Consider the following 55245-nt stretch of genomic DNA (forward strand, 5'->3'; position numbering starts at 1 on the left):
CCCCGTCCCCACATCGGACCAACCCCCCGAGCGGCACCTCATTCCCCCTCCTGCGGGGGGGAGCGTGCGGGGGGATGCCCCCCCCCCCCCCCGGGGGGCCCCCCCTTCCCGTACGTGGACCGTGTACGGACCGTACGTGGAGACGTGTACGTCAGTGGCCGGCGTCGTGCGACGCGGAGGCGGAGTCCGTCGGGGCCTCCGGCGCCTCGTCGCCCTCGTTCGGGGCGTCCGGCGCGGCCGGGGAGCCGCTGGGGCTGCCGGTCGGGGCGCCCGACGGCGGCGCGGGCGGGACGGACGTCGGGGGCTTCTGCTCCGCCGGCTTCTGCGGCACCACCTCGGGGCCGTAGCCCGCGAAGTAGCTGGTCGCCGGGACGACGAAGGCCCGGAGCTTGACGTCGCCCGTCTCGCTGAGCTTGAAGACGACGTCCTGGACGTCGCCGTTCTTCGCCGCCTCACGGCCCTGCTCGATGACCGCCGACGCGTTGCCCTTGCCGCCGATCAGGACCGAGCCGCCCGCGGGGACGGTGATGGGGCCGGAGCCGCCCGCGCCGGTGAGCTTGACCGGGAGCTTCGAGCCGGGCAGCTCGATCGCCTCCAGCGTCTCCGCCTTGGCGCCGTTGTTGAAGAGCATCGCCGAGACGACGGCGGGGCCCTCCGCGTCGATCTTCGGCTGCGTGATCACCACCGCGTTCTGGACCTTGACGGTGCCGACCGAGGTGGCGGCGTTGTCCGGCTTGACGCCGAGGGTCTGGGCGTCGTTGCCCGCACCGCAGGCGGAGAGCGAGGCGATCGAGAACACGATGGCGGTGGCGGCGAGGGCGCCGCGTCGAAGGCTGCGGCTCACGGCGGCGGCAACTCCTAGGACGTACGGACGGAGGGACGGGCACGGTCTGGTGGTACCGGGGTCCGGCCGATCCCGGGGCCCGTTCGTGAGAATGGACCAAAGGATCAGTCGGCGCGCTCAGGTTACCGACCCCTCCACCCCGCCCCGCACCCGACCCGCCCCAGTCCCGTCCCGGGGTCGGCGCCCGGGGGCCGGGCTTCCGCCGTCCCGGCAGTTCGATCCGCGTTCACATAACCGCTCTTGATCAATTCCGGGGCGGTCCTGCATTCCTTGCGAAAAGCCCGCGTGATCACGCCCGGCGGTCAACGCACGCCCCGCGGTCGTCAATTTCGACAAACGCCCGGGACCACCGTCCGTACGAGTGAGCGGCGGCCGAACGGAGTACGGGAAGTTCACCTCAGGGAACCCGACAAACCGGGACGATTCACCTCTCCGGACCACTCGTCGAGGGGTGTGACGTGCTCGTTTCAGTCCGCCCGCGCAGCCGCTCCGACCTGCGAATACCCCCTTCCGGAAGCCCTCCGCAGCACGTTCGTGTTGCTGTTGTCAAGCCCCGAGATATGCCCTGACCTGCGAAAACGCCATTCAGAAGAAGCCGTATCCGTGTTACCCTGGATAGCCACGGAAGGGGTACCTGTCACATGACGTTCAAGGTTGGCGACACCGTGGTCTATCCCCATCACGGGGCCGCGCTGATCGAGGCCATCGAAACTCGCCAGATCAAAGGCGTGGACAAGACCTACTTGGTGCTCAAGGTCGCCCAGGGCGACTTGACGGTTCGTGTGCCAGCGGACAATGCGGAGTTCGTCGGCGTGCGCGATGTGGTCGGTCAGGACGGACTGGACCGGGTCTTCGAGGTGCTCCGCGCACCATACGCCGAAGAGCCGACGAACTGGTCCCGTCGCTACAAGGCAAATCTCGAGAAGCTCGCCTCCGGCGATGTCATCAAGGTCGCCGAAGTGGTGCGTGACCTGTGGCGCCGTGAGCGTGAGCGCGGTCTCTCCGCCGGAGAGAAGCGCATGCTCGCCAAGGCGCGCCAGATCCTGGTCAGCGAGCTCGCCCTCGCTGAGAACACCAACGAAGACAAGGCCGAGGCCCTGCTCGACGAGGTCCTCGCGTCCTGACGCGTAACGCGTAGCTGATGTGAAGCGATGCCGCGGTGCCCGCTGACATGCTGTGACAGACAGCTTCGTCGCCGGGCGCTGCGGCATGTCCGGCTCCAGCCGGCTTCCCGCCGCGTGTACTCCCGCCCGGACCTGTCCGGTGAGAGACCTGAGGCGCAGCTCACTCGACCGGGGTCACGGAAGGGTCCGGTCAAGGCGTTGCGCCGCCCCGCAGAGGCCATACCCAGATGGGCCGAGTCAACAAACCTGCCGGAGTGCAACCGATGTCAGACGCAAGCCCCCCCGCCCGCACCGCCGCGGTGATCCCCGCCGCGGGTCGTGGTGTACGACTCGGCCCGGGCGCCCCCAAAGCGCTCCGCGCGCTGAACGGGACGCCCATGCTCATCCACGCGGTCCGCGCCATGGCCGCCTCGCGCGCGGTCTCGCTCGTCGTGGTCGTCGCACCGCCCGACGGCGCACCCGAGGTCAAGAACCTCCTCGACGCGCACGCGCTCCCCGAGAGGACCGACTACCTCGTCGTACCCGGCGGCGAGACCCGCCAGCAGTCCGTCCGCCTCGGCCTGGCCGCGCTGCCCGACGACATCACCACCGTCCTCGTCCACGACGCGGCCCGCCCCCTCGTGCCCGTCGACACCGTCGACGCGGTCATCGAGGCCGTCCGCGACGGCGCCGTGGCCGTCGTGCCCGCCGTGCCGCTCGCCGACACCGTCAAGCAGGTCGACCCGCGCGAGAAGGGCGAGCCCGAGCCGGTCCTCGCCACCCCCGACCGCGCCACCCTCCGCGCCGTCCAGACCCCGCAGGGCTTCGCCCGCGACACCCTGGTGCGCGCCCACACCACCGTCACCGACACCGTCACCGACGACGCCGGCATGGTGGAGCGGCTCGGCGAGCCGGTCGTCGTCGTGCCGGGCCACGAGGAGGCGTTCAAGGTGACCCGCCCGCTCGACCTCGTGCTCGCCGAGGCGGTACTCGCCCGGAGGAGGGCCAACGATGGCTTCTAGCCTGCCGAGCGTCGGCATCGGCACCGACGTCCACGCCTTCGAACACGGGCGGGAACTGTGGTGTGCCGGCCTCCTCTGGGAGGGCGAGGAGTACGGGCTCGCCGGGCACTCCGACGGCGACGTCGCCGCCCACGCCGCCTGCGACGCGCTGTTCTCCGCCGCCGGCATCGGCGACCTCGGCGCCCACTTCGGCACCTCCCGCCCCGAGTGGTCCGGCGCCTCCGGTGTGACGCTCCTCGCCGAAGCCGCCCGCATCGTCCGCGCCGAGGGCTTCGAGATCGGCAACATCGCCGTCCAGGTCATCGGCGTACGCCCGAAGATCGGCAAGCGGCGCGACGAGGCCCAGAAGGCGCTGAGCGCGGCCGCCGGCGCACCCGTGTCGGTGTCCGGCACGACCACGGACGGTCTCGGACTGACCGGCCGCGCGGAGGGCCTCGCCGCCATCGCGACCGCACTACTGGTCCGTAACGCCTGAGCCGTACGGGCACGGGGCACTGGCACCGGCCCACTACCCTGGAGTGGTGACTATTCGTCTGTACGACACCAGCGCCCGGCAGATCCGCGACTTCACCCCGCTCACGCCGGGCTGCGTCTCGATCTACCTGTGTGGTGCCACCGTGCAGGCCGCCCCGCACATCGGGCACATCCGGTCGGGACTGAACTTCGACATCATGCGCCGCTGGTTCGCCCACCGCGGCTATGACGTGACGTTCATCCGCAACGTCACGGACATCGACGACAAAATCATCGCCAAGTCCGCCGACCAGGGCCGCCCCTGGTGGTCGATCGGGTACGAGAACGAGCGCGCGTTCAACGACGGCTACGAGGCCCTCGGCTGCCTCCCGCCCACCTACGAACCGCGCGCCACCGGCCACGTCCCCGAGATGATCGAGATGATGCGCGGCCTCATCGAGCGCGGGCACGCCTACGTCGCCGACGGCAGCGTCTACTTCGACGTCCGTTCCTTCCCCGAGTACCTGTCGCTGTCCAACCAGGACATCGACGACCTGCGGCAGCCCGACGAGGGTGTCGCCGGCAAGCGCGACCCGCGCGACTTCGCCATGTGGAAGGCCACCAAGCCCGGCGAGCCCGACTGGGAGACGCCGTGGGGCCGCGGCCGCCCCGGCTGGCACCTGGAGTGCTCCGCCATGGCGCACAAGTACCTCGGCTCCGCCTTCGACATCCACGGCGGCGGCCTCGACCTGGTCTTCCCGCACCACGAGAACGAGATCGCCCAGGCCAAGGCGTTCGGCGACGAGTTCGCCCGCTACTGGGTGCACAACGCCTGGGTCACCATGAGCGGCGAGAAGATGTCCAAGTCGCTCGGCAACTCGGTGCTGGTCTCCGAGATGGTCAAGCAGTGGCGCCCCATCGTCCTGCGCTACTACCTGGGCACCCCGCACTACCGGTCGATGATCGAGTACAGCGAGGAGGCCCTGCGCGAGGCCGAGTCCGCCTTCGCCCGCATCGAGGGCTTCGTCCAGCGCGTCGTCGAGAAGGCCGGGCCCGTCGAGCCGGCCGCCGACGTCCCGCCTGCCTTCGCCGAGGCGATGGACGACGACCTGGGCGTCCCGCAGGCGCTCGCGATCGTCCACACCACCGTCCGGCAGGGCAACAGCGCGCTGGCCGCCGACGACAAGGAGGCCGCCGTCGCGCGCCTCGCCGAGGTCCGTGCCATGCTCGGCGTCCTCGGCCTGGACCCGCTCGACCCGCACTGGGCGGGCGAGACCGACCGCGGCGAGGACCTCCACGGCGTCGTCGACAGCCTCGTACGCATGGTCCTCGACCAGCGCGAGGCCGCCCGGGCGCGCAAGGACTGGGGCACGGCGGACGCGATCCGTGACCAGCTCGGCCAGTCCGGACTCGTCATCGAGGACAGCCCCGACGGGCCGCGCTGGACGCTCGGCGCGCGCTGAGCCCCGCGCTGGCACACTTCATATACACGTACGTACGCATCATCGACGAAGCAGGTAAGTCATGGCCGGGAACAGCCAGCGCAGGAACCGCCGCACGTCCAACAAGAAGGGCGCGACGGTCGGCAGCGGTGGCCAGCGGCGCCGGGGCCTCGAGGGCAAGGGCCCCACGCCGCCCGCGTCCGCCCGCAAGGGCCATGTGAAGAACCGCGTCGCCAACGCCAAGGCCAAGCAGGCGCACCGTCGCCAGGTCGCCCGGCGCGGCGGCAAGGGCCTGTCCGAGATGGTCGTCGGCCGCAACCCCGTCTTCGAGGCGCTGCGCGACGGCGTCCCCGCGACGACGCTGTACGTCCAGCAGTTCATCGACAACGACGAGCGGGTGCGCGACGCGCTCAAGCTCGCGGCCGACCGCGGCGGCATCAACCTCATGGAGGCCCCCCGCCCCGAGCTCGACCGGATGACCAACGGCCTCAACCACCAGGGCCTCGTCCTCCAGGTCCCGCCCTACGAGTACGCCCACCCCGAGGACCTGGCCGCGGTCGCCTTCGACAACGGCGAGGACCCGCTGATCGTCGCCCTCGACGGCGTCACCGACCCGCGCAACCTCGGCGCGGTCGTCCGTTCCGTCTCCGCGTTCGGCGGCCACGGCGTGGTCGTGCCGGAGCGCCGCGCGGCCGGAATGACCGCCGGTGCCTGGAAGACCGCCGCGGGCACCGCCGCCCGCACCCCCGTCGCCCGCGCCACCAACCTCACCCGCGCCCTGGAGGCCTACCAGAAGGCCGGCATCACCGTCGTGGGCCTGGCCGCCGACGGTGACATGGAGGTCGGCGAGCTGGAGGCCCTCGGCGGCCCGGTCGTCATCGTCGTCGGCAGCGAGGGCAAGGGCCTGTCCCGCCTCGTCGGCGAGACGTGCGACCACCTCGTCCGCATCCCCATGCCGGGCGGCGCCGAGTCCCTCAACGCGGGCGTCGCCGCCGGTGTGGTGCTGTACGAGGCGGCCCGCCGCCGCGCGTGACGCCCGGCCGCGCGTGACGCCCCGGAGGCCCGACGTGCCGAGGGGGCCGGCACTGCGCCCCTGAAACGCGTGATCCCGAGACCCGTCATGATCTTGACGGGTCTCGGACATTTCCCGGCCGTCAAGGCAGTGTCCTAAACCCACGTCACTCGGTTAGATGAGTGTGGACACCAGAACGCCCCGGCCCGGTTTCGACGATCAGCCTGCGCTGAGCATGGTCAAGGTGGATTGCGATCCCGCGCAGGTCATCGTGAACCACGCCAGTTTCCGTGTGCAGCTCGCCCCGGCGAACAAGTCCCGGCCGGCAGACCCCGCCCGCGTGCCCGCCATGAGCGGCGCCTCCGCCAGCGGCGGCGCGACGACCCGGCGCCGCGCGCCCGTCGTATGGAGCGGCAAGTCCTCGCCCGGTGACCCCGGCGCGACCGGGCTCCTCCAGGCCGTGCGGGAATCGACCGCCCTCGGCACGCTCGACGGCGGCGCCACCCAGGTCATCCCGCGCGTCGACCTCACCGACGACACCATGCCGACCCCGGTCGTCGGCGCCCAGCGCGGCCCCGACGCGCCGCCGCTCCTGCCGCCCATGCGCCGCGCGGTCGGCGCCTACGACGACCAGCCCGACACGTACGCCGACACCTACGCCGACACGTACGCCGGTCCCTACGGGAGCGACACCGACCGCGCCGAGCGCGCCGACGACCGCGCCGACGACCGTCCCGTGGACGGGGCGTACACCGGACCGGCCCACCGGCACGCGTACTACCCCGGCCGCCGGATGAACCTCGGCGTCGTCCTGCTCCCGCTGCGCGTGTTCCTCGGCTTCATCTCCATCTACGCCGGCATGGGCAAGCTCTGCGACCCCGTCTACTTCGACGGCGGCGAACGCGGCTCCATGGTGAAGTGGCTCACGTCCCTCCACCCGTGGGCCCTGGCGGAGCCGCTGCGCGACTTCGCCCTCGCCCACCCCGTCGGCGCCGGCCTCACCGTCGCCTTCGCCCAGGTCATCGTCGGCGTCCTGACCGTACTGGGCCTCTGGCAGCGGGTCGCCGCCGTGTTCGGGGTGATGCTCTCCGCCGCGCTGATCCTCACCGTCAGCTGGAAGACCGTCCCCGTCTACGACGCGCCCGACTTCATCTACCTCGCCGCCTGGTCACCACTGATCATCGCCGGCGCGCCCGTCTACTCCATCGACGGACGCCTCGCCGGTGAGGCCTGGCGCACTCTCGGCCCCCGCTCGGCGCTGTGGGACCTGCGCCGCCGGGTACTGCGGCGCGGCGTGCTCGTCGCCACCGTCGTGGTCGGCCTGACCCTGCTCATCGGCTCGGTGCTCGGCGGGGCCGTACGCTCCACGGAGATGGTCACCGTCCCCGGGCCGAACGACGACCCCACCAACCACCTGCCCGGCCGGCCGCTCCCCGAGGAGCCCGGCGAGCAGTCCCCGTCCGCCCGCGAGTCCTCCCGGCGCCCCGAGCCCTCCGCGTCCGCGACCGCCGGACCGACCGCCGAGGAGGAGGAGTCCTCCCCGGCCGAGACGGCCGGCGTCGGCGAGGAGGAGCGCATCGAGGAGGAGCGGCCCACCGCCTCGCAGGGCACCGGCCAGCAGCCTCCGGAGCAGTCCGAGCCCGTGCCCCCGCCGTCCTCCAGCGCCGGCCCGACCTCCACGGGCGGTAACGGCAGCGGTGGCGGCACCGGCGGTGACGGGGGTGACGACGGCGGTACGGGCGGCGGCTCCGGCGGCAGCGACGGCGGCTCGTCCACCGGCGGCAACCGCAACCCGATCGGCGGCCTGCTCGGCTGACGTACACACACAGGAGGGGCGGTCACCGCGCACGGTGACCGCCCCTCTCCCGTGCCCGGGTCAGGAGGCGGCGAGCTCCTTCGCCGCCTCCTGGAGGTCCTTGGCGGTGTCGATGGCCCGCCAGTACGCCCCCTGCGGCAGCGGAAAGCCCGCCAGACGCCGCTCACGGGCCAGCCGGGGAAACGTCGTTCGCTCGTGGTCCCCGCGGTCGGGCAGCGCGTCCGTGAAGGCGGGGGAGAAGACGTACACGCCCGCGTTGATGAGGTACGGGGACGGCGGCGACTCGATGAAGTCGGTGATGTGCCCGAAGGTGTCCGTCTCGACGGCCCCCCAGGGGATACGGGGACGGGCCAGGGCGAGTGTCGCGGTGGCATCGCGCTCGGCATGGAACGCGGCCATCTCACGCAGCGAGAAACGGGTCCAGATGTCACCGTTCGTGGCGTACCACGGCTCGTCGGGCTTCGGCAGGCGCGCGGCCGCGTACTTGAGGCCGCCGCCACGGCCCAGCGGCTCCGGCTCCACGACAGTGGTGACCCGCAAGGGCAGTTCGGCGGTCGCCAGCCACTGCTGGAGCACCTCGGCGAGGTGGCCGCAGGAGACGACGGCGTCGGTCACGCCCTCGGCGGCCAGCCAGGAAAGCTGATGGCCGATGATCGGGGTCCCGGTTCCCGGGATCTCGACCATCGGCTTGGGGCGGTCGTCGGTGTACGGGCGCAGTCGTGAACCCTGGCCGCCCGCCAGGACCACGGCCTGCGTCGGAGAGGTGTGCATACCGCGCACGATAGGCGCACCTCGGTGCCGGCGATACGCCTCAGCTCTCGTGGGCGACGCCGGTGGCGTAGGACGTGTCGCACACGGGGCGGGAATACGTCTGGGCGCGTACGGGACCGTAGTGCTGGACGGCGGCACGGCCGAGGGCGCGGGCGATCGACATGCAGTGCTTGGCGAGCGACGGGCGCTCCTCCACGGTGCGCTGGAGGTGCGTGAGGGCGACACCCGGGTCCTTCTCCTGAAGCTCTGCGAGGAGCTTGTCGCGGAGAATATCCTGAGGTGCGCGGGACTTGGCCCGTACCGAGACGTTCTCCGACGACGCGGTGAGCATCTGGGTCTGGGAGGTGCTGCCCGCCCACGGGACACTGGTGACCGCGAGAGTTCCGGAGAGCACCAGGACGACGGGCAGGACGAGGGCGAGAGAGCGGCCGATTCGGCGTGCGGTGTGGGTCACGGACGTGAGCGTAGCGGCCAGTGATGATTTGGAGACATTTAGTCACCCCCACGGGGGATGGTTCGATGCTCCTTTTCGAATTGCCCGTTGACGAACAGGGTCCGAATTGACCCGTCTGCCGGGGTATTTGTCGACATCCCGGAGGGGTACGCCAACGGCCCCACACCGAAGTACGGGGCCGTGCGGGCGTTTTGCGGTGTCAGCGGCTGAGGCGCTCACCGGTGGAGGTCGAGAACACGTGGATCTCGTCCGGGCGCGGCACGACGTGCAGCACGGAGCCCTTCTCCGGGATGGAACGGCCGCCGACGCGGACCACCAGGTCCTTGTCCTCGCCGCCGACGCGGGCGGAGCCGTACACGTACCCGTCGGCGCCGAGCTCCTCGACGACGTTGACCGACACGGCCAGGCCCTGGTCGCTCTCCGCGCCCGCCACGTCGAAGTGCTCGGGGCGGACACCGACCGTCACCGTCGTGTCGCCCTTGTCGGCCGCCGCGGACAGCGCCTCACGCGACACCGGCACGACGCTGTTGCCGAACTTCACGCCGCCGTCGGTGATCGGGACCTCGACCAGGTTCATGGCGGGGGAGCCGATGAAACCGGCGACGAAGAGGTTCGCCGGACGGTCGTACATGTTGCGCGGGGTGTCGACCTGCTGGAGCAGACCGTCCTTGAGCACCGCGACCCGGTCACCCATGGTGAGGGCCTCGACCTGGTCGTGCGTGACGTACACGGTCGTGATGCCGAGCCGGCGCTGGAGGCTCGCGATCTGCGTACGGGTGGACACACGGAGCTTGGCGTCGAGGTTCGACAGCGGCTCGTCCATGAGGAACACCTGCGGCTCACGCACGATGGCGCGGCCCATCGCCACACGCTGACGCTGACCGCCGGAGAGCGCCTTCGGCTTGCGGTCCAGGTACTCGGTGAGGTCGAGGATCTTCGCCGCCTCCTCGACCTTCTTGCGGATCTCCGCCTTGTTCACGCCGGCGATCTTGAGCGCGAAGCCCATGTTGTCGGCGACGGTCATGTGCGGGTACAGCGCGTAGTTCTGGAACACCATGGCGATGTCCCGGTCCTTCGGCGGCAGGTGCGTGACGTCGCGGTCACCGATGCGGATGGCACCGCCGTTGACGTCCTCCAGGCCGGCGAGCATGCGCAGCGAGGTGGACTTGCCGCAGCCGGAGGGGCCGACGAGGACGAGGAACTCGCCGTCGGCGATCTCGATCTCCAGCTGGTCGACGGCGGGCTTGGTACCACCCGGGTAGATCCGGGTCGCCTTGTCGAACGTGACAGAAGCCATGGTGATGCAGTCCCTTCACCGGCAGGAACGTGCCGGACGATCCGAGTAAAGGAATGGAAGTGGTCTGGTCCACGCGAGTGAACCCCGGGTGACGCTACCTGGCCGGGCGGCATCTGTCAGCAGTCGCCGGGCGGCGAAATTTTCGGCCGGAGGCGGCTGGGGTCCGGTTACACTCGTGCGCAGTGCCTCCTTAGCTCAGCTGGCCAGAGCACCGCTCTTGTAAAGCGGGGGTCGTCGGTTCGAACCCGACAGGGGGCTCCAGTACACGATGAGCAGGGCCCCGGACGACATGCGTCCGGGGCCTTTGTCGTGTGTCGCGGTGGGGTCAGTGGCGGCCGGAGACGCGGTCGGCGAGGGTGGCGATGCGGTCGGTGGCGGGGGTGTGGGTGGTGGCTTCGCGGCGGTCGGCGGCGCGGTAGGCGGTGTAAAGGGTGTGGACGCCGAGCCAGCGGAGGGGCTCGGGCTCCCAGGGGCGGACCTTGTGGTTGACCCAGGGGAGGGTGGTGAGGTCGGTGGGGCCGGACTGGCCGGAGTCCTGTTGGATCAGGTCGCGGAGGGTGCGGGCGGCGAGGTTGGCGGTGGCGACGCCGGAGCCGACGTAGCCGCCGGCCCAGCCGAGGCCGGTGGAGCGGTCGAGGGTGACGGTGGCGCACCAGTCGCGGGGGACGCCGAGGACGCCGGACCAGGCGTGGGCGATGCCGGTGCCGGCGAGCTGGGGGAAGAGGCGGATGAGGATCTCGCGGAGGGCGTCGACGGTGGCGGGCTGGGTGCGGCCGTCGTTGTCGGTGCGGGAGCCGAAGCGGTAGGGGACGCCTCGGCCGCCGAGGGCGATGCGGTCGTCGGCGGTGCGCTGGGCGTACATGTAGGCGTGTGCCATGTCGCCGAGGGTTTCGCGGCCGGTCCAGCCGATGGCGTCCCAGAGGTCCTGGGGGAGCGGCTCGGTGGCGATCATGGAGGAGTTCATGGGGAGCCAGGTGCGTTTGTGGCCCTTGATGCTCGCGGTGAACCCTTCGGTGCAGCGGAGGATGTAGGGGGCGCGGACCGTGCCGTACGGGGTGGTGGCGTGCTTGGGCTTGATCCCGGTGACCGGGGTCGACTCGTGGATGGTGACGCCGAGGGCTTCGACGGTGGCGGCGAGGCCCTTGAGGAGTTTGACCGGGTGGATGCGGGCGCCGTGGGGTGTCCAGGTGGAGCCGACGGCTCCGGTGACGCGGACGCGGTCGGCGGTCTCACGGGCGCCGAGCAGTTGGCGGCCGGTTTCGCCGAAGGCGACCTCGACGGAGTGGTACGCCTTGAGGCGGGCCAACTGGGCCGGGGTGTAGGCGATCTCGAGAACACCGCCCTGGTGGATGTCGGCGTCGATGTTCTCGGCGGACGCGGTGGTGACGACTTCGGCGACGGTGTCGTTCATGGCCTGCTGGAGGCGTACGGCGGCTTCGTGGCCGTGTGCCTTGGCGTAGCGGTCGCGGCCGGCGATGCCGTTGTAGAGCCAGCCACCGTTACGGCCGGAAGCGCCGTAGCCGCAGAACTTCCCTTCCAGGACGATGATGTTGAGGAAGGGAACGGCCTTCTTGAGGTAGTACGCGGTCCACAGGCCGGTGTAGCCGCCGCCGACGATGCAGACGTCGGCCGTGGTGTCGCCGGGGAGGGGTTCCCGCGGTGCGGGTGTGCCTTCCTGTGCGTACCAGAACGATATGCCGCCGTTGACGGTGCTCATGTGGTTCCTCGGGTCCATCGCCAGTGAGTGGGTGTGGACGTTATCGGATGGGGTGTGGAGTGATCGAGGTTCCTGCGGCGCTGGCGCGGGTGCAGAGCGAGATCAATGGCGAGGAGGGGCGGGCGTTCGTCGCGGCGCTGCCCGGGCGGGCGGAGCGGTTCCTGGAGGAGTGGGGGCTGCGGCGGACGGGGCCGGTGATGCACGGGTGGTCGGCGTTGGTGCTGCCGGTGGTGGCGGGTGACGGTACGCGTGCGGCGTTGAAGTTGCAGTTGCTGGACGAGGAGAGTGCGGGCGAGGCGTCGGCGCTGCGGACGTGGGACGGCAGTGGCGCGGTGCGGCTGCTGGCGGGGGACGCGGGGACGGGGACGCTGCTGCTGGAGCGGTTGGACGAGGGCAGGCACCTGTCGGCGGTGGGGGACATGCGGGAGGTGACGCGGGTCCTGGCGGAGCTGATGGCGCGGCTGGTGGCGGTGGAGGCGCCGGCCGGGATGCGGGGGCTGGGTGACATCGCGGCACGGATGCTGGAGGACGTGTCCGGCGCGGTGGGGGAGTTGGAGCGGGAGGAGGACCGGCGGCTGTTGCGGGACTGTGCGGCGGCGGTCCGGGAGGTGGCGGGTGAGCCGGGGGACCGGCTGCTGCACTGGGACCTGCACTTCGACAATGTGCTGGCCTCGGACCGGGAGCCGTGGCTGGCGATCGATCCGAAGCCGCTGGCGGGGGATCCGGGTTTCGAGCTGTTGCCGTCGCTGTTCGACCGGTTCGATCCGGACGAGGTGTTGTGGCGGTTCGACCTGTTGACGGAGGTGCTGGGGCTGGACCGGGAGCGGGCGAGGGCGTGGACGCTGGGCCGGGTGTTGCAGGACTCGCTGTGGCACGTGGAGGACGGTGGGACGGAGCTGGAGGGCGACCGGGCGGCGGTGGCGCGGCTGCTGCTGGGGCGGTAAGGGGTTCAGGGTGTGGACGGTACTGGCGCGGCGGGGGGTGTACGGGGCAGGCTGCGGTCATGATTCGTAGCGCTGTCGTGGACGACGTACCCGCCATCTATTCGATGGTTCGTGAGCTCGCCGAGTACGAGAAGGCACTGGACGAGGTGCGGGCCGGCGAGGAGCAGTTGAAGGAGGCGCTGTTCGGTGAGCGGCCGGCGGCGTTCGCGCACATCGCGGAGACGGAGGAGGGCGAGATCGCCGGCTTCGCCCTGTGGTTCCTGAACTTCTCGACGTGGCGCGGGGTGCACGGCATCTACCTCGAGGACCTGTATGTGCGCCCGGAGCTGCGGGGTGGTGGGTACGGGAAGGCGCTGCTGCGGGAGTTGGCGCGGATCTGTGTGGCGCGGGGGTACGAGCGGCTGGAGTGGTCCGTCCTGGACTGGAACACCCCGTCGATCAACTTCTACAAGTCGCTGGGCGCACGGCCGCAGGACGAGTGGACGGTGTACCGGTTGACCGACGGGGCGCTGGCGGAGTTGGGGCGCGCCGAGGGCGACGCGGCCTAGGGGCGGTCGCAGGTGACGGTGGGGCCGGTGAGCATTCCTCCGGTGTTCTCCTGGCCCCTGGGGGTCCAGTAGCCGACTCCGGACGACCGCGCCGGTTCCGTTACGCCGGTTCGCCCGGGCGGGGTCATGGGACCAGGACCACCTTGCCCATCGTGGCGCGGGTTTCCAGGGCGCGGTGGGCGGCGGCCGCGTCGGCGAGCGGGAAGCGCTGGACGGCGGGGCGGAGGCGGCCGGTCGCGGCCTCGGAGAGGGAGCGGAGCTCCAGGGTGCGTACGTCTCCGCCGGCCTTCTGGAGCATCACCGGTCCGAGGACGGACCGGGAGGTGATGCCACGCCGGTCGAGTTCCTCGTCGGTGAAGGTGAGCGGCTCGCCGTCGTGCGGTCCCTCGCCGGCCCATCCGTACACGAGGTGGTGCCCGCCCCTGCCCAGGAGGTCGACGGCGGCGCGGCCGGTGGTGCCGCCGACGCAGTCGAAGACGACGGTGGCCCGCCGGTCCCCGAGGTGTGCGCGGACCTGGTCCGGCCAGTCGGGGAGTGTGTAGTCGACGGCGAGGTCGGCGCCGTCGGCCCGGACGCGGGCGGTCTTCCGGGGGCCGCCGGCCAGGCCGATGACGGTGGCTCCGGCGTTCTTGGCGTACTGGACGAGGAGCGTGCCGATGCCGCCGGCCGCGGCGGTGACCAGGGCGACGCTGTCCGGGCCGAGTTCGGCGAACTGGAGGATGCCCATGGTGGTGCGGCCGGTGCCGATCATGGCGACGGCTTCGGCGTCGTCGAGGGCGGGCGGGATCTCGTGAAGCCGGGTGGCGTCGACGACGGCGAGCTCGGCGTAGCCCCCGGGGGCCATGCCGAGGTGGGCGACGACGCGCTTGCCGAGCCAGGCGGGGTCGGTGCCCTCGCCGAGGGCGTCCACCGTGCCCGCGACCTCGCGGCCGGGGACGGTGGGCAGTTCGGCGGGGGCGGGGTACGGGCCGGGCGCGCCCCGGCGCAGCGCGGTGTCGAGGAGGTGCACGCCGGACGCGGTGACGGCGATCCGGACCTGGCCGGGCCCGGGGGTGGGGTCGGGGATCTCCTCGTGGGTGAGGTTCTCGGCGGGGCCGAAGGCGTGGAGGCGGATGGCGCGCATGGTGGGCTCTCTTCTGCTGCGGGGTACGGAGACCTGCTGCGGGGTACGGAGGAGAGCCTTCAATCTCGAGTGCGCTTGAGGTCAAGCCCGCTCGGTCAAACCCGCTTGAGGCCGAGCCCGCTCGGTCAAGCCCGCTTGAGGTCGAGCCGTGGGTGGGCGGCCTTGAGGGCGAGGGACGCCGCGCCGATGGCGCTGGTGAACGACACCTCGGTCAGCACCCCGGGCGCCGCGACCTGGTCGCCCGCCAGGAGGATGCCGTCGCCCCGGTCGATGGCCGGGCGGTCGCGCCAGGTGGTGCCGGGGTGGTCGACCGCTCCCGTACGCCCGTTGGCGAGCGCCTCGCGACGCCACAGGGTGCGGTCCCGCCAGCCGGGGAACCCCTTGTCGAGCAACCGCTCGGCGTGGGCCACACCGTCCGCCTTGGACTCGTGCGGGGCGATCGGGAACTGGCCCTGGAGCAGGCTCTCACCCGCCGGGGCGAGGGACGGGTCCTGCGCGGTGAACCGCTCCAGCCAGCCCGGTGCGTCCAGGTCGGAGATCACGAACGGGTCCTTCCGGTGCGGGCGCAGGGCGAGGTCGAGCAGTACGGTGCGGCCGCTGGGCCAGGTCAGGCCCGGGTCCTTCAGGAGGCGGCGGGCGGCGTCGAGGGAGGTCGCGACGATGACGGGGCCCTCCCGGTCGGGCAGGGTGTCGACGCGCGCGGAGGTCTCGATGCGCACGCCGAGGTCCCAGGCGTGGGCGGCCATCCGGTCGATGACCTCACCCCAGCCGCCGCGCGGATAGTGCGCCTCGGGCGGCAGGGAGGTGGCCCGGCGGAGCCGCTCCTGAACGAAACGGGCGGACAGGGAGCCGGGGTCGTGGTGGAACAGCGCGACACCCGCGTAGTTCGCGGCGGCGCGGCCGGCGGGGTTCTGCGTCCAGGTGGCGAAGTCGACGTCCACCGGGGCGCGTTCGGGCGTGCGGCGCGCCAGGCGGAGCATGCCCAGTGGCGGGGTGCGGCGCAGTTCGCCGTTCAGGTGGAAGCGGAAGCGGGCGCCCTCGCGGGCCGGTACGGCGGCCATGGGGCCCAGCAGGCCGCGCTGCCCGAGCCAGGACCAGTGCGGGCCGCGGTGGTAGAGGGCGTGGGGGCCTTCGTTGGTGCGGTAGGGGCCTTCGGCGGTACGGGCCCGGCCGCCGAGGGTGCGGTGGGCCTCGTGGAGGGTGACCTTGGCGCCGGCTTCGGCGGCGGTGATGGCGGCGGTGAGGCCGGCGAAGCCGCCGCCGATGACGGTGATGCGGGTGGGCATGGTGTCTCTCCCCGGGAGGGTGCGTGGCTGCTCTCGGAGGGATGACGGGTGGCGGTGCGCGATCCGTGACATGGGCGGCCGAACGCGGCGGTACGGCGGCGCGGTAGGGGCCCGCCGGCCCCGAGGAGACGAGCCCGGAGGGCCTCGCCCCACCCACCGGCCGACACCGCTCCGCCCCCTCCTGTCGCCGCGTACCGCCCCGGTGAGGGAGCCGTGAGGGCACCGCCAACCCCTGCGGGTGCGACCCGTACGGCCCCGCCGGCGCCGATGCCGGGCGAGGGCCGCCCGGGCCGGTGTCAGGGCACGCGGGGGAAGCGGGACTGGACGGTCCAGATCGCCGGGTTGTCCGCCAGGCCCTCGTGCATGTCCGTGAGGTCGGCGATCAGGTCGTGGAGGAAGTCGCGTGCCTCCCGGCGCAGGACCGCGTGGCCGAAGGTGAGCGGGGGTTCCTCGGCCGGCATCCAGTCGGCCTCGATGTCCACCCAGCCGAACCGGCGCTCGAAGAGCATCCGGTCCGTGGACTCGGTGAAGTCCAGCTCGGCGTACTGCGGCCGGGCCGACCGGCTGCCGCGCGGGTCGCGGTCGAGCTGCTCGACGATGTCGCACAGCGCCCACGCGAAGTCGAGCACGGGCACCCACCCCCACGCCGTGGACACCTCGCGGTCGGCCTTGGTGTCCGCGACGTACACGTCACCGCAGAACAGGTCGTGCCGCAGCGCGTGGACGTCCGCGTGGCGGTAGTCCGTCTGCGGTGGGTCCGGGAAGCGGCGGGAGAGGGAGTAGCCGATGTCGAGCACGTAGTCGATGGTGTCACGCCACCTGCGGAAACCGTGCCGCCGGGCGTTGCTATGATCCGCGCACTTGTGCGGGTACAGGCGGATGACTGGGGGGTCGGGAGCCGTCCCGCTTTCCTGACGCTTTCTGGGGGGCCTCTCCTTGGCCGGACACCGCGTGCGCCGCAGCGCGCTCGCCACCACGCTCATCACCGCCTGCGTCGCAGCGGGCGCCCTGGTCCTGCCGCTCGGGGGCGGCACCGTCGCCGCCGCGGCGACGCCCACCCCCGAGGTGGTGCTGGACAACCCGAGCAGGACCACACCGCGCCCCACGCAGTTGCTCGCCGCCGGGACCACCGGGTTCCTGCACCGGCAGGGCGGACGTGACGCGGAGGGCCTGCTGTGGACCTCGTACGCCGGCAATTCCACCGTGTCCGTCAAGGACGAGCGCGGAGTGCCCTACAAGGTGGCCTACGGCACCGACTGCTACTACATCTACACGTCCTGCCGTGACGGTCTGGTCGGTCGCGGCGGTGACATCGCGGCCATGCCCGACACCTTCACCTCCCAGCAGACGACCCGTATGCGGGACATGGCCACGGGTTCCCTCCGCACCACACTCGGCGGTTTCGAGGGCTCCTACCAGGGCACCTTCGGGTCGGTCATCGTGTCCGGGTACGGTCCGGACGGGCTGTTCCTCACGGACGCCGTCGACGGCGAGCAGCGCAGTCGACAGGTGTCGGGCCTCCCGGCGGACGTCGACGGCTTCTCCGTGGTCACCGGTGACGCGACCGGCGTCGTGGTGCGCTACGCCTTCCCCGACGGCAGCAGCCGCCTCGGGTACGTCGACTTCGCCACCGCGACCGCTGTCGACGTCCTCGACGACGCGGGCGGCGGCACCGGCGACGCGCTCCTCGACGCCGGACGCGTCGGCTGGTACGACGCCACCACGGCGACCCTCCGCCTCAAGCCGCGTTCGGCACCGGCCGGTGCGGAGACGACGCACAAGCTGGCGGCGACCAGCGCGCACGGCACCGACGCCGCGCTCGTCGGCGACTGGCTCGTGCTGGCCGAGTCCCAGGTCGGGGCGGACTCGTCCCACCCCGTGGTGGCCGTGCCGCTCGACGGCGGCCCCGCCCGTACCCTGCTGCCCCGGTCCGGCCAGGGCGTCCAGCCCGCGCCCGACGGTTCGGCGCTGGTGACCGGTGGCACGAGCGCCACCGACTGGTGGGTGCAGCGGATCGCCCCGGGCACCGGCGGGGTGCCTGCGCTCACCAAGGTGCACAAGATCGCCCCGTACGAGAGCCGGAAGGGCGCCCTGGCCTTCGGCCGTGGCCACCTGCGCGTCGGGTACGAATCGGGCGGAAGCCTCAAGACCAACTCCTGGAACCTGGGCACCACCGGCACCCCCGTGCCCGCCGCCGCCCCCGTCACCGGGCAGGGCGTCGCCCCGGTGTGCCCCGTCACCACGCTCCCGTGCCGCGAGATCTGGCCCAACCACTTCACCGGCGGCGACGTCGTCCTGGCCCGCAAGTCCGGCGAAGGGGGCATGGAAACCGATTCGGCGGAGACGCTGAACGACGACGGATGGGTGACCGCCGGAGTGGAGTTCCCGGCCGGTTCCACCGGCGGCAGGATCGTCGACGCCGCCGACGGTTACGTCGTCCACAACTCCTCCGGCACCACCCCCAAGCAGTACGTCGGCCGGCTCGGGTACGGCATCGAGCTGACCGGCCCGGCCGGCGCCGCCGCACTCGCCGGCCCCGTGGTGTGGCGCCCCACGGCCACCAAGGGGCAGCTCACCTCGTACGACCTGCGTACCGCGAGGACCACGGCCACGGTGACGGTCCCCGGCGCCTCCTGCGTCCCGCAGGAACTCCAGGCCGCCGGCAAGTGGCTGTACTGGAGCTGCGGCACCGCCGGGCCCGCCGGGGTGTACGACACGGTGGGGAAGACGTCCGTACCGGTGGCCCCGGGCGACGTCCTGCTCGGCGACGGGTTCACCGTCCGGCACGACCACGCCGCCGGCACCCTGGTCACCACGGACGTCACGTCCGGTACGGCGGTGACCCGCACCCTGGCCACGCTTCCGGGGACGGCGCTCACCATGGACCGCCGCTACCGCTGGGCCGTCGACGAGTACACCGGGATGGTCGCGTACGTCAGCGGCCCGCTGGAGCAGGTGAGGGTCGTCGGGACCGGTATCCGGCCCACCACACCGCTGACCGTCATCGGCTCCGAGGTGACCCAGGACATCTGGGTGGGGACCACCTCCGGCACCTGGTACGGCGACTGGACGCTCTCGCGGCCCGCCACCTCCTGGACCCTCACCGTCAGGACCCTCACCGGCAAGGTGGTGCGCACCGTCACCGGCAAGGACACCCGGGCGAAGGTCTCGGTGGCCTGGAACGGCCGCACCGACGCGGGCGGTTACGCCCCGAACGGCACGTTCCGCTGGACCCTCACGGCCGTTCCCGCGAGCGGGGGAACCGCCACCGCGGTCGCCACCGGCACCGGCCGGGTCTGGGGCGGCGCGGCGGTCTTCCGCGACCACCTCGGCGACGGCAGCGAGCCCGACGGGCAGGGCGACCTGCTGGCCCTCACCGGCACCGGTGCCCTCACCTTCCGCAGCGGGGTGTGGAACTTCACCGAGGGCCCCTCGGGCACCGGCTGGGGCACCTCCGTCGTGGCGGTGCCGTTCGGCGACCTCAACGGCGACCGGTGCAGCGACGTCCTGGTGCGCTTGAGCACGGGCGAACTGCGGGCGTACCGGCCCGCCTGCGGGGCGGCGCCGACGCCGAGGACCGCGTACACCTCGCTCGGTACCACCTGGAAGCAGTTCAACGTGCTGACCTCGCCCGGTGACCTGACCGGCGACGGACGCCCGGACCTGGTGGCGCGTCAGGCGACCACGGGCGACATCTACCTGTACGCGGACGACGGCGCGGGCAAGCTCAAGGCGCGCGGCCGGATCGGTACGAACTGGAAGCTGTACCGGGCGGTGTTCGGGGCCGGTGACCTGAACGGTGACGGCATCGGCGAGCTGCTCGCGGTGGACGCCGCCAACTCGCTGTGGCGGTACGACGGCACGGCGGCGGGCACGGTCAGGCCGAGGGCCCTGGTGTTCGGCAACAACTGGGCGACCGGCCGCAACGCGTTCGTCGGGGTGGGTGACCTGAACCGGGACGGCAAGGCGGACCTGATCTCCCGCAACGCCTCCGGTTACCTGCTGCGCAACCACGGCACCGGGACGGGATCGTTCGGCTCCACGGTCCGGGTCGGCACCGGCTGGCAGGGGTACAAGGGCCTCTTCTGACCGCGGTCACGGCAGAAGGCGCTGTTCCTTGGCGACGGCGACGGCGCCCGCGCGGGTGTCCACGCCCAGCTTGGCGTAGATGCGGCCCAGGTGGGTCTTGACCGTCGCCTCGCTGATGAACAGGGCACGGGCGATCTCGCGGTTGCCCAGGCCGCGCGCGAGCTGGCCCAGGATGTCCCGCTCCCGGTCCGTGAGGGCCGGGGCGGAGGCGGCGGAGGCGGCGCGGCGGGCGACCGGCGCGGACAGGGCGCTGCGGCCCTGCGCGGCGGCGTGGATGGCGGCGAACAGCTCCTCGGGGCGTTCGGCCTTCAGGAGGTAGCCGGTGGCGCCCGCGCCGATCGCGCGTGTGACGTCGGCGTCCGTGTCGTAGGTGGTGAGGACCAGGACACGGACGCCGGGCACGGTCGCGGTGATACGGCGGGTGGCCTCCACCCCGTCGATGCCGGGGCCGAGCTGGAGGTCCATGAGGACGACGTCCGGCTTCAGCTTGGCGGCCGTGGCGACGGCCTCCTCCCCGCTGCCCGCCTCGCCGACGACGTCGATGCCCGGCGCGGAGCCGAGGAGCGCGAGGAGCCCGGCGCGTACGACGGCGTGGTCGTCGCACAGCAGGATACGAACGGTCATGACTGCCCCAGGGGGATCGACACGGACAGCACCGTGCCCTCGCCGGGCGCGGACTCGACGGTCAGGGTGCCGCCCAACTGCTCGGCGCGCGCCCGGATCGCCGGCAGGCCGTGGCCCCGGACACCGGAGGACGGTACGGCCCGGGGGTCGAAGCCTCGGCCGTCGTCGGCGACGTCGAGGACCACCTGGTCGTCCAGGTAGGTGAGGGTCAGCGCGGCGGACGTCGCGTCCGCGTGCTCCCGTACGTTGGCGAGGGCGCCCTGCGCGATCCGCAGCAGCGCCGCGCCCACCCGGTCCGGCAGGGCGACGGGCGGGCCGTCGACCCGGAAGCCGACGGGGAGGTCCGCCGACTCACGGGCGGCCAGCGCGCGCAGCGCCTGTTCCAGGCCGCCGCCCCCGGCGAGGTCGGCGGGGGCCAGGTCGTGCACGAACCGGCGGGCCTCGGTCAGGCTGTGCTCGGCGATGGACGCGGCCGTACGGACATGGCGACGGGCGGTCGCCGGGTCGCTGTCCCAGGTGCGGTCGGCGGCCTGGAGCAGCATCCGCTGGCTGGACAGGCCCTGGGCGAGGCTGTCGTGGATCTCCATCGACAGCCGCTGCCGTTCGGCGAGGGTGCCCTCGCGGCGTTCGGTGGCGGCCAGCCGCTCCGCCTGCCGCCGGCTGTGCACGAACACGGCGGTGGCGATGGCGGCGACGGCGGGCGGGGCGACCAGCAGGTTCGGGTCCGGGGCGCCGTCCGCGAGCTGGAGCTGGGCGGCCACCACGAACACCGTGAGCAGGGCGACCAGCACGAGCGCGGCGCGCGGCGGGAGCGTACGCAATCCGGTGTAGAACAGCGGGACCGCGCACCAGGCGAAGCTGGGCGCCAGCACCACCAGCACCATCCACACGGCGACGACCGTGCACAGCCAGGGCAGGCGGCGCGGCACGGGCAGTACGTACAGCACGGCCAGCGCCGCCGACAGCGCCACCACCCAGGGGCCCAGGTCCAGCCAGGGGTGCCGCAGCAGGAACCTCACCAGGGAGGCGCCCAGCAGGGCGAAGAACGCGGCGTGCATCACCCGGGCCAGCCAGCGGGCGTCGGGGTCCTGCTCCACGTCCACCACTCCTCGCACCGGAATCACCGGTCCCATCCTCACCCCCTCCGCCCCGCGCGGCATCAACCGATCGGCTGACCCCGGGCCCCCCGCCTCGCCCCCACGATCGAAGACATGACGAAGCACTCGAAGAACACCATGTCGCTGCGCGCCCGCCTCCTCACCGGTGCCGTGGCCGCCGCCGCGCTCGGTGCGGGCACCTTCGGCGCCATCTCCGCGAACGCCGCCGAGCCGGACCGGGCGCCCGCCACGGCCGCCGCCGACAGCACCGCCCACCCCCGTGACCTGACGCAGTCCACGCACCTGACCATCGACGCCGCCACCCGGGCCGCGCAGGCCACGCTGGACGCCGCCGAGGCCGAGAACCAGCGCGTCACGGTCGCCGTCGTCGACCGCAACGGCAACACGATCGTCACCCTCCGCGGAGACGGCGCCGGCCCGCAGTCCTACGAGTCGGCCATCCGGAAGGCGTTCACCGCCGTGTCCTGGAACGCGCCGACGTCCGAGCTGGCCAAGCGCCTGGAGACCGCCCCGAACCTGAAGGACATCCCCGGCACCCTGTTCCTCGCCGGCGGTGCCCCGGTCACCACCAAGGGCACGCCGATCGCGGGCATCGGCGTGGCCGGGGCACCCAGCGGCGCCCTGGACGAGAAGTTCGCCCAGGCCGGTGTGACCGCGCTCACCCGCTGAATCGTTCATTCCGCCCATACGATCACGGAGTGGACACCCGTCGCCCCCGAGCCCTCGCCGCCGTCGCCCTGCTCCTGGCCGCCGCCCTCACCGGCTGCACGGGCGGTGACGGCGACGACAGCGGGCGCGGCAGGCCGGGCGCGGCAGGCGTCGGCGACCCGTACTTCCCCGCGCTCGGCAACGGCGGGTACGACGTACGCCACTACGCCCTGACCCTCTCCTACGAGCCGGGCAGCGGCCGCCTCACCGGCACCGCCGACATCACGGCCCGGGCCACCCAGGCCCTCAGCGCCTTCAACCTCGACCTCACCGGGCTCACCGTCCACGGCGCCACCGTCGACGGTGCGCCCGCCGCCGTCCGCCGCGAAGGGGCGGAGGTGACGCTGCGGCCCGCCGAGGACGTCCCCGACGGCGCCACCTTCCGTACCGTCGTCCGCTACTCCGGCGCACCCGCCACGATCACCGACGACGAAGGGGCGCAGGAAGGGTGGCTGAGGACCTCCGACGGGGCGGTCGCGCTCGGTGAGCCGACGGGCTCCTCGGCCTGGTTCCCCGGCAACCACCACCCCTCCGACAAGGCCGGCTACACCCTCACCATCACCGTCCCCGAGGGCCTGAAGGCCGTCTCCAACGGCGAACCGGGCCGACAGCGGACCAGCGGCGGCCGCACCACCTTCACCTGGCGCTCCACCGAGCCGATGGCGAGCTACCTCGCGACGCTCGCCATCGGCCGGTACGAGACGAGGACCTCCCGTACCCCCTCGGGCATCCCCGTCCACACCGCCGCCCGTGGAAACCCGCCCCTCCTCGCCAGGATCCCCGAACTCCTGGCTTGGGAAGTGAGCAGATTCGGTCCCTACCCCTTCTCCTCCACCGGCGCGATCGTCGACCCGCGCATCGACGTGGAGTACGCACTGGAGACGCAGAGCAGACCGTTCTTCGACAAGAGCACCTTCGACCCCTCGACGCTCGTGCACGAGCTCGCCCACCAGTGGTACGGGAACTCGGTGTCGCCCGAGTCGTGGCGCGACATGTGGCTGAACGAGAGCTTCGCGACGTACGCCGAGTGGCTGTACGCCGAGGACTTCGGCGACACGCCCGCCCAGGAGAGCTTCGAGGAGGCGTTCGCCTACGACGAGAACTGGGCGTTCCCGCCCGCGAAGCCGCCCACGGCCGCCGACATCTCGGGGCCACCGGTGTACGGCCGGGGCGCGATGGTCCTGCACAAGGTGCGTCAGGCCGTCGGCGACGACACCTTCTTCGGCATCCTCCGGGGCTGGGCGGCGAAGTACCGGCACGCCAATGCCTCGACGGAGGACTTCACCCGGTACGTGGAGGAGCAGGCGGGCGAAGACCTCACCGAGGTGTGGGACACCTGGCTGTACGGCGAGGACCGCCCTACAGACCCTTCCGCATGACGACGCAGTCACGGCCGAGCCGCAGGTCCGGGCGGCGGTCGACCTCCTCGTAGCCGAGGGCCCTCCAGAAGGCGATGGCCTTCTCGTTGTTCTCCAGCACGGCGAGCTTGACGCCCCGCCTGCCCACTTCCCGGAACCGCTTCTCGACGATCTCGGCCAGCTCGCGGCCGAAGCCCACCCGGTGGTCACGGGCGTGCACCATCAGCAGCCCGATCCAGGGATCGGGGTCGTCGGGGTCCTCGGGGTGGTGGGCGCGGGTCACCGAGATGCCGATGACGTGCCCCGCCGAACGGGCCAGCAGCACCTCCGTGTCCGGGTGGGACAGCTCCTCGGCGAGGGAGGCGGCGACCTGCTCCGGCCGGATGTCGTCGGCGTCCGGGAAATCCCCGCTGAGCTGCTGGAACTCCCGGTTCGACGCGTACAGCTCGGTGAGTTCGGTGAGGAGCGGGCCGGGCAGGGCGCCGTCCTCGCCGCCCTCCAGCGGTTCGACGATCATGCGGAAAACAGTAGGGCCCCGGCGCGGACTTCGCCGCCGGGGCACCACGTGGGCGTCCGTCAGATGTTGACGCCGAAGTCGCGGGCGATGCCCTCCAGGCCGGAGGCGTAGCCCTGGCCGACCGCCCGGAACTTCCACTCGGCGCCATTGCGGTACAGCTCGCCGAAGACCATGGCGGTCTCGGTGGCGGCGTCCTCGCTGAGGTCGTAGCGGGCGATCTCGGCGCCGCCGGCCTGGTTGACGATCCGGATGTAGGCGTTGCGGACCTGGCCGAAGTTCTGCGAGCGGGTGACCGCGTCGTAGATGGAGACCGGGAAGACGATCTTGTCGACGTTGGCCGGCAGGCCCGCCAGGTTCACATTGATCTGCTCGTCGTCGCCGCCGCCCTCGCCGGTGCGGTTGTCACCGGTGTGGACGATGGTCTGGTCCGGGGTGGACTTGTTGTTGAAGAAGACGAAGTGAGCGTCCGACGCCACCTTGCCGGAGGGGTCGACGCCGATCGCGGACGCGTCGAGGTCGAAGTCGGTACCCGTGGTAGTACGGACGTCCCAGCCGAGGCCCACAGTGACGGCGGTCAGACCCGGCGCCTCCTTGGTCAGCGAGACGTTGCCGCCCTTGGACAGGCTTACAGCCATGGAAAGTCCCTTTCGTGGTCCGTACGTCGTACGAGATAACGCTCGGCACGGCGAAGTGGTTCCATGACCGGAAAACGGGGTGACGTGACCGTGTCCGGACAGGGATCATGGGGGCATGTCCGGTCCCCATGTCATCCGCGGTTCGGTCTCCCTTCCGGAGGCCGAGCTGATGTGGCGTTTCTCCAGGTCGTCCGGGCCGGGCGGACAGCACGTCAACACCAGCGACTCCCAGGTCGAGCTGCGCTTCGACCTCGCGCGTACGGAAGCGCTGCCCGCGGTCTGGAAGGAGCGCGCGCTGGAGCGGCTGGCGTCCAGGCTGGTCGGCGGCGTTCTCACGGTCCGCGCCTCCGAGCACCGCTCGCAGTGGCGCAACCGCGAGACGGCGGCGGTGCGCCTCGCGTCCCTGCTCGCCGAGGCGACGGCCCCACCGCCGAAGCCGCGCCGCCCGACGAAGATCCCCCGCGGCATCAACGAACGCCGCCTGCGGCAGAAGAAGCAGCGCTCCGAGACCAAACGGGGCCGCTCGCCCCGCGACTGGACCTGACACGCCCCGCCCCCGGCATCCGCCGCCAGGCGAGGCGGTGCCCCCTCCCGCGTCCCGCGTCCCGCACCCGGCGTCCGGCGCCGGGCGGGGCCGTGCAGGGTCGCCCCCGCAGAGGTCGGCGGCCTGGAAAGGGCTCCCGGCCCAAGGCCGCCGGCCTCGAGGAGGTGAGCCCGGAGGGGCCCCGCCCCCACCCACCGGCAGGCGCCGCCCCGGCCGGGCACCGGGAAGGGGCGCCGCTCAGGCCCGTTGCGCCCATCCGTGCCGCCCTGCGGCACGACTGCCCACAACGCGGGGAGACCGCCCACAACGGGCAGCGGGCCCGCCCGCAACGGGACCGCCCGCAGCCGTGGCGGCCGCGACGGGGGTTCGGGGGCCGGGCCCCCGGGTGTCAGGACAGGTGGCGGTAGTTGCCGCGGAAGTACGTCAGCGGCGAGCCGTCCCCCGCCGGGAAGTCGACGGTGAGCACGCGGGCGATGACCAGCGTGTGGTCGCCCGCCTCCACGCGCTGTTCCGTGCGGCACTCCAGCGTCGCCAGGGCGCCGCCGACCAGCAGCGCGCCGCTCGACGCGCCCCGGGTGGTCGGGAGGTCCGCGAACAGGAGCCGGTCGCTGACGCGGCCCTTCATCGCGAACCGGCCCGCGACCTGCCGCTGCCCCTCCGCGAGGACGGAGACGCCCCACAGCGGCTGCTCCGCCAGCAGGTCGTCCATGCGGGAGCCGTTGCGGAGGCTCACCAGGACCAGCGGTGGGTCCAGGGACACCGACAGGAAGGCCGTCGCCGTCATGCCGACGTCCTCACCGCGCGGGCCCTCGTCCGGGTCGTGGGCCGTGACCAGCACCACGCCGGCGGCCAGCCGGGACATCGCGGCCCGGAACTCGTCGTTGCTCACCCCCTCAGGATGAGGGACGGCAGGGGCGGGAGGCTGGGTCGTCGGCAACACACCGGGAACGCTAGTCCGGCTCCCGTGCCGCCCGCATCGGGCGGAGGGACCAGCCGCTGGTCCTAGGTCCCCAGGGCTCCTGGGCCCCATACTGTGCGTTCACGAGGAGTTCAGCGGCCGGTTACCGGTAGTTCGGGCATCCTCCGTAACCAACATCATCCTTTGTGACTTGAGTCACAGAGCGCAGGTTTTGTTGACCCTCTGTACCTGGGGCACAGCTCGCTGTGATTCAGTGGCGGTGACAGTGCAACACGAGCGCCGATGAGAACCCTGGAGTTGCTGTCGAGGTCTCGGGGAGAGCGAGCAATGGAGACCGAGTCGGAGCCGTACGTCCGTCTTGCGACCCTGCGGCAGCTGCATCAGGTCGTCGCCAACCTCAACACGGCCCGCAGTCTGGCCGACACGCTGCAGACCGTCGCCGACGGCGTTACCGCCGGTCTCGGTTACGAGCTGGCCTGTGTGAACCTCGTACGCCCCGACGGTGACCTCGTCGTCGCCGCCTTCGCCGGCAGCCCCGCCGCCGAGGCGCTCATCACCGGCCGGGTCGGATCCCGGGCGTCCTGGGAGCGCCGGCTGAGCATGGGTGAGGCGTGGGGCGAGCTCCGCTTCATCCCGCACACCGAGGGCTGGGTCCTGATCGAGGACGACGTGCCCCAGTGGCACACCGACGGCCCCGAGCCCCGCTTCGAGGACGAGTGGCACCCGCGCGACCGCCTCTACGCCCCCATGTACGCCTCCGGCAGCGGCCGTGAGCTCCTGGGCGTGATCTCCGTCGACCGCCCGCGCAACGGCCGCCGCCCCGGCCCCTGGGGCCAGGAGGCGCTCCAGATGTACGCCTCGCAGGCCGCCATCGCGATCAGCAACGCGCGCCTCCGCGCCAATATGCAGCGCGCCCTGGTCCGCCTCGAGCGTGAGCAGCAGGCGCTGCGCGCCAGTGAAGAGTCGTTCCGTCAGGCCTTCGAGTACGCGCCGTCCGGCATGGCGATCGCCGAGATGGGCGGCGACCAGCACGGCCGGCTGCTGCGGGCCAACGACGCGCTGTGCCGGCTGCTCGGCCGCCCGGCGTCCGTGATGCGCCGCTATTCCTTCGCCGACCTGGTCCACCCCGAGGACATCGGCACCCTGCTGCGGACCTCCGCCGAGGGCGGCCGTGCCGAGTTGCGCCTGGCGCGCCGGGACGGCACCTACGTGTGGGTGTCGCTGCGCAACTCGGTGGTCGCCGACACCGCCGACGGGCCCCGCTTCCTGCTCACCCACGTCGAGGACATCGAGGAGCGCAAGCGCCACGAGCTCCAGCTCGCGCACCGCGCCTCGCACGACGCGCTGACCGGCCTGCCCAACAGCGCCGAGCTGCGCGCCCGGCTCAGCTCCCGGCTGTGCTCCCGGCCGCACGCGGTGCGGTCGACGGCCGGGACGCACGAGGTCGACGCCTACGACGGCGGGGACTACGAATACGGGGAGCACGCCTTCCGGGGCGACGGCTTCGACTTCGGTGCCCGGGCGGAGGGCGGCGCGTACGACCACCATGTGCACGCCGTCGCTCCCGACACCGAGGTGGACGACGGTACGAAGGGCCTCGCCGTCCTCTTCTGCGACCTGGACGGCTTCAAGTCGATCAACGACCGGTTCGGGCACCACACCGGTGACGCGGTGCTGATCGAGGTGGCCCGCCGGCTGACCGCCGGGGTCCGGGACGGGGACACCGTCGCCCGGCTCGGCGGTGACGAGTTCGTCGTCCTCGCCGACGGGCTGGGCGCGGCCGACGCCGCCGACCTGGCCGTGCGCCTCCGCAACGCGATCATTCCGCCGATCAGGGTGGACGGGCGCGCGGTGCGGGTAGGGGCAAGTTTCGGCATCGGCTGGGCGGAGTGCGGAATGTCCGTCGAAGAGGTGCTGAACTCCGCTGACCAGCGGATGTACATCGAGAAGCGCTCCCGCTCAAAGGTTCACCGCCGAGCCGGGTAGGCCGTTCGGGGTAGGCTCGCCCGGGTTGGCGACCGCTGGCGAGCAGGGATGAGGAGTGACCAGGGATGGCTGCCGGTAACAACGGCGCGAGCACGCCCGAGGACGACGATCCGTTCGGCTACCTCTACGCGGACGGGCAGACGGCGGGCGCGCAGGCGCCGCGTTCGGGCGGCGGCTACGGCTACCCGGGTCCGGCCGCTCAGCCGGGGGTGCCCAGAACCTCGTACAACCAGGTCAGGGCGGTGGGCGAGCGCCAGTACGGCGGCGCCCAGGCGTCCGCGCAGCAGCAGTACCAGCAGCAGTACGCGCAGCCGAGCCCCCAGTACGCGGCCCCCGAGACCTACCCCGGCGGTGACCGGACGCGCCCGGTGCCCCAGGTGCAGTCCCCGCAGCGTGGCGGCCCGGGCGGCCGTGGCCCCAACACCAAGGGGCTGCTGCTCGGCGCGATCGCGGTCGTGCTGGTCGTGGTGATCGGCATCACGGTCGCCGTTCTGACCAACACCAAGGACGGCGACAAGAACGACAAGGCCAACCCCTCGGCGCCCGCCACCCAGGTCCAGCAGTCACCGAGCCCGGGCCCCTCCAAGACCGGCGAGGACGAGAAGCCGGTGGAGCTGCCGAGGCAGGACGCGGCGACGCTCCAGCTCGGCGGCCCGGCCCGGCTGGGCACGGACGTCAAGGGCGCGAAGGGCGCGGACGGCGCGTACGTCATGTTCAACGGCGTCGGCGGCTCCGCGAGCTGGACGGTCGACGTCCCGGAGGACGGCCCCTACACGCTGTTCCTGTCGTACAGCGTGCCGGGCAAGGACGCGAAGGCATCCCTGACGATCAACGACGAGCAGCCGCGCGGGATCAACATGTCGAACTTCGCGCGGGCCGGCGAGGGCGACTGGGAGAAGGGCTGGACCCGGACCTACTCATGGGTCTCGCTCAAGAAGGGCACGAACACGATGAAGATGTCGTGCGAGGCGGGCGATCAGTGCGAGGCGTACCTCGACCAGGTCTGGTTGCAGCAGGGCCACGTCAAGGACTGACCACCGTCAGGAAGTGCGCCACCGTCCCCGTCATCGCCTCGCGAGCGGGGACGAGGTATTTCCGGGGGTCGACCGTGTCGGGACGGTCGGTCAGATGGGCGCGGACCGCTCCGGTGAACGCGGTGTTCAGGGCGGTACCGATGTTGATCTTCGTCATGCCGGCGGTGATCGCCGCGCGGAGCTCGTCGTCCGGTACGCCCGACGAGCCGTGCAGGACCAGCGGGACGGGGACGGCGTCGCGCAGGGCGGTGATCAGGGCGTGGTCGAGGGCGGCGGTGCGTTCCGTCATCGCGTGGGTGGAGCCGACCGCGACGGCCAGGGCGTCGACGCCGGTGTCCGCGATGTACGCGGCGGCCTCCGCCGGGTCGGTGCGCACGCCGGGTGTGTGGGCGTCCAGGGGCGGCTCGCCGTCCTTGCCGCCGACCTTGCCCAGCTCGGCCTCGACCCAGATGCCCCGCTCGTGGCCCCACCGCACGGCCTCGGCGGTCGCTTTGACGTTGTCGCCGTAGCTCAGCTTCGACGCGTCGAACATCACGGAGCTGAAGCCCTCGGTGTGCGCACTGCGCAGCAGGTCCGGCGAGACCACGTGGTCCAGGTGCAGGCCCAGCGGCGCGGTGGACGCCCGGGCGACGGCGGCCGAGGCGGCGGCGACGGCCGACAGGTCACCGCCGTGGAACTTCACGGCGTTCTCGGAGATCTGGAGGATCGCGGGCCGCCCCACCCGTTCGGCCCCCGCCGCGATCGCCTCCGCGTGCTCCAGTGTGATGACGTTGAACGCGGCGACGGCACCGTCCGCGGACCTGGCCCGGGCGATCAGTTCGCCGGTGGGGACGAGGGGCATGTGCGTACCTCCATCAAGCGGCCGTGGCGTGCTCCGTCACTGTGATACGGGACAGCAGTTCCCGGTACGTCGTCATGTCGAACTCGCCCGCCGCGGGTGCCAGGACCGTCGCCGCCGACAGGGCGGTGGCCCGCGCCAGCCGCTCCGGCCAGGCCGCGCCCTCGACCAGGCCGGCCAGCAGGCCCGCGACCGCCGAGTCGCCCGCGCCGGTCGGGTTGCCCTTCACCGCCGTCGGCGGGGCCGCCCGCCAGGTGCCGTCCGGGGTGACCGCGAGCATCCCGTCCGGGCCGAGGGAGGCGACGACGGCGTGGGCGCCCCGGCGGCGGGCGTCACGCGTGGCGCGCAGGGGTTCGCGGGCGCCGGTGAGCCGGGCCAGCTCGTCGGCGTTGGGTTTGATCAGGTCGGGGCGGGCGGCGATGCCCCGGCGCAGCGGTTCGCCGCTGGTGTCCAGCAGGACGGGGACGGACGCGGCGCGGGCGCGGCGCACCAGGTCCGCGTAGGCACCGACGTGGATGCCGGGGGGCAGGCTGCCGCACAGGGCGACGGCGTCGGCGTCGCGCAGCAGTTCCTCGTAGGAGGCGAGGAAGGCCGACCACTCGGCGGGTGTGGGGGTCGGGCCGGGTTCGTTGAGCTGGGTGGTGTCGCCGGTCGAGGTGTCCACGACGGCGACGGTGCGGCGCGTGGTGCCGGCGATGGGGACGAGCGCGTCGCGCACGGGCAGCGGTGCGAGCAGGCCGCGCAGGACGTCGCCGGTGGGGCCGCCCGTGAAGCCGGTGACCACGGTGTCGTGTCCGAGCGCGGCGAGGACGCGGGCGACGTTGACGCCCTTGCCGCCGGGGCGTTCGGCGACGTCGGTGACCCGGTGCGAGGAGTGGGGGACCAGCGCGTCCACGGTGTAGGTGATGTCGAGCGCGGTGTTGAGCGTGACCGTCAGGATCACCCGTAACACCCCCGAGAAGTACGCGCTTGCTTCCGCCTCTTGTGCGAAGCTTTCGGGCCCTGATCATGCCAAACCGAAGGCGGTTGGCCCAGTCCCCCGGCCCAACCGCCTTGCAGTAATTCATGCAAAAATCAGCCCAGTTGGGGTTCAACCACCCATTCGCCCTTACGCATGACACCCATCAGGGTGAATTCGGCGTCCAGGACCACCAGATCGGCGTCCTTGCCGGGCTCCAGGGAGCCGACCTTGTCGTACACGCCCAGCAGCTTCGCCGGGTTGGCGGAGACGGCGCGCACGATGGACTCGACGGGCAGCCGGTCGATGGTCGCCGCCCGCTTGAACGCGGTGTCGAGGGTGAGGGTGGAGCCGGCGATCGAGCCGCCCTCCACCAGCCGGGCGACGCCCTCGCGGACCTCCACCTCCAGCGGGCCGAGGTGGTAGACGCCGTCACCGAAGCCCGCCGCGTCCATCGCGTCGGTGATGAAGGCGACCCGGTCCGGGCCCGCGTGATGGAACGCCAGTTCCAGGGCGGCCGGGTGCAGATGCGTACCGTCGTTGATCAGCTCGACGGTGACCCGCTCGTCCTCCAGCAGGGCGGCGATGGGGCCCGGCGAGCGGTGGCCGAGCGCGGGCATCGCGTTGTAGAGGTGGGTGGCGACGGTGGCGCCCGCGTCGATGGCCTCGACGGTCTGCTCGTACGTGGCGTCCGTGTGCCCGATCGCGGCGATCACGCCGTGCTCGGCCAGCAGGCGTACGGAATCGATGCCTCCGGGCAGTTCGGTGGCGAGGGTGACCATCCGGGCCTGGCCGCGCGCCGCGTCGATCAGCTTGCGCACTTCGGCCGGGTCGGGGTCGCGCAGCAGGGCCTCGCTGTGGGCACCCTTGCGGCAGGGCGAGATGAACGGCCCCTCGAAGTGGATGCCCGCGATGTCGCCCTGTTCGGCCAGCTCGGACAGTTCCCCGGCGCGGTGGGCGAGGAAGTCCGTCTCACCGGTGACGGTGGAGGCGACGACCGTGGTGGCGCCGTGCAGCCGGTGCGTGTGGACGCCCTTCAGGACCTCCTCGACGGTGCCGGAGGTGAACGACGCGCCACCGCCGCCGTGGTTGTGCATGTCGACGAACCCGGGCACGATCCAGCACCCGGTCAGGTCGAGGGCCCGCGGGTCCTCGGGAGCGTGGCCCGCGGCACCCCGCACGGTGCCGGCCGGTGCGGCGGACCCCGGCGGGTGGACCCCGGCGATCCTGCCGTTCTCGACGATCACCCGCCCGTTGTCCACGATCCCGGTCGGCAGCACCACGCGGGCGCCGGCGAGAACCTTGTGATCGGCCATCAGGCGGATACCTCCGAACTGGCGAGTAGGTCCCAGGCGAGCAGGCCCGCGCCCAGGCATCCGGCGGTGTCCCCGAGGGCCGCCGGCACGATGGCGGGCAGCTTCTGGAACGTCACGCGTTCCTCGACGGCCGCCCGAAGGGGTGTGAACAACGTTTCCCCCGCCTCGGCGAGACCGCCACCGATGATGAGCGTGCGGGGGTCCAGCAGGGTGAGCGCGGTGACCAGCCCGTCGGCGAGCGCGTCGACCGCGTCCCGCCACACCCGTACGGCCCGCTCGTCGCCCGATTCGACGGCCTTGGCGCAGTCCGCCGCGTCCGCCTCGGGGTCGCCGCTCGCCGCCGCCCACGCCCGCGAGACGGCCGAGGCCGAGGCGAGCGTCTCCAGGCAGCCGTGCTGCCCGCAGCCGCACGCGGGCCCGCCGGGGCGCACCCCGATGTGACCGATCTCGCCGGCGTACCCGTGCGCGCCCGCCTCGATGGCGCCGCCGATGCCGATGGCGCCCGCGATGCCCGTGCCCAGCGGCACGAACAGGAACCGGTCGGCGCCCCGGCCCGCGCCCACGCGGCCCTCGGCGAGTCCGCCGGTGCGGACGTCGTGCCCCAGGGCGACCGGCAGGCCGCCGAGCCGCTCCGCGAGCAGGGCGCGCAGCGGGACGTCGTGCCAGCCGAGGTTGGCCGCGTACACGGCGAGGCCCCGGTCCGGGTCGACGATGCCGGGCACGGCGACACCGGCGGCGACGGCCGCCGTGCCGTACCGCTCGCGGCCGTGCGCGCGCAGCTCCGCGGCGAAGCCGAGGATGGTCTCCACGACCGCGTCGGGGCCGCGCTCCCGGCCGGTCGCCCGGCGTGCCTCGTACAGCAGGGCCCCGTCCGCTCCGACCAGGGCTGCCTTCATCCCGGTGCCGCCCACATCGAGGGCGATGACGTGTCTCACGAGAGACAGTGTCGCTCGTGAACCCGTGAAAGGTCTAGTCCACTTCCCTGGATTGTTGCCGCTGCATACAAATGGGCTACAGGGGCGTACGGGCTACTGGGCGAGGATCACGCTCCTGGTGAGGTTGCGCGGCCGGTCCGGGTCGTACCCCTTCGACTCCGCCACCGCCACCGCCAGCCGCTGCGCCCGGATCAGGTCCGCCATCGGGTCCACGCCCTCCCGCGCCCAGAGCCTGCCGCCCACCCGCTCCACCTCGTCCGCCAGCCCCTCCGGCACCGCGCCGAACACCCACGCCACACGCCCCGGACCGGTGATCGAGATCGGGCCGTGCCGGTACTCCATCGAGGGGTAGGCCTCCGTCCACGCCCCCGCCGCCTCCCGCATCTTCAGCGCCGCCTCCAGCGCCAGGCCGTACGTCCAGCCCCGGCCCAGGAACGTCCACTGCTCCGCCCCCACCACCGCCTCCGGCAGCGGCTCCGCCACCGCCCCCTCCGCGTCCGCCGCCGCCTCCGCGACCGGCTTCACCCCGGGCACGTCACCCAGGGCGGCCCGCAGGAACGCCAGCGCCGACGTCGCGAACCGGGTCTGCACCACCGACTCCTCGTCCGCCCAGTCCAGCACCGCGACCGCATCCGCCACGTCCATCACCGGCGTCTTCGGGTCGGCCGTCAACGCCAGCGTCGGCACCCGGCCGTGGACCCGGCCCAGCAGGTCCAGGACCTCCGTCGTCGTACCCGAGCGGGTGATCGCCACGACCCGGTCGTACGAGCGGGAGGACGGGAACTCCGACGAGGGATACGCGTCCGTCTCGCCCTGGCCCGCCGCCTCCCGCAGCGCCGCGTACGCGATGGCCATGAACCAGGACGTCCCGCAGCCGGTCACGGCGACCCGCTCGCCCGGCTGCGGCAGGCCCTCCCCGAACGACGCCGCCGCCTCGGCGGCACGGCGCCAGCAGGCGGGCTGGGTGGCGATCTCTGCTGCGGTACGTGACATGCGCGGACGCTCCTACGGCAGGTGAGGAAACTGGCCAGTCTTCGGCCAAGCGATACCCAGGTGGTGTAGACCTCATCCGCGCTGTGGGAAAATCAACGGCCAATGCAGGAACCAAGAGGTGGGGAAGAGTTGTGCAGCGCCGCTACACAGGACTGACCGCGGCGGTGGCCGCACTGAGCATGGCGGCGACGCTGGCCGGCTGCGGAATCGGCGACGGGGACGAGGACGTCACCCTCAAACTGGTGGCCGCCGACTACGGCAGCGGCGAGTCCAACACCTCCCAGAAGTACTGGGACGACCTGGCCCGCGCGTTCGAGAAGACACACCCCGGCATCACGATCGACGTCGACGTCATGTCCTGGAAGGACGTCGACCGCGAAGTCGCCGAGATGGTCGAGAACGGCGAAGCGCCCGACCTCGCGCAGATCGGCGCGTACGCGGACCACGCCGCCGCCGGCCGGCTCTACAAGGTCGAGGAACTCGTCCACATCCCCACGCAGGCCAACTTCCTGCCCCTCCTCAGCCGTGCGGGCGAAGTCGACCGGGCCCAGTACGGCATGCCGTTCGCGGCCAGCACCCGGCTGCTCTTCTACAACAAGGGCCTCCTCGACAAGGCCGGCGCCAAGCCGCCGAAGACATGGGACGACATCCGGAACGCCGCCGAGAAGCTCAAGGGCAAGGGGGTGGCCTACCCCTTCGCGCTGCCGCTCGGTGCCGAGGAGTCCCAGGCCGAGACCATGATGTGGATGCTGGCCGGCGGCGGCGGGTACCGCGACAGCGGCAACGTCACCTACGACATCGACTCCAACGAGAACGTCGCCACCTTCACCTGGCTCAAGAACAACCTCGTCGCGAAGGGCCTGACCGGCCCCGTCGCCCCCGGTGACCTCGACCGGCAGGAAGCCTTCGACGCCTTCGTACGCGGTGACGTCGGCATGCTCAACGGCCACCCCACGCTGATGGAAGCCGCCGAGAAGGCCGGCGTGGACGTCGGCAAGGTGCCGATGCCCACCCCCGACGGTGAGTCCCGCCCCTCGATGGGCGTGGCCGACTGGATGATGGCGTTCAAGCAGAACGGCCACCGCAAGGAGATCGGCGCGTTCCTGGAGTACGTGTACGAGGACAAGAACGTGCTGGCCTTCTCCGACCAGTACGACATCCTCCCCGTCACGTCCACCGCCAGCGCCGCGATGCGCGAGGACCCGAAGCACAAGGACCTGTGGCCGTTCCTGGAGGAACTGCCCACGTCCGAGCTGTACCCGGTGGGCCGCACGTCCTGGGCGAAGGTCAGCGAGAGCGTCAAGAAGAACATAGGCAAGGCCGTCGCACCCGACAGCAGCCCGGACGCGGTGCTCTCGGGCATCGCACGGGAGGCCAGGGACGCGGAGGCGGCCGAGTAACTATGTTGCTCATATGACCGCCGAGCCACTCACCGAACGGGACCGCGCCGTCCTCGCCATGGAACGGCGCTCCTGGCCCGGCCCCGGTGCCAAGGAACGCGCGATACGCGAGCAGCTGGGCCTGTCGCCCACCCGCTACTACCAGCTCCTCAACGCGCTCCTCGACGACCCCAGGGCCCTCGCCCACGACCCCGTCACCGTCAACCGGCTGCGGCGGCTGCGCGCGTCGCGGGAGGCGCGGCGCTGAGGTGTGCGCGGGCGGGGCCCTGGATAGGTTTCGGTGCATGGGCACCCAACCGGATTCCTTGCCGCGTCCCGCCACGCCCGCCGGCCGCGAAGGCCTCACGGCGTTCCTGGCCCACCCCGAGCGGGCGGTCGTCGCGCTCGACTTCGACGGCACCCTCGCCGACATCGTGGAGGACCCCGAACAGGCCCGCGCCCATCCCGGCGCCGTCCCCGCCATCGCCGCGCTCGCCCCGCGCATCGCGTCCGTCGCGGTCATCACCGGCCGCCCGGCGGGTGTCGCCGTGCGGTACGGCGGTTTCGCCGGCGTACCGGGGCTGGAGCGCCTGGTGGTCCTCGGCCACTACGGCGCCGAACGGTGGGACGCCGTCACCGGCACCGTCCAGGCCGCCCCCGAGCACCCGGGCGTGGCGGCCGTCCGCGCCGAACTGCCCGGGTTCCTGGACCGCGCGGGCGCGTGGCGCGGCACGTGGATCGAGGAGAAGGGCCGCGCGGTGGCCGTTCACACCCGGCGCGCGGAGGACCCGCAGGCGGCCTTCGACGCGCTGAGGGCCCCGCTGGCTGACCTCGCGGCCGCGCACGGACTGGTCCTCGAACCCGGCCGCATGGTCCTCGAACTGCGCCCCCCGGGTGTCGACAAGGGCGTGGCGCTGACCGAGTACGTGCGGGAGGTCGGCGCGGAGGTGGTGGTGTACGCGGGCGACGACCTGGGCGACCTGCCGGCGTTCGCCGCGGTGGAGAAGCTGCGGTCGGACGGGATGCCGGGGCTGCTGGTGTGCAGCGGCAGCGACGAGGTCCCCGAGGTCGCCCAGCGGGCCGACCTCCAGGTGCCGGGCCCGCGTGGCGTGGTCGCCCTGCTGTCCGCGCTGGCCGCCGCCGTCTGAACACCGACCGTTGGTGCCACCCGTTCCGCCCCGGCGAGACGGGTGGGCACCAACGGTCCGCGGACGAACGCCGGAGCCCCCGGTCAGGGGCGGAGCGCGGTGAGCTGGTCCAGGAACCAGCGGGCCGGGGGGAGGGCGGTGGCCGCCGAGGCGAGGCGCTTGGTGCGGTCCGCGCGCTCGGCGGGGGGCAGGGTCAGCGCCTCGTGGAGGGCCTCCGCCGTGCCGACCACGTCGTACGGGTTCACCGTGATCGCGTCGTCGCGCAGCTCCTCGTACGCCCCCGCCTCCCGTGACAGGACCAGCGCGCAGCCCGCGTCGGAGACGACGGGGACCTCCTTGGCGACGAGGTTCATGCCGTCCCGGATCGGGTTGACCAGCGCCACGTCCGCCAGGCGGTACGCGGCGAGCGAGCGGGCGAAGTCGTCCTCGACATGGAGGATCACCGGGGTCCAGCCGTCCCGGCCGTACTCCGCGTTGATCTCGTCGGCGAGCCGGGACACCTGCGCTGTGTACTCCCGGTAGACCGGCAGGTCCTGGCGGGAGGGGTAGGCGAACGCGAGGTGCACGACGCGCTCGTGCCACTCGGGGCGCTCGGCCAGCAGGTGCCGGAAGGCCAGGAGGCCACGGACGATGTTCTTGGACAGCTCGGTGCGGTCGACGCGGACGATCGTCCGGCGGTCGGGGCCGATCTGGTCGCGCAGCATCGCCATCCGGTCGTCCACGTCCGGGCGGCGCGAGCGGTCGCGGAGGAAGTCGGCGTCCGCGCCGAGGCCGTGCACGCCCAGTTCGGTACGGCGGTGCCGCCCGTGGGCCCCGTGCTCGACGCTCGGCGGAAGGTCCTTGGGCCAGTGCGTCGTCACGTCCATGTCCCGGAGGGAGGACGCGCAGCAGGCCTGGAAGGCCCGCAGCCAGCGCCAGGTCAGGAACCCGAGCCGGTCCGCGCCGAGCATGCCGAGGAGGAGCTCCTCGGCGATGTCGTCGGGGAGCATGGCGAAGTACTCGGGAGGCGCCCACGGGGTGTGCGAGAAGTGGCCGATGCGCAGGTCCGGGCGGATCTCGCGGAGCATCCCGGGGACCAGCGCCAGGTGGTAGTCCTGCACGATGACGACCGCGTCGTCGGCCGCCTCCTCGGCGAGGGCCTCGGCGAAGGCGCGGTTGTACAGGCGGTAGGCCACCCACTGGCGCCGGAACTCGGCGTCGAACACGGGCTCCAGCGGAGTCTGGTACAGCATGTGGTGCACGAACCACAGCACGGAGTTCGCGATGCCGTTGTAGGCGTCGGCGTGCACGGCCGCGTCGATGTCGAGCATCTTGACGCCCGGCTCGGCCGCGAAGCCCTGCCGCACCGCCTGCCGGTCGCCGTCGCTCAGCGCGGCGCACACCCACAGCGCGCCCGCGTCCGGCCCGATCGCGGAGAGTCCCGACACCAGCCCGCCGCCGCCGCGCCGGGCGTCGAACGTCCCGTCCTCGCGTGGCACGTAGCTGACCGGACCGCGGTTCGAGGCGACAAGAATCTGGGCTGCCATGGAGACGAACCTAGCCCGTTGCGGAAACGCTCAAACGTACGGCAGTCAGGCCACCCGGCGGCGCCGTGCGTACTCGGCCACCTCGATCATCGGCGGCCGTTCCTCGGTGTCGACGTCGTGCGTACGCGGTACGAAGCCGTCGTCCCCGCGGTCGAACTGCGTCAGCCGTGGCCGCACCAGGTGCCCGCGCGACAGCCGGAGCTGGGCCGTCCGGTAGATCGCGGCCGCCATCCGGCCCAGTGCCCGCTCGTCCTGGTGCCGGTGCTTGCGCACGCCCACGTCCACCTGGGCGAGGGCGTCGAGGCCCACGGTGTGCAGGGCGTCCACGAGGAGGCCCAGCTCCACTCCGTAGCCGACGGGGAAGGGGAGGCGTTCGAGGAGGGAGCGGCGGGCCGCGTATTCGCCGCCCAGCGGCTGGACGAACCCGGCGAGCTGGGGCCAGTGCAGGTTCAGCAGCGGCCGTGCCACCAGCTCGGTCACCCGGCCGCCCTGTCCAGGGGAGCCCGCCAGGGGCCGGTCGTACATCGCCTTGACGAGGTGGACGGACGGGTCGGTGAGGAGAGGGCCGACGATCCCGGTGACGAAATCGGCCGAGAAGTCACGCAGGTCGGCGTCGACGAAGCAGACGATGTCGCCGGTGGTGGCGAGGAGGGAGCGCCACAGCACCTCGCCCTTGCCGGGGACGGCGGGTATGCGGGGGAGTATCGCGTCCCGGTGCACCACGTCCGCCCCGGCCGCGGCGGCGACCTCCGAGGTCCGGTCGGTGGAGCCCGAGTCGATCACCACGAGTTCGTCGACGAGCGGGACGGAGGCGGACATCAGCTCGCGGCGGATCACCGTGACGATGTCGCCGACCGTCGCCTCCTCGTTCAGCGCGGGCAGGACGACACTGACGGTCGTACCGTGCTTGGCCGCGAGCAGCCGGTCGAGCGGTCGGTCGGCCACGGACCAGGACCGCCGCTCCAGCCAGCGCTCCACCTCTTCCAGCACGTGATCTCCATCTCGCGTATCGGACGACCATCTCAAGCGTCCAGGGGTTCGGTTACAGTCTTGAGCAACGCGGACGACCCTCACATGCCGGGTCCCCGCGAAAACAATCGAATACCGCTCATCCAGAGGGGCAGAGGGATACGGCCCGTTGAAGCCCCGGCAACCCTCCAGTCGGCACTCGCAAGCTCTTGCGCGAGGCCCCGGCTAGGGAAGGTGCCAAATCCGTCTCATGGCGAAGTGCGCCATGAGGAAGATGAGGAGAAAGGGCCTCGCCTCCATGGCTGTACAGACTGTCGCCACCGCCAAGAACGTCGACCTCGGGCCTGCTTCCGCCCTCTCCTGTCGCGAATGCGGCGAGCGCTTCGAGCTCGGCCCCATTTTCGCCTGTGAGCTGTGTTTCGGGCCGCTCGAGATCGCCTACGACCTGCCGGTGGGTGACCCGGAAGCCCTGCGCAAGCGGATCGAGGCCGGTCCCGCCAACATCTGGCGGTACGCCCCTCTCCTGCCCGTGCCGGCCGACGTGGCGGACAAGCCGAACCTGAACCCCGGCTGGACCAAGCTCGTCCAGGCCGACAACCTGGCGCGCGAGCTGGGCGTCGAGCCGGGCAAGCTCTTCGTCAAGGACGACTCGGGCAACCCGACGCACTCCTTCAAGGACCGCGTCGTCGCCCAGGCGATCGAAGCGGCGCGCGCCTTCGGCTTCACCACCCTGTCCTGCTCGTCGACGGGGAACCTGGCGGGTGCCGTCGGTGCCGCCGCCGCGCGGGCCGGCTTCCGTTCGTGCGTGTTCATCCCGCACGACCTGGAGCAGGGCAAGGTCGTCATGGCCGCGGTGTACGGCGGTGACCTCGTCGGTATCGAGGGCAACTACGACGACGTGAACCGCTTCTGCTCCGAGCTCATCGGTGACCCGCTGGGCGAGGGCTGGGGCTTCGTGAACGTCAACCTGCGGCCGTACTACGCGGAGGGCTCCAAGACCCTCGCGTACGAGATCTGCGAGCAGCTCGGCTGGCGGCTGCCCGACCAGCTCGTCGTCCCGATCGCGTCCGGCTCCCAGCTCACGAAGATCGACAAGGGGCTCCAGGAGCTCATCGCGCTGGGCCTGGTCGAGGACAAGCCGTACAAGATCTTCGGCGCCCAGGCGGAGGGCTGCTCCCCGGTGTCGACGGCCTTCAAGGCCGGTCACGACGTCGTACGGCCCCAGAAGCCGAACACCATCGCCAAGTCGCTGGCCATCGGCAACCCGGCCGACGGCCCGTACGTCCTGGACATCGCACGCCGGACCGGTGGAGTGGTGGAGGACGTCGACGACGAGCAGATCGTCGACGCGATCAAGCTGCTGGCGCGTACGGAGGGCATCTTCGCCGAGACGGCGGGTGGCGTGACCGTGGGCGTGACGAGGAAGCTGATCGAGGCGGGTGTGCTGGACCCGTCGCTGACCACGGTCGTGCTCAACACGGGCGACGGCCTGAAGACCCTGGACGCGGTCGCGCCGACCACCGGCCCGAGCGCGACGATCCGCCCGAGCCTGGACGCGTTCCGCGACGCCGGCCTGGCCTGACCCGTAGTACTGAGCCTGTACTGAAAGGCAGCAACACGACATGAGCGTCAACGTCCGCATCCCCACCATCCTCCGGACCTACACGGGCGGCAAGGCCGAGGTCACGGCGGAGGGCGCGACCCTGTCCGAGGTCATCGAGTCGCTGGAGAAGGACCACCCGGGCATCGCCGCCCGTGTCCTGGACGACCAGGGCAAGCTCCGCCGCTTCGTGAACGTGTACGTCAACGACGACGACGTGCGCTTCGAGGACGGCCTGGCGACCGCGACCCCGGACGGCGCGGGCGTGTCGATCATCCCGGCCGTCGCCGGCGGCTGCTGACCCACACAGCGTGACGGACATTGCCCCCTCCGCGAGAGAAGCGGAGGGGGCAATTCTGCATGGTTGAGCGCGGTAGAGTTGGGGAAGTCCCCGCCGCTGCCTGTGCCGCACGCATATGAGAGATTGCGCGGCTGCGACAAGATGCAGTCAATGTACCCCCGTGAATTGCGCCATTTGGGCGCTTTGCCGGGCCCGACTTGCCCGGGATTCTGGCCCATTCGGCCACATTTTCCGTTCACCCATGCTCGGATTTCTCGTCCGATTGACCTGTTGCAGACGGCAGTTGGGCAGATACATTCAGCGGCGGTCGACGCGTTCCGGCGCACGCCCGCACCTGTCAGCGGGTGAGGTCTGACCCGGGTCCGCGAAGTGCGGTCCTGTGCAAGGGCCAGTAATAGGGGAGTTAGGCATGGCTCAGGGCACCGTCAAGTGGTTCAACGCGGAGAAGGGGTACGGCTTCATCGCGGTCGACGGTGGTGCGGATGTTTTCGTCCACTACAGCGCGATCCAGATGGACGGCTACCGCACCCTTGAAGAAGGTCAGCGAGTCGAGTTCGAGATCTCGCAGGGCCAGAAGGGTCCGCAGGCGGACATGGTCAAGCTCGCCGCCGGCTGAGAGCCGCGTCGCGATCGACCGACCATCGACTGTCGACACCGCAAGTGACGAGGGGCTCGCGTTCCAGGGGACGCGAGCCCCTCGCGCGTGTCCGGACAACGCCCCGGATCTGCGGGAGGCGCTTGCACTCGCATGGGTCGAGTGCTAATCATTGGCGTTAGCACTCTGAAGGTGAGAGTGACAACGAAGGACCGGGTCGGTGAGGTCCGCAGGCCGGTGGGGCAAGGAACCACTTCAGGCAGGCAGGCCGTCCGTCGCGGGCGCCAGCGCGGTCCGGAGCATCCACCCCAGTCCGGGAGGACCACTTCACATGGCCAAGATCATCGCGTTCGACGAGGAGGCACGGCGCGGCCTCGAGCGCGGCATGAACCAGCTCGCCGACGCCGTCAAGGTGACCCTGGGCCCCAAGGGTCGCAACGTCGTCCTCGAGAAGAAGTGGGGCGCCCCCACGATCACCAACGATGGTGTTTCCATCGCCAAGGAGATCGAGCTCGAGGACCCGTACGAGAAGATCGGCGCCGAGCTGGTCAAGGAAGTCGCCAAGAAGACGGACGACGTCGCCGGTGACGGTACGACCACCGCGACCGTTCTCGCCCAGGCGCTCGTCCGCGAGGGTCTGCGCAACGTCGCCGCCGGCGCCAACCCGATGGCCCTGAAGCGCGGCATCGAGACCGCCGTCGAGGCCGTCTCCGGTGCGCTGCTCGAGCAGGCGAAGGATGTCGAGACCAAGGAGCAGATCGCTTCCACGGCCTCCATCTCCGCCGCCGACACCCAGATCGGTGAGCTCATCGCCGAGGCCATGGACAAGGTCGGCAAGGAAGGCGTCATCACCGTCGAGGAGTCCCAGACCTTCGGTCTGGAGCTGGAGCTCACCGAGGGTATGCGCTTCGACAAGGGCTACATCTCGGCGTACTTCGCCACCGACATGGAGCGTATGGAGGCGTCGCTCGACGACCCGTACATCCTGATCGTCAACTCGAAGATCTCCTCGGTGAAGGACCTCCTTCCGCTGCTGGAGAAGGTCATGCAGTCCGGCAAGCCGCTGCTGATCATCGCCGAGGACGTCGAGGGCGAGGCCCTGTCGACCCTGGTCGTCAACAAGATCCGCGGCACCTTCAAGTCCGTCGCCGTCAAGGCCCCGGGCTTCGGCGACCGCCGCAAGGCCATGCTGAACGACATCGCCATCCTCACCGGTGGCCAGGTCATCTCCGAGGAGGTCGGCCTCAAGCTCGAGAACGCCGGCCTGGACCTGCTGGGCCGCGCCCGCAAGGTCGTCATCACCAAGGACGAGACCACCATCGTCGACGGTGCCGGTGACAGCGACCAGGTCGCGGGTCGCGTCAACCAGATCCGTGCCGAGATCGAGAACTCCGACTCGGACTACGACCGCGAGAAGCTCCAGGAGCGCCTGGCGAAGCTGGCCGGCGGCGTGGCCGTCATCAAGGCCGGTGCCGCCACCGAGGTCGAGCTCAAGGAGCGCAAGCACCGCATCGAGGACGCGGTGCGCAACGCCAAGGCCGCCGTCGAGGAGGGCATCGTCGCCGGTGGTGGCGTGGCCCTGCTCCAGGCGTCCAGCGTCTTCGAGAAGCTGGAGCTCGAGGGTGACGAGGCGACCGGCGCCAACGCCGTCCGCCTGGCCCTGGAGGCCCCGCTGAAGCAGATCGCCGTCAACGGTGGTCTCGAGGGTGGCGTCATCGTCGAGAAGGTGCGCAACCTGCCCGTCGGCCACGGCCTGAACGCCGCTACCGGCGAGTACGTCGACATGATCGCCGAGGGCATCATCGACCCCGCCAAGGTGACCCGTTCCGCTCTGCAGAACGCGGCCTCCATCGCGGCGCTGTTCCTCACCACCGAGGCCGTCATCGCCGACAAGCCGGAGAAGGCCGCGGCCGGTGCTCCGGGCGGCATGCCGGGCGGTGACATGGACTTCTGATCCTCGCGGATCGGACACAGTCCTTTCGTTCCGAGGGCGGTACCCCTTCTCCCAGGGGGGTGCCGCCCTCGGGCGTTCTACGCTGGTGTCATGGCCGTCGACGTCCTGACCGAGACCGTGATCGACGCCCCGTGCGACCTCGTCGCCGCGTACGCCGCCGACCCGTCCAACGCGCCCGAGTGGTACGTGAACATCGTGTCGGTGGAGTGGGAGACCGAATCAGAGGTCCGGGCCGGCGCCAGGGCCGCCTTCGTCGCCCGCTTCCTGGGCCGGCGGCTCGTCTACACCTACGAGATCGTCGACCATGAGCCCGGGCGGCGGCTGGTCATGCGGGCCGACCAGGGGTCGTTCCCCATGGAGACCACGTACACCTGGGAGCCCTACGGCGTCGAGGGCGACCGGACGCGTATGACGCTCCGGAACCGGGGCGGAGGCGGCAGCCGTATCCTCGCCGCCGCGATACGCCGCGCCAACCGCAAGGACCTCGCGATGCTGCGGCACCTGCTGGAGACGCGCTACGGCCCCGGAGCCGCCTGAGCCCCGGGGCCGCGGTGGCGCTCTATCGCTTGAGATCCGCCACGAACGCGGACCAGGCGGCGGCCCGGAACACGAGCTGCGGGCCGGTGGGGTTCTTGGAGTCACGGACGGGGATGGCGTTCGGGTGGCCATCGGCGACTTCGAGACAGTTGCCGCCGCTCGCGTCGCTGTAGGTTGACTTGCGCCACTCAGTGATCTCGATCTTCATGGGCGTAATCCTCCGCCACTGATGCGATCAGGGCCAGGGATTCTTGGGGTGACAGTGCGCTGGCCCCGAGCAGATCGTAGGACAGTTCGTAGTGTTTGACCGTGCCCGGGTCGTCGTGCAACTGCCCTGAGCCCAGGCTTTCGAGGTAGGCCAGCGGGGGCGCGTCGTCGAAGGCCATCAGTTTGAGTGCGCCTGCCAGGGCCATGTGCGCGCCTGCCTTGAACGGGATGACCTGCACGATCACCCGGTGCGCGCGGCCCAACTCCGAGATGTGGTGCAGCGCCTCGGCCATCACCGCCGGCCCCCCGACCTCTCGGCGGAGGACCGCCTCGTCCAGGACCGTCCAGAACAGTGGCCTGGTTGGATCGTCGAGGATGTGCGTGCGAGCGAGTCGCGCCTCGACCAGTTCGTCGATGACGTCGTCCGAAGCGGTGGGGCGCCCGCCACGAAATACGGCTCGCGCGTACCGCTCCGTCTGCAGCACGCCCGGAATCAGCAGCGGGGCGTACTCCTTGATCGATGCGGCGACCGCTTCCGCTTCCGCCGCTTCCGCGAAGTGATCGGGATACCGCGACCTGTTGGCGGCCTTGCAGTTCCGCTGGAAGAACCCGTTCGTGCCCAGTATGTCGTCGATCTGTGCCGCGAACTCCGGCTGCATCCGTCGTGTACCGGCCTCCAGTTGGCCGATGAACGAGCCGCTGACGAAGAGCTTCTCGCCCAGTTTCTCCTGGCTGAAGCCCGCATTGTCGCGGGCGTGGCGCAGCTCGGCGCCGAGTAGTGCCCTGGGTGAGGAGGACGGGTCGAGATCCTTCGGACCGGGCATGTGTCAACTCCCGTTAGCACAGATGGGGTTGTTGGGCCGCCTTTGTGTTCAGACTAGCCGCGAATCGACCACGCTGTGTACAGAACCCGAACACTCAGCGTGGAGGTGCCTGGTCATGGGGATGCGATCGGTGGAGCAAGTGGTGGACCAGCTCCGGGACGAACTCGGCAAGGTGGGCGTCACCCTGCCGTCCCTGCGGGTCGACCCGGTGTCGGCCGCGAGCGACACGCCGTATCCGCTGGTGGAGCTGGGGCGTTGCAACGTGGACACCGCCATGCGCCTGGTCGCCGTCCTGCACGAGGCACGCCGGTGAGCGCGTCCGAGTACATGATCGACTCGCGTGACGGGCGGATCGGAGAGGTCATGGGCCACGTCGGCGGCTACGTACAGCTGCGCCCGCTGGGCGGTGGCCGGGAGTGGGACTGTCCGGTGGAGGCCCTGACGCCCGCTCCGCCGGGCGAGGTGCTGCGGGCGCGCGTTCGAGAACTGAACAGACAGGCGCGCCTGCCGTGAAGTGCCGGGTCCGTGCGCTGCTCACACGATCGTGGGACGCTGAGGAAAGGGGCGCTTCCCCGGCGCCCCGTCGATCTACATTCGCCTCCCTCAGGCCACGGGAGAAGGGACCCGCGATGACAGCCGCGACGGTCGAGAACGACCCGGCGCCCGAGACCCCCCCGACGTGGGAATTCATGCTGGACGCCTGGCGTGGGCTGGACGTGCCCGAGGGCTGGCGAGCCGAGATCGACAAGGGGAAGATTTTCTTGGTTCCGCCGCCTCACCGGCACCACAACTCCATCGCGGCCAGGGTGCAGCGCGCGCTGTACAAGCGGCTGCCCGACGAGTGGGACGTCTACCAGACGCTCGGTGTGCACATCGCCCCGCTGGACAAGTTGTACGTCCCCGACCTGGTGGTCATGCCGATCGATCTGGTCGAGGCCGCCGACCCGGACACCTACGACCCCGTCGACGCGTCCGAGGCCCTGCTGATCGTGGAGATCACCTCCAAGAACAACGCCACCGACGACCGGACCAGGAAGTACCACGCCTACGCGCGTGCCCTGGTCCCGATGTACCTGCTCATCGACCGGTACGACACCCGTGGCGCGATGGTCAGCCTGTTCACGGAGCCTCAGGACGGCACGTACAAGCACTCCGAACTGGTGCCGTTCGGGAAGGTGCTCACCCTGCCCGAGCCGTTCGGGGTCGCGCTGGACACGGCGGCGTTCCCCGGCGGCGCGGCCGCCGACGCGTAACGTCCGCGCCGCTTCTCATGCGACTCTCACCCGGGCCTTAACCCCTCGTCACGCCGCGTCCATAGCTTTCGCGGCATGTTCTTCACCTATCTCCGGCGCGAGTTGCGCCGTCGACGCAAGACGGCGCTGGTCGTCGCCTCGGGGCTCGCCCTCGGGATCGCGCTGGTCATCGTGGTCACCTCGGTCACCGCCGGGATGAAGCAGGCCCAGGGCAAGGTGCTGGAGTCGCTGTACGGGCTGGGGACCGACATGACGGTCACCAAGGCCGCCTCGCCACCCGGGGAGGGGGATGCCGTACGGCGGCCGAGGTTCGAGTTCGACGCCAAGGAGGAGGGCGGCGGCGAACAGAGCCAGGACGTGGTCATGGTGCAGGGGTTCGAGACGCTCTCCGCCTCGACCGTCGCGAAGGTCGCCGGGCAGAACGGAGTCGCGGACGCCGTCGGCGGGCTGAACGCCCGGGTGTTGAAGGTCGACGGCCGGTTCGAGCGCGGTGAGGCCCAGCCCGGGCGGCCCGGGGACGGGCAGGGCCAGGGCGCGGGCGGTGGCGCGGTGCGCGGCGGCGGGGCCGACTTCGGGGTCGACTCGTACACCGTGTACGGGACCGACGTCGCCCATCAAGAGCTCGGCCCGCTGACCTCGTCGGAGATCACCTCCGGGCGTACGTTCACGGCGGCCGAGACGTCGGCCGACGTGGCGGTCGTCGACAGCGCGTACGCCAAGGAGCAGGGGCTGACCGTCGGGGAGAAGCTGACCATCTCCGGCACGGCGTACGGCGTCATCGGCATCGCGACCGCCGACAGCGGCGCCGCCGCCGCCAACGTCTACCTGCCGCTCGCCGAGGCACAGACGCTCGCCGGCGCCAAGGGCAAGGTGACGACGGTGTACGTCCGCGCGACCGACTCGCAGCGCATCGAAGACGTCGAGGACGCGATCCGGAAGAGCGTTCCGGGGACCACCGTCACCACGTCGGCCGACCTCGCCGAGACCGTCTCCGGGTCCCTGTCGACCGCCTCCGGCCTGGCGGCGGGCGTGGGCAAGTGGCTGTCGGCCGTGGTGCTGGGCGCGGCGTTCCTGGTGGCGGGGCTGCTGACGTCGTCGGCGGTCAGCCGGCGGGTGCGGGAGTTCGGCACGCTCAAGGCCCTGGGGTGGAAGAGCGGGCGCGTCACCCGGCAGGTGGCCGGTGAGGCGCTGGTGCACGGGCTGATCGGCGGGGCGCTCGGGATCGGCGCCGGACTCGCCGGGGCGTGGGCCATCACCGCGTTCAGCCCGACGCTCACGGCCGAGCTGGGCGGCGGGGGCGGGCGAGGCGTCGGCCCGGGTGGTGGCGGGCCGGTACGCGAGACGGCGTCCCGTGTCCTGGACATCGCGCTGACCGCACCCGTCTCCCTCACCACCATCGGGCTCGCCGTGGCCCTCGCCGTCGCGGGCGGCCTGGTCGCGGGCGCCTTCGGCGGCTGGCGCGCCTCGCGGCTGCGGCCCGCGGACGCGCTGCGCCGCGTCGGATAGATCCCTCACGCAAGACTGGAGTTGACAGCACATGTACCAGCTCAGTGGCGTCACCAAGCGCTACCGGCGCGGCAAGGAGACCGTCCGGGCCCTCGACGGGGTGGACCTGATCATCGAGGACGGTGGGCGGCTGGTGATCCAGGGCCCGACCGGGGGCGGCAAGTCCACGTTGTTGCAGATGCTCGGCGGCCTGGACCGGCCCTCGGAAGGACGCGTCCTCCTGGACGGCACCGACCTGGCGACGCTGCCGGAGGCGCGGCTGACGCGCGTGCGGGCGGAGAGGATCGGGTTCGTGTTCCAGAGTTTCAACCTGGTGCCGACGCTCTCCGCCCAGGAGAACGTCGAGACGGCTCTCGTACCGCTCGGGCTCAAGGCCTCCGAGCGGCGCGAGCGGGCGGCGGAGGCGCTGGTGTCGGTGGGGCTCGGCGAGCGGCGCGGACACCTGCCCGGTGAGCTCTCGGGCGGGCAGCAGCAGCGGGTTGCCATCGCGCGGGCGCTGGTGAAGCGGCCCGCCGTGCTGCTCGCGGACGAGCCGACCGGGAACCTCGACGAGTCGACGCGCGACGAAATCATGGACGTACTGGAAGGGCTGTGGGAGGAGAACGGGCTGACCTTCGTGATGGTCACCCACGACACGGCGCTGGCGCGGCGGGCGCCGAGGCTCGCGACGATCAGGCAGGGGCGGGTGACGATCAAGGAGCAGGTGGCGAGGAAGGTGCTTTAACCGCTGCCGAACGGGCCGTTCCCTGAGGCAGGATGGGTGCCAACGGCGAAGGGGGAGGCGCGTCGATGGCCGACGGCATCGAGTTGACCGAGGCGGTACGGGTGCTGCGGGACGAACTGTCCGTCGCTGCGGTGGCGGCGCAGGGCGAGCGGATCCGTTTCGAAGTCGAGGACATCACGCTGGAGTTCGAGGTCGAGCTCCGGCGGGATGCCAAGGCGAAAGCTGGCTTCAAGGCGTGGGTGGTCTCCGGTGACCTGGAGGGCAGCGCGGGGAAGCGGCGGACCCAGCGCGTCTCCCTGACCTTGAAGGCGAAGGACGCGGCGACGGATGGGTCCGTGCGCATCGGCAACGACAGGGAAGCCGACCTGAGCGCCTTCGGCCCGGGTGCGGGTGGGCCGGCACACGGATAACGCGGGAGACCTTTGTGATCCTGACGCAGCGCCGTATCGCCCTGGTCGACGCCGGGGCACGGGGCAGTGGGTTTCTGCTGACCGGCCGGCTGGTGCTGACGGCCGCCCATGTCCTCAAGAAGGGGGTGCCGCCGAGGGCCGGGGTTCCCGGAGGGACGGGACTCCAGCGCTGCGAGGTGGTCTGGTCACGCGACGACGACCAGTGCGACGCCGCTCTGCTCCTCGCCGACGCCGACCTGGTCGACAAGGAGACCGCCGCTGCCTTCTCCCCTGTGGTGTGGGGCCGGGTGACCACCCTGGATCATCGCGCGGGCTGCCAGGCCATCGGATATCCGGACGCCGCGTGGGCCGGTGGCCGGCCCGACACGGAACAGCTGGTCGGCACCCTCAAGCCAGGCAGTTCCGTGATCCGCGGGCGATACGTCCTCGACAACATCCACGGCGCTCCGGCCCCCGGCGACCGGCCCTCGCCCTGGAGCGGCATGTCGGGAGCCGCCCTGTTCGTGGACGGTGTGCTGGTGGGTGTCGCCTGCGGAGACCCGATCGCCTGGGCCCACGGGCGGGTGGAGGCGGTACCCGCCCACGTGCTGATCGATGACGCCGGGTTCGCGGCCGTCCTGCGGCGGTGCACGGGGCGAGCCCCGATGGTGGCGACGCTCGCGGAGGCGGGAGGGACCGGCGGCCGGGGGGACGACCACCTTGCCGAGGGCAGCCACGACAGGGGCGACGCGTTCCGGTGGGGCGGCGTGGACGCCGCGGACCCGGCAGGGTTCGGCGTCCACCGGCTCCTCGAAGCCTCGGGGCTGCCGGACCACATCGACTACGTACCCCGCGACTGCGACCAGGAGCTCGACGCCAGGCTCGCCAGGCTCGCCCGCACCGGGGGGATGCTGCTGCTGACCGGCGACTCGGCCGCGGGCAAGACGCGGGCGCTGCTCGAAGCCATGCGGCGCAACCTCGAGGGGTGGTCGGTGTGCCATCCCGACCCGGACGCGCCGCTGACCGGACTCGCGGACTCGGTGACACGGCAACGAGGCGGTCATGTCCTGTGGCTGGACGACCTCCAGATGTACCTGCGCCCCGACGGCCTCACGCCACGGCTGCTCCAAGAGCTCACTGAGCTGGGGTGCGTCGTCCTGGCCACGATGCGCTCGGAGTTCTACCGGCCGCTGATGAGGACTGGCTCCGCGCGGCGCGGTGCCGCCGATGTCGGGACGCAGCACAGTGCCGCTCGAATCGTCCGGGCCGCCAGTCATCTGGTCCTCCAGCGCACCTGGACCGAGCCGGAACGCGAGCGGGCGCGGAAAGCCGCGGCCGACCCCCGCATGGCCGAAGCCCTCGCCGCCGACGCCGTACACGGCGTGGCCGAATACCTGGCGGCGGGTCCTCAGACCTGGAACCTGTGGAAGGAGGCCGCGCAGGCGAATGCCAACCCGCGCGGCGCCGCGCTCGTGGCCGCGGCCGTCGACCTCGCAAGGACCGGTCTGCGCGGCGCTGTCGACGAGAGCGTCCTGGAGCGCCTGCACGGCCACTATCTCGACGCGCTCGGTGGCGCGGCTCTGCGGCCCGAACCGCTGGAGGAGGCCTGGGAATGGGCTACCGAGGTGCTGCTCGGGGTGACCAGCCCGCTGATCCCCGCCCGGGAGGGGCGGTGGCGGCCATTCGACTACCTGGTCTCCGCCACGGCGCGCACCTCCCCCATCGAGGAGCTGCCCGAGGAGACCTGGCAAGTGGCCCTGACCCTGGCAGGGGACGCGGACTGGGACATCATGGCGCTGGCGGCACAGGCAGCCGACCGCCTCGAGGTGGCCATTGGTCTGCTGGCGCCCCGGGCCGAGGCGGGGAACGTGGACGCGATGGTCAACCTGGGAGTCGTGCTGCTGCGCGCCGAGAAGCGTACGGAAGCGGAACGCTGGTGGGTCGAGGCGGCCCGGTGCGGTGACGGAATGGCGGCGCACAACGTCGGCTGTCTGAAGGTCCGCAGCGGGGACCTGACAGACGCCCGCGGCTGGTTCCTGCGCGCCGTGGAACGGGGAACGACGGAGTCCTTCGCAGCGCTCGGCCGCGTGGCCGAGCTGATGGGCGACGAGCGGGAAGCGGCTGAATGGTGGCGCGAGGGCAGCGAGCGCGGAGACGCCGCGAGCGCCCTCAGCTATTCGGACGTCCTGCGCAGGGACTGGAACCATGCCGAGTCCCTCGACGCGCTGCGCGTGGCCGCTGAGGCGGGGCTGCCCTTCGCGGCCCTCTCGTACGCCGGTGTGCTGCTATGCCGGGATGAGACGCAGCAGGCGAGAGCGCTCCTCGGGCGCGCCTATGCCGGTGCGCGCAAGGACGCCATGCTGATGGGCGACCCGACCGGTATGGCGCTCGCCTCCGTGGTGTCGATGGCGCTCGGCGACCTGGACACCGGCCGTGACTGGGAGCGCAGGGCGGCGGACGCGGGAAGTCCCGTGGACTGGACCGTCCTCGAACGGGAGGGGACGGAGTCCGGGCTGCGGGCCGTGGCGGTGGACCGGGGGATCCTGGAAAGGCTGGGGGAGAGCGGGGTCCGCTCGGCGATGGCGCACCTGTGGGCGGGGGACTGCATGGACTGCGGCCACCCGCTGGGAGTGGGAGTCCCGGCACTGTGTGTCGACGAGACCGCGCCCCAGCTCACCTACGCGAAGCTCTTCCACTTCGGCATGTGCCGCTTCCCGCGGTGGAACGACTCGGGCCTCGTGAGCATCATCTCGGGAAGCGGTACCTCGTGGTGGACCGAGGCGGTGCTGGTCGGGGACCGGCCGGAGGACCAGCTCGTCGTCATGGTGGTGAACCCGTCCGCCGAGTTGCTCCGGCTCGAACCCGACGACAGCGGCTCGCAGGGGTGGCGCGTGGCAGGGCCCGTGACCGCGGGAGCGGACCTCGTCCTCAAGCCGGTGAACGCACCTGGCGTGATGGACCCGCGCGGGCATCTCGTTGTCGAGACGCGAGGCGCGCCGAGGGCCGGGCGGCTCGTGGACGACGGGCTGGTCGTCCAACTCGGCGTGGACGCCTGGGCGGTCGGTGTCACGCCGCAGTTCGCGCAGTGCCTGCGAAGGCGCGGCGGGTTTCTCCTCGTGGTGACGTCCGGCCTCGGGCCCCCGCCCCGTGACAGGGCCGACATAGACGCGGCGCTGGAAGCCGACGGCACCATGGCGGGATGGATCTCCCTGGTCAGGTGAGCACATGCTTGCCGAGGCCGAAGAAGTACGTGGCGGCGAACCCGGCCACGTACCCGGTCAGCAGCCCGCCCGCGTAGACGGCGACGGTGGTCAGCGCCAGGCCACGGTCGCCGTCGAGCAGGGGGAACAGGGCCCAGCCGGACGGGCCGATCGCGGTCGAGCCGACCGTGTGGCCGAGCATGGTGAACAGCCCGATGAACCCGCCGCCGAACGCCCCGCCCACGCACGCGGTGACGAACGGCCGCCCGAGCGGCAGGGACACGCCGTAGATGAGCGGTTCGCCCACGCCGAGGAGTCCGGCGGGCAGCGCGGACCTGATGGTGCGGCGGAGGTCGGTGCGGTGGCGGAGGCGTACGTAGACGGCGGCGGCCGCGCCGACCTGGCCCGCGCCGGCCATCGCGAGGATGGGCAGGAGGACGGTGTGGCCCTGTTGCTCGATCAGGGTGGTGTGGATGGGGATCAGCGCCTGGTGCAGGCCGAGCATGACCAGGGGCAGGAAGAGGCCGCCGAGTACGAACCCGGCGATCGCCCCGGCGTGGGCGAGGAGCCAGTCGGCGGCCACTCCGATGGCGGTGGACACCTCACCCGCGAGGAACATCAGGCCGTAGACGGTGACCAGTCCCGCGACGAGCACCGTGAGGGTGGGAGTGACGAGCACGTCGAGGGCCTCGGGCACGTGGCGGCGGCACCACTTCTCCACGTGGACGGCGAGTACGGCGGCGGCCAGCGCGCCGAGGACGCCGCCCTGGCCGGGGGAGAGCTGCTGGCCGAAGGCCTCCACCTTGGCGATGCCCGCGTACACGATGATCGCGGCGACGGCGCCGCCGAGGATCGGCGTACCGCCGAACTCCTTGGCCGTGTTGAGGCCGACGAACACGGCGATCAGCGCCATGAAGCCGGAGGCGATGGCGGCGAGGGCGGGGGTGAGGGCGGGGAGCAGGTGCAGGTTGACGAGGAGGCCGTTGAGCCCGGCGATGATGCCGCAGCCGATGAGCGCGGGGATGAGGGGGACGAAGATGTTCGCGACGCGGCGCAGGAGGAGCTTGCCGGGCGTGGCGTTCCGCTCCTTCTGGGCGGCCTTGATGTCGGCGCCCCGGGACTGCAGGAGGAGGGCCTCGAACTCGGGCGTGACGCGGGCGACGGTGCCGGGGCCGAGGACGATCTGGTAGGTCGTGTCGTCCTCGACGACGCCGAGTACGGCGGGGTGGGCCTTGAGCGCGTCGTCCTGGACGAGCGCGCGGTCGTGGAGACCGAGGCGGAGGCGGGTCATGCAGTGGGCGACGGAGGTGACGTTCGCGGCGCCGCCGACGAGGGGGAGGAGGGCGGTGGCGGTGGTGCGGGGGTCGGGCGCGGGTGCGGGTGCGGTCATGGCGCGGATGCTGCCAGCCGGGTCGGTCCGTACGGCGGCTGCGCGCCGGTGGGCGGCTTGTGCCCCGTCTATTGGTCGAGTGCCGCCCGGAGGTGGCCGCCCGTCTTGGTGAGGAGCTGGGTGGCCGTTTCGGCGTCGACGCCGGCCAGGAGGGTGAGGATCGCGGGCTTGACCTCGCCGTCCGTGGCGGTGAGCGCGGCCTCGATGTCGGTGTCGGACGCCCCGGTGGCGAGGGCGACGATCCGGCGGGAGCGGGCGCGGAGCTTGTCGTTGGAGGCGCGGACGTCGACCATCAGGTTCCCGTACGTCTTGCCGAGCCGGATCATCGTGATCGTCGAGATCATGTTGAGGACCAGCTTCTGGGCGGTGCCCGCCTTCAGGCGGGTGGAGCCGGTGAGGAGTTCGGGGCCCACGACGACCTCGATGCCGTGCTCGGCGGCGGCGGCGAGGGCGCTTCCCGCGTTGCAGGACAGGCCGATCGTCAGGGCGCCTTTCGCGCGGGCGTGTTCGACCGCGCCGACGGCGTACGGGGTGCGGCCGGACGCGGAGACGCCGACGACCGTGTCGTCGGCGGTGAGGGCGAGGGCGTCCAGGTCGGCGGCTGCCAGGTCCTTGGAGTCCTCGGCGCCCTCGACCGCCTCCAGCAGGGCGGCCGGGCCGCCCGCGATCAGGCCCACGACCTGGGTGGGGGCGGTGTTGAAGGTGGGCGGGCACTCGCTGGCGTCCAGGACGCCGAGCCGCCCGGCGGTGCCGGCGCCCGCGTAGACGAGGCGGCCGCCGTGCGCCATCCGGTCGGCGGTGGCGTCGATGGCGGCGGCGATGCGGGGGAGCTGGCCGGCGACGGCGCCGGGGACGGACCGGTCCTCGGCGTTCATCAGGCGGGCGATCTCGGCGGTCGGGAGGCGGTCGATGTCCGCGAGTTCGGGGCGGAAGGCTTCCGTGGTGAGGGCGGACAGTTCGGAGGGGTTCATGCGGGCGTGCTCTTTCGGCCGGTCAGCGGGTGCGGGGTGAGTGGCGGTGCGCGAGGGCCTCGTACGACGCGGAGAGCGCGGGGGCGGCCGTCTCGTACGTGCGCTGGGTGACTCCGGTGAACAGGCAGTCGACGACGAGGAGTTGGCTGGTGCGGGAGGACATGGCGGCGGGGCGCAGTTCGCTCTCGCGGGCCGTGGAGGTGGTGAGTATGTGGTCGGCGTACTGGGAGACGGGCCCGTCCGGGCGGCCGGTGATGGCGACGGTCGTCGCGCCGTGGTCGAAGGCGACGCGGAGCGGTTCTATGACGTCGCCGGTGGAGCCCGAGTGGGTGATGGCGATGGCGACGTCGCCGGAGCGGAGCTGGACG

General features: G+C 71.8%; 54 protein-coding genes, 1 tRNA gene and 1 riboswitch (1 of these 56 only partly in view). Of the genes, 30 read left to right on the top strand and 25 right to left on the bottom strand.

Features of this window, described 5'->3' with window-relative positions; genetic code table 11:
- Positions 1 to 151: 151 nt before the first annotated feature.
- Entirely contained in the window at positions 152 to 844 is a 693-nt protein-coding gene (locus ACZ6C1_RS27440; RefSeq protein ID WP_469244195.1) for a DUF461 domain-containing protein, read from the bottom strand.
- A 641-nt stretch (positions 845 to 1485) separates the two neighbouring features.
- Here ACZ6C1_RS27440 and ACZ6C1_RS27445 point away from each other — a divergent pair.
- The 6 genes from ACZ6C1_RS27445 (at position 1486) to ACZ6C1_RS27470 (ending at position 7692) form a co-directional block, all read left to right on the top strand.
- The gene (locus tag ACZ6C1_RS27445; protein ID WP_003953493.1) at positions 1486 to 1968 is read left to right on the top strand and encodes a CarD family transcriptional regulator; all 483 of its coding nucleotides are present in this window, start codon (positions 1486 to 1488) and stop codon (positions 1966 to 1968) included.
- A 263-nt stretch (positions 1969 to 2231) separates the two neighbouring features.
- Positions 2232 to 2969 (top strand): 2-C-methyl-D-erythritol 4-phosphate cytidylyltransferase, encoded by a 738-nt coding sequence (ispD, locus tag ACZ6C1_RS27450; RefSeq protein ID WP_469244197.1) that lies wholly within the window; start codon positions 2232 to 2234, stop codon positions 2967 to 2969.
- Complete coding sequence (gene ispF / locus ACZ6C1_RS27455; RefSeq protein ID WP_469244199.1) at positions 2959 to 3444, top strand: 2-C-methyl-D-erythritol 2,4-cyclodiphosphate synthase; 486 nt, start codon at positions 2959 to 2961, stop codon at positions 3442 to 3444. The genes ispD and ispF overlap by 11 nt, the downstream gene beginning before the upstream one ends.
- Before the next feature lie 46 nt (positions 3445 to 3490).
- Positions 3491 to 4885: a cysteine--tRNA ligase gene (cysS, locus tag ACZ6C1_RS27460; RefSeq protein ID WP_469244201.1), complete on the top strand. Its 1395-nt coding sequence runs from the start codon at positions 3491 to 3493 to the stop codon at positions 4883 to 4885.
- A 61-nt stretch (positions 4886 to 4946) separates the two neighbouring features.
- Positions 4947 to 5897 (top strand): 23S rRNA (guanosine(2251)-2'-O)-methyltransferase RlmB, encoded by a 951-nt coding sequence (gene rlmB, locus ACZ6C1_RS27465; RefSeq protein WP_469244203.1) that lies wholly within the window; start codon positions 4947 to 4949, stop codon positions 5895 to 5897.
- 157 nt (positions 5898 to 6054) lie between these two features.
- Positions 6055 to 7692, top strand: a complete 1638-nt coding sequence (locus ACZ6C1_RS27470) for a DoxX family protein (protein WP_469244205.1) — start codon at positions 6055 to 6057, stop codon at positions 7690 to 7692.
- Between the two features lie 60 nt (positions 7693 to 7752).
- On the opposite strand, the gene ACZ6C1_RS27475 is transcribed toward ACZ6C1_RS27470, so the two are convergent.
- The 3 genes from ACZ6C1_RS27475 to ACZ6C1_RS27485 all read right to left on the bottom strand — a co-directional run bounded on the left by ACZ6C1_RS27475 (position 7753) and on the right by ACZ6C1_RS27485 (position 10214).
- Positions 7753 to 8463: a nucleotidyltransferase family protein gene (locus ACZ6C1_RS27475; protein WP_469244207.1), complete on the bottom strand. Its 711-nt coding sequence runs from the start codon at positions 8461 to 8463 to the stop codon at positions 7753 to 7755.
- A 40-nt stretch (positions 8464 to 8503) separates the two neighbouring features.
- Positions 8504 to 8917, bottom strand: coding sequence for a hypothetical protein (locus ACZ6C1_RS27480; RefSeq protein WP_469244208.1), 414 nt, complete (start codon positions 8915 to 8917; stop codon positions 8504 to 8506).
- Positions 8918 to 9116: 199 nt separating this feature from the next.
- Positions 9117 to 10214 (bottom strand): ABC transporter ATP-binding protein, encoded by a 1098-nt coding sequence (locus tag ACZ6C1_RS27485; RefSeq protein ID WP_469244210.1) that lies wholly within the window; start codon positions 10212 to 10214, stop codon positions 9117 to 9119.
- A 184-nt stretch (positions 10215 to 10398) separates the two neighbouring features.
- Between ACZ6C1_RS27485 and ACZ6C1_RS27490 the strand changes: the two genes are divergently transcribed.
- A tRNA-Thr gene (locus ACZ6C1_RS27490) sits at positions 10399 to 10475 on the top strand.
- Positions 10476 to 10539: 64 nt separating this feature from the next.
- On the opposite strand, the gene ACZ6C1_RS27495 is transcribed toward ACZ6C1_RS27490, so the two are convergent.
- Complete coding sequence (locus tag ACZ6C1_RS27495) at positions 10540 to 11931, bottom strand: NAD(P)/FAD-dependent oxidoreductase (protein ID WP_469244212.1); 1392 nt, start codon at positions 11929 to 11931, stop codon at positions 10540 to 10542.
- Positions 11932 to 11978: 47 nt separating this feature from the next.
- On the opposite strand from ACZ6C1_RS27495, the gene ACZ6C1_RS27500 reads away from it, so the two are divergent.
- Positions 11979 to 12875, top strand: a complete 897-nt coding sequence (locus ACZ6C1_RS27500) for an aminoglycoside phosphotransferase family protein (protein WP_469244214.1) — start codon at positions 11979 to 11981, stop codon at positions 12873 to 12875.
- 59 nt (positions 12876 to 12934) lie between these two features.
- Positions 12935 to 13423, top strand: coding sequence for a GNAT family N-acetyltransferase (locus tag ACZ6C1_RS27505; protein ID WP_469244216.1), 489 nt, complete (start codon positions 12935 to 12937; stop codon positions 13421 to 13423).
- A 124-nt stretch (positions 13424 to 13547) separates the two neighbouring features.
- On the opposite strand, the gene ACZ6C1_RS27510 is transcribed toward ACZ6C1_RS27505, so the two are convergent.
- The 3 genes from ACZ6C1_RS27510 to ACZ6C1_RS27520 form a co-directional block, all read right to left on the bottom strand.
- A complete protein-coding gene (locus tag ACZ6C1_RS27510; RefSeq protein WP_469244218.1) occupies positions 13548 to 14546 on the bottom strand; it encodes a zinc-binding dehydrogenase in 999 nt (332 codons plus the stop codon).
- Between the two features lie 125 nt (positions 14547 to 14671).
- Positions 14672 to 15832: an FAD-dependent oxidoreductase gene (locus ACZ6C1_RS27515; protein ID WP_469244220.1), complete on the bottom strand. Its 1161-nt coding sequence runs from the start codon at positions 15830 to 15832 to the stop codon at positions 14672 to 14674.
- A gap of 296 nt (positions 15833 to 16128) precedes the next feature.
- Complete coding sequence (locus ACZ6C1_RS27520) at positions 16129 to 16629, bottom strand: hypothetical protein (RefSeq protein ID WP_469244222.1); 501 nt, start codon at positions 16627 to 16629, stop codon at positions 16129 to 16131.
- A 139-nt stretch (positions 16630 to 16768) separates the two neighbouring features.
- Here ACZ6C1_RS27520 and ACZ6C1_RS27525 point away from each other — a divergent pair, with 139 nt between their 5' ends.
- A complete protein-coding gene (locus ACZ6C1_RS27525; RefSeq protein ID WP_469244224.1) occupies positions 16769 to 19921 on the top strand; it encodes an FG-GAP-like repeat-containing protein in 3153 nt (1050 codons plus the stop codon).
- Positions 19922 to 19927: 6 nt separating this feature from the next.
- On the opposite strand, the gene ACZ6C1_RS27530 is transcribed toward ACZ6C1_RS27525, so the two are convergent.
- Together ACZ6C1_RS27530 and ACZ6C1_RS27535 are read right to left on the bottom strand one after the other, a co-directional pair.
- Complete coding sequence (locus tag ACZ6C1_RS27530) at positions 19928 to 20545, bottom strand: response regulator (RefSeq protein ID WP_469244226.1); 618 nt, start codon at positions 20543 to 20545, stop codon at positions 19928 to 19930.
- The gene (locus tag ACZ6C1_RS27535) at positions 20542 to 21678 is read right to left on the bottom strand and encodes a sensor histidine kinase (protein WP_469244228.1); all 1137 of its coding nucleotides are present in this window, start codon (positions 21676 to 21678) and stop codon (positions 20542 to 20544) included. Before ACZ6C1_RS27535 ends, ACZ6C1_RS27530 begins: the two co-directional genes overlap by 4 nt.
- Positions 21679 to 21756: 78 nt before the next feature.
- On the opposite strand from ACZ6C1_RS27535, the gene ACZ6C1_RS27540 reads away from it, so the two are divergent.
- Both ACZ6C1_RS27540 and ACZ6C1_RS27545 read left to right on the top strand, forming a co-directional pair.
- Positions 21757 to 22332 carry a GlcG/HbpS family heme-binding protein gene (locus ACZ6C1_RS27540; RefSeq protein ID WP_469244230.1) on the top strand — a complete coding sequence of 192 codons (576 nt, stop codon included), beginning with the start codon at positions 21757 to 21759 and terminating at the stop codon, positions 22330 to 22332.
- Positions 22333 to 22361: 29 nt separating this feature from the next.
- Positions 22362 to 23750 carry a M1 family metallopeptidase gene (locus ACZ6C1_RS27545; RefSeq protein ID WP_469244232.1) on the top strand — a complete coding sequence of 463 codons (1389 nt, stop codon included), beginning with the start codon at positions 22362 to 22364 and terminating at the stop codon, positions 23748 to 23750.
- Here ACZ6C1_RS27545 and ACZ6C1_RS27550 read toward each other — a convergent pair.
- The gene (locus ACZ6C1_RS27550; RefSeq protein WP_469244234.1) at positions 23731 to 24246 is read right to left on the bottom strand and encodes a GNAT family N-acetyltransferase; all 516 of its coding nucleotides are present in this window, start codon (positions 24244 to 24246) and stop codon (positions 23731 to 23733) included. The genes ACZ6C1_RS27545 and ACZ6C1_RS27550 overlap by 20 nt on opposite strands.
- A gap of 59 nt (positions 24247 to 24305) precedes the next feature.
- Positions 24306 to 24881 carry a TerD family protein gene (locus tag ACZ6C1_RS27555; RefSeq protein WP_469244236.1) on the bottom strand — a complete coding sequence of 192 codons (576 nt, stop codon included), beginning with the start codon at positions 24879 to 24881 and terminating at the stop codon, positions 24306 to 24308.
- 115 nt (positions 24882 to 24996) lie between these two features.
- Here ACZ6C1_RS27555 and arfB point away from each other — a divergent pair, with 115 nt between their 5' ends.
- Positions 24997 to 25425 carry an alternative ribosome rescue aminoacyl-tRNA hydrolase ArfB gene (arfB, locus tag ACZ6C1_RS27560; RefSeq protein ID WP_469244238.1) on the top strand — a complete coding sequence of 143 codons (429 nt, stop codon included), beginning with the start codon at positions 24997 to 24999 and terminating at the stop codon, positions 25423 to 25425.
- A 388-nt stretch (positions 25426 to 25813) separates the two neighbouring features.
- On the opposite strand, the gene ACZ6C1_RS27565 is transcribed toward arfB, so the two are convergent.
- A complete protein-coding gene (locus tag ACZ6C1_RS27565) occupies positions 25814 to 26455 on the bottom strand; it encodes a flavin reductase family protein (RefSeq protein ID WP_469244240.1) in 642 nt (213 codons plus the stop codon).
- 216 nt (positions 26456 to 26671) lie between these two features.
- Between ACZ6C1_RS27565 and cdgB the strand changes: the two genes are divergently transcribed.
- Positions 26672 to 28330, top strand: coding sequence for a diguanylate cyclase CdgB (cdgB, locus tag ACZ6C1_RS27570; RefSeq protein ID WP_469244242.1), 1659 nt, complete (start codon positions 26672 to 26674; stop codon positions 28328 to 28330).
- A 65-nt stretch (positions 28331 to 28395) separates the two neighbouring features.
- Positions 28396 to 29364, top strand: a complete 969-nt coding sequence (locus ACZ6C1_RS27575; RefSeq protein ID WP_469244244.1) for a carbohydrate-binding protein — start codon at positions 28396 to 28398, stop codon at positions 29362 to 29364.
- Here the strand turns inward: ACZ6C1_RS27575 and ACZ6C1_RS27580 are convergent.
- The 5 genes from ACZ6C1_RS27580 to ACZ6C1_RS27600 form a co-directional block, all read right to left on the bottom strand.
- The gene (locus ACZ6C1_RS27580; RefSeq protein ID WP_469244246.1) at positions 29354 to 30205 is read right to left on the bottom strand and encodes a class II fructose-bisphosphate aldolase; all 852 of its coding nucleotides are present in this window, start codon (positions 30203 to 30205) and stop codon (positions 29354 to 29356) included. The two genes, ACZ6C1_RS27575 and ACZ6C1_RS27580, sit on opposite strands and share 11 nt — an antisense overlap.
- Positions 30206 to 30218: 13 nt before the next feature.
- The gene (locus ACZ6C1_RS27585; protein ID WP_469244248.1) at positions 30219 to 31145 is read right to left on the bottom strand and encodes a 1-phosphofructokinase family hexose kinase; all 927 of its coding nucleotides are present in this window, start codon (positions 31143 to 31145) and stop codon (positions 30219 to 30221) included.
- 131 nt (positions 31146 to 31276) lie between these two features.
- Positions 31277 to 32476: an N-acetylglucosamine-6-phosphate deacetylase gene (nagA, locus tag ACZ6C1_RS27590; RefSeq protein WP_469244250.1), complete on the bottom strand. Its 1200-nt coding sequence runs from the start codon at positions 32474 to 32476 to the stop codon at positions 31277 to 31279.
- Positions 32476 to 33411: an ROK family protein gene (locus tag ACZ6C1_RS27595; RefSeq protein WP_469244252.1), complete on the bottom strand. Its 936-nt coding sequence runs from the start codon at positions 33409 to 33411 to the stop codon at positions 32476 to 32478. Before ACZ6C1_RS27595 ends, nagA begins: the two co-directional genes overlap by 1 nt.
- Before the next feature lie 93 nt (positions 33412 to 33504).
- A complete protein-coding gene (locus tag ACZ6C1_RS27600; protein WP_469244254.1) occupies positions 33505 to 34404 on the bottom strand; it encodes an SIS domain-containing protein in 900 nt (299 codons plus the stop codon).
- A gap of 131 nt (positions 34405 to 34535) precedes the next feature.
- Here ACZ6C1_RS27600 and ACZ6C1_RS27605 point away from each other — a divergent pair, with 131 nt between their 5' ends.
- Genes ACZ6C1_RS27605 through otsB form a run of 3 tightly spaced genes read left to right on the top strand, consistent with a single transcriptional unit; the run spans position 34536 to position 36931 of the window.
- On the top strand, positions 34536 to 35804 hold the full coding sequence (locus ACZ6C1_RS27605) for an extracellular solute-binding protein (protein ID WP_469244256.1): 1269 nt from the start codon (positions 34536 to 34538) through the stop codon (positions 35802 to 35804).
- Positions 35805 to 35817: 13 nt separating this feature from the next.
- The gene (locus ACZ6C1_RS27610; protein ID WP_351818734.1) at positions 35818 to 36051 is read left to right on the top strand and encodes a DUF3263 domain-containing protein; all 234 of its coding nucleotides are present in this window, start codon (positions 35818 to 35820) and stop codon (positions 36049 to 36051) included.
- Positions 36052 to 36088: 37 nt separating this feature from the next.
- Complete coding sequence (gene otsB / locus ACZ6C1_RS27615; protein ID WP_469244258.1) at positions 36089 to 36931, top strand: trehalose-phosphatase; 843 nt, start codon at positions 36089 to 36091, stop codon at positions 36929 to 36931.
- 83 nt (positions 36932 to 37014) lie between these two features.
- Here the strand turns inward: otsB and ACZ6C1_RS27620 are convergent, their stop codons facing one another.
- Positions 37015 to 38457 (bottom strand): alpha,alpha-trehalose-phosphate synthase (UDP-forming), encoded by a 1443-nt coding sequence (locus tag ACZ6C1_RS27620; RefSeq protein WP_469244260.1) that lies wholly within the window; start codon positions 38455 to 38457, stop codon positions 37015 to 37017.
- A gap of 45 nt (positions 38458 to 38502) precedes the next feature.
- Positions 38503 to 39447: a glucosyl-3-phosphoglycerate synthase gene (locus tag ACZ6C1_RS27625; protein WP_469244262.1), complete on the bottom strand. Its 945-nt coding sequence runs from the start codon at positions 39445 to 39447 to the stop codon at positions 38503 to 38505.
- 115 nt (positions 39448 to 39562) lie between these two features.
- Positions 39563 to 39707, top strand: a riboswitch (SAM riboswitch).
- A 17-nt stretch (positions 39708 to 39724) separates the two neighbouring features.
- On the opposite strand from ACZ6C1_RS27625, the gene thrC reads away from it, so the two are divergent.
- From thrC to ACZ6C1_RS27650, 5 genes are all read left to right on the top strand, one after another.
- Entirely contained in the window at positions 39725 to 41008 is a 1284-nt protein-coding gene (gene thrC / locus ACZ6C1_RS27630; RefSeq protein WP_469244264.1) for a threonine synthase, read from the top strand.
- A gap of 40 nt (positions 41009 to 41048) precedes the next feature.
- On the top strand, positions 41049 to 41327 hold the full coding sequence (locus ACZ6C1_RS27635; RefSeq protein WP_469244266.1) for a ubiquitin-like small modifier protein 1: 279 nt from the start codon (positions 41049 to 41051) through the stop codon (positions 41325 to 41327).
- A 409-nt stretch (positions 41328 to 41736) separates the two neighbouring features.
- Positions 41737 to 41943 (top strand): cold-shock protein, encoded by a 207-nt coding sequence (locus tag ACZ6C1_RS27640; RefSeq protein ID WP_008743607.1) that lies wholly within the window; start codon positions 41737 to 41739, stop codon positions 41941 to 41943.
- A 310-nt stretch (positions 41944 to 42253) separates the two neighbouring features.
- The gene (gene groL / locus ACZ6C1_RS27645) at positions 42254 to 43876 is read left to right on the top strand and encodes a chaperonin GroEL (RefSeq protein WP_064067523.1); all 1623 of its coding nucleotides are present in this window, start codon (positions 42254 to 42256) and stop codon (positions 43874 to 43876) included.
- A 90-nt stretch (positions 43877 to 43966) separates the two neighbouring features.
- On the top strand, positions 43967 to 44413 hold the full coding sequence (locus tag ACZ6C1_RS27650; RefSeq protein WP_469244268.1) for an SRPBCC family protein: 447 nt from the start codon (positions 43967 to 43969) through the stop codon (positions 44411 to 44413).
- A 22-nt stretch (positions 44414 to 44435) separates the two neighbouring features.
- On the opposite strand, the gene ACZ6C1_RS27655 is transcribed toward ACZ6C1_RS27650, so the two are convergent.
- Both ACZ6C1_RS27655 and ACZ6C1_RS27660 read right to left on the bottom strand, forming a co-directional pair.
- Positions 44436 to 44621 carry a DUF397 domain-containing protein gene (locus tag ACZ6C1_RS27655; protein WP_469244270.1) on the bottom strand — a complete coding sequence of 62 codons (186 nt, stop codon included), beginning with the start codon at positions 44619 to 44621 and terminating at the stop codon, positions 44436 to 44438.
- Complete coding sequence (locus tag ACZ6C1_RS27660; RefSeq protein ID WP_469244271.1) at positions 44602 to 45444, bottom strand: helix-turn-helix domain-containing protein; 843 nt, start codon at positions 45442 to 45444, stop codon at positions 44602 to 44604. The genes ACZ6C1_RS27655 and ACZ6C1_RS27660 overlap by 20 nt, the downstream gene beginning before the upstream one ends.
- 115 nt (positions 45445 to 45559) lie before the next feature.
- Here ACZ6C1_RS27660 and ACZ6C1_RS27665 point away from each other — a divergent pair, with 115 nt between their 5' ends.
- The 7 genes from ACZ6C1_RS27665 to ACZ6C1_RS27695 all read left to right on the top strand — a co-directional run bounded on the left by ACZ6C1_RS27665 (position 45560) and on the right by ACZ6C1_RS27695 (position 52537).
- A complete protein-coding gene (locus ACZ6C1_RS27665; protein WP_469244272.1) occupies positions 45560 to 45757 on the top strand; it encodes a hypothetical protein in 198 nt (65 codons plus the stop codon).
- Positions 45754 to 45957 (top strand): hypothetical protein, encoded by a 204-nt coding sequence (locus ACZ6C1_RS27670; protein WP_469244273.1) that lies wholly within the window; start codon positions 45754 to 45756, stop codon positions 45955 to 45957. Before ACZ6C1_RS27665 ends, ACZ6C1_RS27670 begins: the two co-directional genes overlap by 4 nt.
- Before the next feature lie 116 nt (positions 45958 to 46073).
- Complete coding sequence (locus tag ACZ6C1_RS27675; protein WP_469244275.1) at positions 46074 to 46697, top strand: Uma2 family endonuclease; 624 nt, start codon at positions 46074 to 46076, stop codon at positions 46695 to 46697.
- Between the two features lie 75 nt (positions 46698 to 46772).
- The gene (locus tag ACZ6C1_RS27680; protein WP_469244276.1) at positions 46773 to 48203 is read left to right on the top strand and encodes an ABC transporter permease; all 1431 of its coding nucleotides are present in this window, start codon (positions 46773 to 46775) and stop codon (positions 48201 to 48203) included.
- 31 nt (positions 48204 to 48234) lie between these two features.
- Positions 48235 to 48927: an ABC transporter ATP-binding protein gene (locus tag ACZ6C1_RS27685; RefSeq protein WP_469244278.1), complete on the top strand. Its 693-nt coding sequence runs from the start codon at positions 48235 to 48237 to the stop codon at positions 48925 to 48927.
- 65 nt (positions 48928 to 48992) lie between these two features.
- Complete coding sequence (locus ACZ6C1_RS27690) at positions 48993 to 49337, top strand: trypco2 family protein (protein WP_469244280.1); 345 nt, start codon at positions 48993 to 48995, stop codon at positions 49335 to 49337.
- Between the two features lie 14 nt (positions 49338 to 49351).
- Positions 49352 to 52537: a tetratricopeptide repeat protein gene (locus ACZ6C1_RS27695; protein WP_469244282.1), complete on the top strand. Its 3186-nt coding sequence runs from the start codon at positions 49352 to 49354 to the stop codon at positions 52535 to 52537.
- On the opposite strand, the gene ACZ6C1_RS27700 is transcribed toward ACZ6C1_RS27695, so the two are convergent.
- The 3 genes from ACZ6C1_RS27700 to ACZ6C1_RS27710 form a co-directional block, all read right to left on the bottom strand.
- Complete coding sequence (locus ACZ6C1_RS27700) at positions 52530 to 53906, bottom strand: PTS transporter subunit EIIC (RefSeq protein ID WP_469244283.1); 1377 nt, start codon at positions 53904 to 53906, stop codon at positions 52530 to 52532. The two genes, ACZ6C1_RS27695 and ACZ6C1_RS27700, sit on opposite strands and share 8 nt — an antisense overlap.
- Before the next feature lie 68 nt (positions 53907 to 53974).
- Positions 53975 to 54877: an N-acetylmuramic acid 6-phosphate etherase gene (gene murQ, locus ACZ6C1_RS27705; protein ID WP_469244285.1), complete on the bottom strand. Its 903-nt coding sequence runs from the start codon at positions 54875 to 54877 to the stop codon at positions 53975 to 53977.
- Between the two features lie 22 nt (positions 54878 to 54899).
- On the bottom strand, positions 54900 to 55245 hold the 3' portion of the coding sequence (locus ACZ6C1_RS27710; protein WP_469244287.1) for a MurR/RpiR family transcriptional regulator. 596 nt of this gene lie beyond the right edge of the window; 346 of the gene's 942 nt are visible here — the last part of the coding sequence; the start codon falls outside the window, past its right edge; the stop codon is at positions 54900 to 54902.

It is taken from the genome of Streptomyces sp. NPDC041796, assembly GCF_055590785.1.

Coding starts and splice junctions, on each gene's coding strand:
- ispF (WP_469244199.1), top strand. CDS start 2,959: ATGGCTTCTAGCCTGCCGAGCGTCGGCATCGGCACCGACGTCCACGCC.
- murQ (WP_469244285.1), bottom strand. CDS start 54,877: ATGAACCCCTCCGAACTGTCCGCCCTCACCACGGAAGCCTTCCGCCCC.
- ACZ6C1_RS27675 (WP_469244275.1), top strand. CDS start 46,074: ATGACAGCCGCGACGGTCGAGAACGACCCGGCGCCCGAGACCCCCCCG.
- ACZ6C1_RS27510 (WP_469244218.1), bottom strand. CDS start 14,546: ATGCGCGCCATCCGCCTCCACGCCTTCGGCCCCGCCGAGAACCTCACC.
- ACZ6C1_RS27555 (WP_469244236.1), bottom strand. CDS start 24,881: ATGGCTGTAAGCCTGTCCAAGGGCGGCAACGTCTCGCTGACCAAGGAG.
- ACZ6C1_RS27535 (WP_469244228.1), bottom strand. CDS start 21,678: ATGGGACCGGTGATTCCGGTGCGAGGAGTGGTGGACGTGGAGCAGGAC.
- nagA (WP_469244250.1), bottom strand. CDS start 32,476: ATGGCCGATCACAAGGTTCTCGCCGGCGCCCGCGTGGTGCTGCCGACC.
- ACZ6C1_RS27685 (WP_469244278.1), top strand. CDS start 48,235: ATGTACCAGCTCAGTGGCGTCACCAAGCGCTACCGGCGCGGCAAGGAG.
- thrC (WP_469244264.1), top strand. CDS start 39,725: ATGGCTGTACAGACTGTCGCCACCGCCAAGAACGTCGACCTCGGGCCT.
- ACZ6C1_RS27690 (WP_469244280.1), top strand. CDS start 48,993: ATGGCCGACGGCATCGAGTTGACCGAGGCGGTACGGGTGCTGCGGGAC.
- ACZ6C1_RS27700 (WP_469244283.1), bottom strand. CDS start 53,906: ATGACCGCACCCGCACCCGCGCCCGACCCCCGCACCACCGCCACCGCC.
- ACZ6C1_RS27610 (WP_351818734.1), top strand. CDS start 35,818: ATGACCGCCGAGCCACTCACCGAACGGGACCGCGCCGTCCTCGCCATG.
- ACZ6C1_RS27505 (WP_469244216.1), top strand. CDS start 12,935: ATGATTCGTAGCGCTGTCGTGGACGACGTACCCGCCATCTATTCGATG.
- rlmB (WP_469244203.1), top strand. CDS start 4,947: ATGGCCGGGAACAGCCAGCGCAGGAACCGCCGCACGTCCAACAAGAAG.
- ACZ6C1_RS27475 (WP_469244207.1), bottom strand. CDS start 8,463: ATGCACACCTCTCCGACGCAGGCCGTGGTCCTGGCGGGCGGCCAGGGT.
- ACZ6C1_RS27485 (WP_469244210.1), bottom strand. CDS start 10,214: ATGGCTTCTGTCACGTTCGACAAGGCGACCCGGATCTACCCGGGTGGT.
- ACZ6C1_RS27530 (WP_469244226.1), bottom strand. CDS start 20,545: ATGACCGTTCGTATCCTGCTGTGCGACGACCACGCCGTCGTACGCGCC.
- arfB (WP_469244238.1), top strand. CDS start 24,997: ATGTCCGGTCCCCATGTCATCCGCGGTTCGGTCTCCCTTCCGGAGGCC.
- ACZ6C1_RS27575 (WP_469244244.1), top strand. CDS start 28,396: ATGGCTGCCGGTAACAACGGCGCGAGCACGCCCGAGGACGACGATCCG.
- ACZ6C1_RS27445 (WP_003953493.1), top strand. CDS start 1,486: ATGACGTTCAAGGTTGGCGACACCGTGGTCTATCCCCATCACGGGGCC.
- ACZ6C1_RS27500 (WP_469244214.1), top strand. CDS start 11,979: ATGGGGTGTGGAGTGATCGAGGTTCCTGCGGCGCTGGCGCGGGTGCAG.
- ACZ6C1_RS27540 (WP_469244230.1), top strand. CDS start 21,757: ATGACGAAGCACTCGAAGAACACCATGTCGCTGCGCGCCCGCCTCCTC.
- ACZ6C1_RS27665 (WP_469244272.1), top strand. CDS start 45,560: ATGGGGATGCGATCGGTGGAGCAAGTGGTGGACCAGCTCCGGGACGAA.
- ACZ6C1_RS27635 (WP_469244266.1), top strand. CDS start 41,049: ATGAGCGTCAACGTCCGCATCCCCACCATCCTCCGGACCTACACGGGC.
- ACZ6C1_RS27640 (WP_008743607.1), top strand. CDS start 41,737: ATGGCTCAGGGCACCGTCAAGTGGTTCAACGCGGAGAAGGGGTACGGC.
- ACZ6C1_RS27495 (WP_469244212.1), bottom strand. CDS start 11,931: ATGAGCACCGTCAACGGCGGCATATCGTTCTGGTACGCACAGGAAGGC.
- groL (WP_064067523.1), top strand. CDS start 42,254: ATGGCCAAGATCATCGCGTTCGACGAGGAGGCACGGCGCGGCCTCGAG.
- ACZ6C1_RS27565 (WP_469244240.1), bottom strand. CDS start 26,455: ATGGGGCCCAGGAGCCCTGGGGACCTAGGACCAGCGGCTGGTCCCTCC.
- ACZ6C1_RS27655 (WP_469244270.1), bottom strand. CDS start 44,621: ATGAAGATCGAGATCACTGAGTGGCGCAAGTCAACCTACAGCGACGCG.
- ACZ6C1_RS27600 (WP_469244254.1), bottom strand. CDS start 34,404: ATGTCACGTACCGCAGCAGAGATCGCCACCCAGCCCGCCTGCTGGCGC.
- ACZ6C1_RS27580 (WP_469244246.1), bottom strand. CDS start 30,205: ATGCCCCTCGTCCCCACCGGCGAACTGATCGCCCGGGCCAGGTCCGCG.
- otsB (WP_469244258.1), top strand. CDS start 36,089: ATGGGCACCCAACCGGATTCCTTGCCGCGTCCCGCCACGCCCGCCGGC.
- cdgB (WP_469244242.1), top strand. CDS start 26,672: ATGGAGACCGAGTCGGAGCCGTACGTCCGTCTTGCGACCCTGCGGCAG.
- ACZ6C1_RS27550 (WP_469244234.1), bottom strand. CDS start 24,246: ATGATCGTCGAACCGCTGGAGGGCGGCGAGGACGGCGCCCTGCCCGGC.
- ACZ6C1_RS27515 (WP_469244220.1), bottom strand. CDS start 15,832: ATGCCCACCCGCATCACCGTCATCGGCGGCGGCTTCGCCGGCCTCACC.
- ACZ6C1_RS27680 (WP_469244276.1), top strand. CDS start 46,773: ATGTTCTTCACCTATCTCCGGCGCGAGTTGCGCCGTCGACGCAAGACG.
- ACZ6C1_RS27470 (WP_469244205.1), top strand. CDS start 6,055: ATGAGTGTGGACACCAGAACGCCCCGGCCCGGTTTCGACGATCAGCCT.
- ACZ6C1_RS27660 (WP_469244271.1), bottom strand. CDS start 45,444: ATGCCCGGTCCGAAGGATCTCGACCCGTCCTCCTCACCCAGGGCACTA.
- ACZ6C1_RS27620 (WP_469244260.1), bottom strand. CDS start 38,457: ATGGCAGCCCAGATTCTTGTCGCCTCGAACCGCGGTCCGGTCAGCTAC.
- ispD (WP_469244197.1), top strand. CDS start 2,232: ATGTCAGACGCAAGCCCCCCCGCCCGCACCGCCGCGGTGATCCCCGCC.
- ACZ6C1_RS27650 (WP_469244268.1), top strand. CDS start 43,967: ATGGCCGTCGACGTCCTGACCGAGACCGTGATCGACGCCCCGTGCGAC.